The organism is Nocardioides sp. Root240 (assembly GCF_001428825.1).
Classification (GTDB): Bacteria; Actinomycetota; Actinomycetes; order Propionibacteriales; family Nocardioidaceae; genus Nocardioides.
The window spans coordinates 441605-498728 of record NZ_LMIT01000013.1; the positions used below are offsets into that span (position 1 = coordinate 441605).

The window sequence follows — 57124 nt, forward strand, 5'->3', positions numbered from 1 at the left end:
CCGACGCCGAGGTCGGTCAGCGCGTTGGCGGCCTTCGAGACCTCGTCCTTGAGTTCGGCGTAGGTGATGTCCCTCGTGTCGACCACCCCGTCGTGAACGGGCTCGCCGACCCAGTGCAGGGCGACCTTGTCGCCGCGGCCGGCCTCGACGTGGCGGTCGACGCAGTTGTAGGCCGCGTTGAGCGTCCCGCCCACGAACCACTTCGCGAACGGTGCGTTCGACCAGTCCAGCACCTGGTCCCACTTCGTGGCCCAGGTCAGCCGCTCGGCCTGGGTGGCCCAGAAGCCCTCGCGGTCGGCCCTCGCTGCGTCGTAGGCGTCGGCCTTGACGTTCGCGTTCGCGGCGAGCTCGGCCGGCGGCTCGAAGCGCCGGTCCTCCTGAAGGAGGTTGGCCAAGGTCTGCTCGGTCCGGGAGAGAGCAGTGTCGTTCACTGACAACCTTTCGAGGTTGGGTTTCAACGATTCGAGGAGCCCGCGCCCATGGCACGTTCAAGCTCCCTCGTGGCAGCGCCCGCGAGCTTGACCTTGGCTCCGACGAGGTCGCCGATCGGAAGTCTGGTCAGCATCGCCGCCTGCCCCAGGGCAAGGTCCGTGACCTGCGCGCTCGGTACGACGTCCGCGACAATGCCCCACTCCACGGCCTCGCGAGCAGTGAAGTCGCGCCCACTGAGCGCGAGCTCGCGGCCACGCTCGACGCCGACGACGCGCTCGAGGGCTTCGCGGAGCCGTTGGTCTGGACGTTCGCCCATCGAGCACGTCGCCACGTTGAGCGAGGCATCGTCGGCCATCACCCTGAGGTCACACGCCAGAGCCAGGGCAAGGCCCTCGCCGGCGCAGCGACCTCGCACTGCTGCGATCACCGGCTGCGGCACCGCTGCCAGCGCATGAACCACCTGCGCGGTCTGCGCCTCGAGCTCGCGGCTGCCCATCACCAGGTCTGCCGCCATCCGCGCGGCGTACTCATCAAGGTCCCGGCCACGACAGAAGTCGTCGCCGTCTCCCCTGAGCACGACGGCAAGAACCGTGCGGTCCACCGCGACAGCAGCAAGCGAGAGCATCAGCTGCGCCCGGGCGGCGCCATCGAGGTCGGACGGGGAAGCGGATCGATTGATGGTGATCGTCGCGACTGAGCCGCCGACGGAGGTCACAACCTGTGCGCTCATCGTGCGCCCCCACGCATCGACGGGGTGGCCGGAACGGGCCACACGCTCCGGAGTGACCCCCGTCGACGCGAGGCCAGCGCGCCACGGGAGGGCGACGCAGGCCGTTCGGGTGCGGCACTAGCCGCTTCTTGGGCGAATCCGAGCACATCGGAGGTCGGCACGATGCGTGCGTTGACTCCCCACTCCACCAGTGCGCGCGGTTCGACGGCGCCCAGGCCCAGCAGCCGCTGGGCCGCGTCCGTCCCGACCTCCTCGACAAGAAGGTCACGCGCGGCGCCACGCTTCCCCGCACCCGGCGTCGGGCACAGGATCGCATCGGCAGCGACGAACCTGAGGTCACAGGCAAGCGCCAGCGCTAGTCCCGCGCCGATGCAGGCGCGCTGCACTGCAGCCACCATGGGAAGCGGGTGGCGTCGTACGACGTCGATCAGCAGCTCGACCTCGAGAAGGTCGTCGCGACCGGCTGCGAAAACGTCGCCGACGCCGGTGATCACGACGGCCTTGGCATCGGTCTCGGCCGCGATCTCGAGAAGCAGGCCCGCAAGTTCGACAGCGAGCTCCGGTCCGAGCACTCCACGATGCCCTGCCCAGTTCATCACCACCGTGACCACGCCGGAGTCGCGGATCACGACGAAGTTGCCGTTGTTCGATCTCATGTCCGCCTCCGTTCGTCGGCTGTCGGTCGCGTGAAGAATCAGGGTGCTTCGCGATCGGCAAGGAAAGTGGGAAAGACACATGCCCGGCACCGACCCGATCGGGTCAGCGGTAGATCGGGCCGGGCACGCGTCCGTTCAGGGGTGTGTCAACGCTTGAGGTTGATCACGCGGATGTTGGTGTAGGCGAGCAGGCCGTACTTCGAGCCCTCCACACCAACGCCCGACTCCTTGATCCCGCCGAACGGGATCGACGCCGTGACGACCGGGTGCTGGTTGATCCAGACCGACCCGGCCTCGAGCCGATCGGCCACCTCGACGGCGCCGTCGGGGTCCGAGGTCCACACGGAGGCACCGAGGCCGAAGGAGGTGCTGTTGGCGCGCTCAATGGCGTCGTCGAGGTCGGTGTAGGTCAGGATCGGCAGGATGGGGCCGAAGGGCTCCTCGTCCACCAGGGCGACGCCTTCCGACACGTTGCGAACCAGGGTGAACGGGAACCAGTAGCCGGGTCCCTCGGGCACCTCGCCCTCGAAGAAGAAGTCAGCACCGTTGGCACGCGCGTCGGCAGCGAGACGCTGGACGTGCGCGAGCTGCGCCGCGTTCTGCATCGGGCCCGCCACCACTCCCTCCTGGGTGCCCGGACCGACGACGACCTTGGCAGCCTCGGCGGCCATGACCTGGCTGTACTCCTCGAGCTTGGACTCGGGGACGTAGAGGCGCTTCAGCGCCGCGCAGACCTGGCCCGTGTTGGAGAAGGCGGCCCAGAAGAGGTCCTTGCCGATGACCTGCGGGTCGGCGTCTTCGAGCACGATGCCGGCGTCGTTGCCGCCCGCCTCCAGCGTGACCCGCTTCAGAGTGTCCGCGGCCGCCTTCATGATGGCCTTGCCCGTCGGGACCGAGCCGGTGAAGGCGATCTTGTCGATGTCCGCGTGGGTCGTGAACGCCCTTCCGAGCTCGTCGCCACCGGCCAGCACCTGGAAGACGCCGGCGGGAAGGGCGTCCTGGAGCAGCTCGCCGAGGCGCAGCGTCGCGACCGGGGTGTACGGCGACGGCTTGAGGATCATGACGTTGCCGGCGACCAGGGCCGGCACGAGCTTGAACATCGCGGCGAGTACCGGGTAGTTCCAGGCGGTGATCGCACCGACGACGCCGATCGGCTCGTGACGCACCTCGGCGCGACCGGTCTCGTCGTCCTTAATGACCTCCGGCTCCAGCTCGATCGAGCCGAAGTACTCGACCTGGCGCAGGGAGGCCATGATCTCGCCCTTGGCGTTGCCAAGGGGCTTGCCCTGCTCGCGCATGACCAGCTCGGCCAGCTCGTCGATGTTGGCCTTGACGACCTCACCGACCTTGCGGATGGCGTCCTGGCGCTCGGTCAGCGACAGCTTGCCCCAGGTCTTGAAGGCCGCACGCGCCGCAACAACGGCCTCGTCGAGCTGTTCGACGCTCGCGGACGGCACCTCGATGAACGGCTCCCCCGTCGACGGGTCGACGACCGCGATCGAGTCGGGCGAGGAAACAGTGGTGCCGTTGATGGTCAGCTGGGGCACCTTGTAGCCCGTAGCGGGAGCGGAGGTCATGGGACGCCTTTCACAGTGGATCGTGGACATGGTTCACCGAACCGGGGTCATGCCGACGCCGTCGACGGCGTCGGAGCGGGAGTGGGCGCGACTCCGAAGAGCCGCTGGTACTGCTCGGTCGACAGGCCGGTCGGCATGCCGGAGTTCGCGGGCCGCTCGGCGACCTTCGCCTTGGCAGATGGGCGGCTCGAGATGCGTTGGGACCAAGCCTCGAGCGCGGGGTAGTCAGCGAGGGCAACGCCATACGCCTTGAGTACCCGAGTCCAGGGGAAACAGGCGAGGTCGGCGATCGAGAGCTCGCTCCCCACGAGGAACTCGCGACCGTCGGACAGCTGTCGGTCGAGCACCTCGCAGGTCCGCTTGGTCTCGTTGACGAAGCGGGCCGTGCTGTACTCGTCGTCGACGCCTGCATCGGGTGCGTACGTCGTGAAGTGCGCCGCGTTGCCCGCGGCGGGCCCCTGGTTGGCCACCTGCCAGTACACCCAGCAGGTGGCCTCCCAACGGTCGGCCGGCCCCTCGGGGAGGAGCCGTCCGGTCTTCTCAGCGAGGTACTGCAGGATCGCGCCCGACTCGAAGATCCTCACCGGCTTTCCACCGGGACCGTCGTGGTCGACGATGGCCGGGATCTTCGCGTTGGGATTGACCCTCAGGAACTCCTCGCGGAACTGCTCGCCCTCCTTCACCGCGACCCAGTGCACGTCGTACGGGAGGCCGAGCTCCTCGAGCGCCATGTGGATCTTGCGCCCGTTCGGCGTGAGGTCGTAGTAGAGGTCGATCATGGTTGTCCTCAGATTCCGAAGCGGTCCCGCATGCGGTTCTCGTACGCGACGAGACCGGTCTTGCTGCGGGCGTAGTCACGGCCGGCCCAGTCCCAGGGAGTGGGGTCGGTGATCTGCCGCAGCGTGGAGTACACGGTGGCGTCGTACGACGTCGCCTGGTCGCCCAGCAGGAACTGCTTGTCGCCGATGAAGGCCTCGATGGCGTCGAGGTCCTCCTTCAGCGAGGCGAGGACGTCCTCGTCGGGACGCTTGCCGGTGCCCTGCTTGTCCTGCTGGTCGGCGATGCGGTCGCGGAGCGCGTAGAGGAACTCCCGCACCGGCGGCGGCGGGTTGTCCGTGCCGACCATGAACGGGATGTACTTCTCGAACTCGGCGGGGTAACGCCAGCGCGGCTGGATGATGCCGGTCCAGTAGGTGTACTCCTCGACCATCCGCTGGAAGGCCAGGCCCTGGGCGTGCTCGGCGGGGCTCAGCGAAGCGTCGAGCTTGTCGCCGTACTTGTCCTTGAGGTACTGGATGATCCGGGTCGAGTCGTGGACCTGCGTGCCGTCCTCGTCCACGATCCGCGGCAGTTTCGCGGTCGGCGAGTCCTTGTGCAGCGTCGTCGGGTCCTGCTGCACGAAGGTGAACGGGATCTCCGCCATCGTCATGTAGTTGGTGACCTTGGTGACGAAGGGGCTGACACAGGCCAGACCCCACGCCGGGCCGTAGCCGTAGAGGGTGATCGTCATTGCTCGTACTCCTTGGAAGCGAAGAGGTGGGAGGGGTGGTTCCAGATCACCAGGGGAGGATGTCGCCGTTGGCGTGCTGGAACTTGCCGCCGGTTTCGACGGTCAGGGAGTCGAGCACGGAGATCAGGTTCGATGCCGACTGCTCAGGCGTGACCAGGATGCTGGCAGCCCGCTCGCGGTCCTCGGGCGTCATGGCGTCGAGGAGACCAGTGTTGACCATGCCCGGGTGGAGGGCCTGGACGGCGACGCCGCCCTTCGAGAGGTCGTGGTGCAGGTTGAGAGCGACCATGTTCGCGGCGGCCTTCGAGATCCGGTAGGCATAGTCGCCCCCGGACGTGTTGTCGTTGAGTGAGCCGACGCGGCTGGTCAGGATGCCGACCTTCGCCCCCTCGACGAGGAACCCGCGCAGGGCACGGATGACGCGCAGCGGTCCGATCGTGTTGATCTCGAACTGCTTGCGGACGTCGTCGTAGTCGACGGTCTCGATGTCGTCCAGGAACATCACGCCGGCGACGTGGAACAGCTGGTCGATCTCCACGCCGTCGCTCTCGAGCCGCTTCGCGAGCCGCGCGACGTCGTCCTCCGACGTGACGTTCACTCCAGACTCGACCGCGATGCCCGCAGCGACGAGGTCACTGCCGTCGCCCATGGTGACGGCGAGGACGTCGTTGCCCGCGGCGTGCAGCTGCTGCGCGATGGAGTGAGCGATTCCGCGGTCAGCTCCGATGATGACTTTGGTGGGCATGTTTCAAGCTCCCTGGGTGATCACGTGGGTTTCGTCGTCCGAGGCGGGCACTTCGCCCGTCTCGTTTCCGACCACGCCCTCGGCGAGGAGGCGGTCGATGGTGCTGGTGTCGAAGCCGGCCTCGGCCAGGACCTCGACGCTGTGCTGTCCGAGACCGGGCGCCCCGACGGGCGTCGCCACGGGCGTGTGGGAGAACCGGGCGGCCACTCGCGCCTGCCGGAGCCGGCCGGCGATCGGGTGGTCGGTCTCGATGATCGTCCCCGAGGCGATCACCTGCGGGTCCTCGATGACCTCGAACCGTCGGAGGGCCGGGGCGCAGGGCACGTCGTGCTCGGTGAGCAGCTCCAGCCACTCCTTGCCGGGCCGTTCGAGCAGGATCTTCTGGATCTCGGCCAGGCGCTCGTTGACGTTGGCGTCGCGCTTGGCCGGGGTGTCGAACCGCTCGTCCTCGAGCAGGTCGGGGCGCTCGGCTGCCTTGCAGAACGCGGTCCACTCCTTGTTGCTCATGGTCGACACCGTGATGTAGCCGTCGGCGGTCTCGTAGATGAGGTCGATGAAGCTCGCGGCCTTCTCGGGGGTGACGGGCTTGTCGACGAAGGTGTAGGCGTTCATGTCGCTGGCCCACATGAAGGCGAGCACGCTGTCGAGCATCGAGAGCCGGACGTGCTGGCCTTCGCCGGTGGTGGCGCGCGCGACCAGGGCGGAGCAGACCGCCTGCGCGCCCGTGATGGCGGTCAGCTTGTCAGGGAGAACCGTGCGGATCAGCCGCGGACGGTCCTCGTCCGAGCCGGCCTGGATGGTCGTGAGGCCCGAGACCGCCTGGACGATCGGGTCGTAGGCACGACGCTCGGAGTACGGGCCGCCCTCGCCGAAACCGCTGATCGACAGGTAGACGAGCTTCGGGTTGATCGCGATCAGGTCGTCGAAGGAGATGCCGAGCCGCTCGACCACGCCGGGGCGGAAGTTCTGGACCAGGACGTCGGCGCGACGGACCAGGTCGAACAGGACCTTCTTGCCGTCCTCGGACTTCAGGTCGAGGGTCAGCGATCGCTTGGATCGGTTGACGTTGAGGAACATCGATGCGAGCCCGCCGGAGCGGTTCGGCAGCGATCGGACGTGGTCGCCGGTGCGCGGCGGCTCGACCTTGATGACCTCGGCGCCCTGGTCTCCCAGGATGGAGGCGGCCCAGGGGCCGGACAGCATCGCGGAGAGATCCAGGACGCGGATGCCAGTCAGTGGACCGGTCATTCTTACCTCACTGGGGTGTGACGTCGATTACAAGCATCACCTTAGCGAGATAACTTCTTAGGAGTCAACTACTTTCTACAAAGAGAAAGGAGTCAGTCTGCGCGTACTGCCCCAGAGGGCTCGAAGTGCAGCAGGAACTTCCTCAGGAGGCCGCGCAGCTGCTCGGTCTCATCCGCGTCGAAGATCTCGCCCAGGAGGTCGTTCTCGTTGTGCACGACGTCATGGAAGACCGAGTCGATGAGCTTCATTCCCTCGGGCGTGAGCTGGACATCGACCCGTCGACGGTCGTTGACGTCCAGGTGACGACTGATCAGTCCCGCCCGCTCGAGCTTGTCGAGGCGCTGCGAGACGCCGCCGGAAGTGATCAGCGAATGCTTCGTCAGCTGACCGGCCGACTGTCGGTAGGGCTCTCCAGCGCGTCGCAGCATCGCAAGGATGTCGATGGTCGCGCGATCGGTGTCCCAGTCGGACAACCGGTCGTTCCGCACACGGTCGAGGTATCGGCCCACGCGCCACACGCGCGTGACGACCCCGATCGAGCTCACGTCAATGTCGGGGCGCTCTCGCCGCCAGTCAGCCTCCACCGCGTCCACTCCATCCACTCCCGCCCCCGCGCGCCGAACCGGCGCCTTCTTCACCCGATTGCTCATAGCGCTAAGAATCTCACATCGCAGTACTTTTTGGTGACATGTCGTCGACCGAGTTGCTCAGGGCTGCGCGCCCTGCACATCTGTGGGGAGCGACGTTGGCGAGTCCGGTCGGTAGTCCGCGTTGTAGCGGACGTCGGCGTCGTCGAGGAGGTCCTCGAGGAACGCCCGCCACTCAGCGACGGCACCTTCTGTGACCAGCGAGCGCTTGAGCTTGACCTGGACGTCTGCGTAGACCGCCGGAGCACCCGGCGTTACCTTCTCGACACGCCCTACATGCCATCCGGTCGACGTCTTGACAGGACCGAACAAGGCTCCCGAAGGAACGGCGAACGCAGCCTTTCCGTAGGCGTCGTCCAGCTCGGCTTGGGAGGCGACGCCGAGGCGTCCGCCTTCTGCACTGGTGGCGCTGTCGATGCTGTAGGTCCGGGCGACGGAGCCGAACGGCTGACCCTTGCGGAGCAGCCCGAGGACGGCCTGGGCGTCGGATCGGGTCTCGACCACGATGTTCAGCAGGCTCCGGCGCTCCGGCGTGGCCAACGATTCCTCGCGATCGTCGAACGCGTCGGCCACGTCCTCGTCGGTGACCTCGACGTCAGCAGTGACGTCATCGAACAGATGGGCGACGACAGCTTGTTGGTGCAGCTCGTCGCGCACCTGGGCCTCATTCGCGCCCATCACACCGAGAGCCTCGACGAACGCGCGTTGCCCACCATCCGGGTAGCGGTCCTTGATGAGCTTGGCCAGGATCGTGTCGACCTGCTTGTCCGTCACCACGATGTCGCGGTCCGCTGCCGCTTTCTCGATCAGCACCGAAACAACGGCAGACTTCGCTGCGTCCCGACGGAAGGTGTCGAGGGCCTTCCCTCCGCTCGGCTGGTCGAGGCCATAGAGAGCCTTCAGGGCATCGATGCGCTGGTCGAGCTCCTTCACGGTGATCGTCGTGTCTCCGACCTCCGCCACCGTGCCGGCAGGAAGGGCGCGATCGCGGATCAGGAAGGCCGTACCAGCAGCCAAGGAAAGAGCAACCACCACGGCGAGCGCGAGGCTCGCCCGCGGGCGGCCCCCCAGCCGTTCTCGCAGTGAGGCAAGAGCCCCCCGGACGGTGACGGTCTCAGCCGAGTCTCCGTTCGGACCGCCTGCAGGAACGACGTCAGTGGTGTCGTCCTCGATCGTGGGCTCGTCGACCAGGTTGTCGGGCATCAGCGGACTCCTGCCAGTTGGGGCCGGGACGTGGTCTGGCTCGTGCCCCGGGTGGAACGCGGAACAGTGAGTGACACGGCGTAGCCAGCGACGAGTGCCAGACCCACGGCAGCGACGAGCGTCGCGCTGAACTGGCGGAGCAGGTCGAGGTGCGACACCGACAGTGCGGAGTAGCCCGCCGCGGAAACGGCCGCCGCGACGATCACCGACCGGGCCAGGCTCCTGTCCCCCGATCGCCGTGCCTCAGACAGCATCACAGCGAACTCGCACCCGACCGCGGCAGTGAGGGACCCGAGCGCGATCGTGATCGGATTCAGGGCCACTCCGAGAAGCGTGGCCGCCAGCAACCCCCAACCAGTGGCAAGCAGGGCCGCAGACACCGCGCGCGCGGCATCGCGTCGGCGACGCAAGCAGGCTGCCAGCACCAGTCCGGCAGCGGCGATGCCCGCCAGGTTGGACCAGTGCCGGTCGCGCACCAGGACGTCGTAGCCCTCAGCGGCAAGCACGGGTATGCCGGCTATCCGGACATCGAAGCCATCTGGTGGAGACGCCGTCATCGAGCGGAGCGACGCGATCGTCTCCTGCTGCGTCGCAAGGTCGTCGAGGTCCGCACCGAGCGCGATGACGGCACGGTCCTGGCTGACGGTGACCGCGGCGCCCGTGACGTACGCAGGAAGCAGCCGCATCGCAGCGTCGATCTGGGATTGGCTGGGGTGGTCGCCCAAGAAGCCCAGCAGCTGACCGGGGCTGACGACCGACTGGATTGTGTCGCCGTGTGTTCGCAGGATCTCTTCCTCGCTCGAGCGCAGCCAGGCGAGCGCCTCAGGCGAGAGCACGTCGTCCCCCTCGAGCACCACGTCCAGCTCACCGGCGAACCCGAGTCGATCCTGCACAGTCACCGCGTCGTCGTACCCGCGAGCTCCCGATAGGAGCGTCTCGGGCGAGGTCTCCACGCTCACCGAGCCCAGGGCGAGCCAACCCAGCACAGCGGGAGCTCCGAGCAGTGCCGCGAAACCGGCGACCGCCGTCACGGAGATCCGTCGGGTCGCAAGTGCCGTCGCTTCCCTCGTCGGCGCTGGGTTCTCGCCACCACCGCGATAGAGGAGGGTCGACAGGCCCGTCGTGACGCCGATGCCGATGACCATGGCAAGTCCGAGGTCTTGCACGAACTGCACGGGCGAGAGGAGCAGGCACGCAAAGGCAGCAGCAGCCGCCGCTGCGACGGCGACGACAGTTCGTCGGTGTCCGCGCTGCGCGAGGTAGACCGGGTAGTAGCTGCCGATGCCGAGCATCAGCGGCAGGAAGAGAACGGCGCCGAGGGACAGTGGGGTTCCCCGCCAGCCGAACCACGCGAGCGTCGCCGCCACGGCGGCAAGCATGGGCACCAGCGGCACCAGCCGTTGCAGTGTGTTGCGGCGCCAACGCGACAGGATCAGAGCGCCGGCAACCAACGCGACCGCGGCTCCACCGACCAAAGGAAGCTCCGACCTCACCTGGTCGGCGAGGTTGGCGCTGAGGACGGGGACGCCGGTGATGGTCGTTCGATCGGGCTTGACCGTGGTGTCGTCCTTCACGACACCGCGGACGTCGTCGACCAGGTTCTTCAGGCCGGCCTGGTCCAGCCCAGACCGTGGCCGGACCAAGATCGCCACGGCGTGGGCGTCCGGCACGAACTGTCGCCAACGTGCGCGTGGCTCACCGGCAGCGTCGTAGACGACGGTTCGGACGAAATCGTCGTTGCGCAGGGTCGGTAGCCCTGCCGGCATGCCTTGCACGAGGAGCGCACCGTAGCGACGCTCGAAGCGCGCGAGGTCGTCTGCGCGATCGGCCTCCTTGAGTCCGTCCCGACGGCCGCTGATCGTCGCGAGCAGGTTCTGGACCTGGATAGCGGTCTGGTTCAGCGTGGTGGCCGGACCGTAGGCGACTGCCACATTGCGCAGCCCGGACAGTCTCCCTTCGAGCGCCAGCAGTCCGGCGAGCCGCTCCCCTGCGAGCAGGCCGTTCGCGTCATCACTCTCAAGGAGGACCACGATCGGGTCGCCACCGAAGCTGTCGGCGACGTCGCGCAGGTCCCGGGCGGCCTGTCCATCCTCGGGCAGGAAGGCCGAGTAGTCGGTGCTGACAGTGAGGCGGGCGATGCCGCCCACCGTCAGCGCGACGAGACCCAGGCCCATTGCCGCGAGTACGACCCTGGCCATCCACGACCTGCGCGTCGGGCTCATTCCGGGAGTTCCTCGATCCTGGGATAGGTGCCGTTGAACGGCCCCGGGTTGAGGGCACCGCCGGGTGCGGGGTACGAGTTTCGCTTGTCCAGAACGCCGACGTGGGTCTTGAACGGCAGTCCCTTCAGCGACGTCTCGTTGAACACCATGAACACCCGCAGGTAGTGACCGTTCGCGTCCGAGTTGGCCATCATCGCGGCCCAGTTGGTGAAGAAGGCGGTGAGGTCCTTCTTGTAGGGCGCGACGTAGGCGAGAACCGGGTTGACGTCGGCGAGCGCTACTCGCGCCTCGGGGACGATGCTGCTGACATCGGACCCGAAGTCATCGACACGGCTCAGGGTTGCCGGCGCGCGGTCGAGCGCCACGTCCAGGGACGGCAGGAGGCCCTTGACGTCGGCAGTCACCGACGGGAGGTTTCGCAGCGCCGTGGTGAGACCCGGCGACGCCGTGCGGAGGTCCTTGGCAATGGGAGCCAGCGAGGTCGCCAACGTGGTCAGGTCTCCGGAAGCCTCACGGGCGGAGTCCACGAGTCCGGGGAGCTGACGGACCGTGGCCTCGAGGTTCTTGTGGTTCGCCGCGGTCGCGGTCGTCAACTGGTCGGCTGACTCGACCAGATCGACGATCTCACCCTGCCGGTGGTCGAGGCTGCGCAGCACCACACCGAGCGAGCGCGTCATGTCGTCGAGGTCCTTCGACTGGTCGGCGAGGGCATCGAGGACGTCGTAGCCCTGGTCGCCCAGGTCCCCAAGGCCGTTCATGAGCGCGGCGACATCCTCCTCGGTGCCCTTGGTCCCCTTGCCCAGGGCACGAAGCGTGCGGCCGAGCGAGGCTCGGGTCGGTGCGTCGAGGCTGGTCAGGACGTCGTGCAGCTGGACCGGCTCTGCCACCGATTCCTCGGGCAGGTGGTCGCCATTGGCGAGCACCTCACCCTTGCCGTCGATGACCTCGAGGTAGGTCTCCTCCACCATCGACTTCGCGCGGAGGTGGACGCTCGCACCCTCGTGCAGCGGGATCACGTCGTCGTCGTCGAACTGGAGCGTCACCATGGCGACGCTGTCCTTGACGTCGATGCCGCGGACCTTGCCGACTGCGACGCCCGCGACGCGGACATCGGAGTCGAACACGACGTTGTCGCCGTCCTTGATCGGCACCACGACTCGGTAGCCGTCACTAGTGAGCGCGGGAATCGAACCACCCATGTTGACCCACAGGTATCCGAAGATCAGCGCACAGGCGGAGACGAAACCAACCAGGACCCCGAGCCGGAGGCGTGGCTCGAGCGCGTGAGGGATGCGCATCAGTTGACCTTTCCGATCACGAAGGGCAGCGACTCGGGGCTGACCTGGGCCTGGCCGCGGAGGATGCCGCCGTTGGCGTCACCGAGGCTGAAGATGGATGTGGTGTTGTAGACGAAGGCAGCCAGGTCGTCGCGGTAGTCGACGATCGTCTTCGTCAGGTAGCCGAGTCGGCCCGTCACGACCGACGCCTCGGAGAGCGCCGCGTCGTACCGGGGCACGACCGGCCGGAGGTCGTCGAGGACCGGACGCGCCTGGCGCACCACGGGAGTGGCGATCTTCGCCGTCTCGTCGAGGTTTTCAGCCAGTTCCGCGAGCCGCGACAGTGCGGTCGGCAGCGAGTCGGAGGCCCCCTTGACAGCGTCGAGCGTCGGGTCGAGCTGCTGGCTCAGCGACGTCACGTTGCGCGTGGCTCCCTTGAGCTCCGACACGAATCCGGGCAGTGTCGCGAGTGCCTGCGTCAGCTCGTCGTCCCGGGTGCTGATCACGCTCAAGGTGTCCGCGAGCGAGTTCGTGATCCTCGCGAGCCGCGCCTCGTCACCACCCGTGGCGGAGGCGACCTGCGAGAGTGCCGTGACGAGGAGACGAATCTGCTTGCGGCGACCGTCCAGAGCGTTGACGACGGGCTTGAGGTCGGCGAGCACCTGGTCGGTCGCGTCAAGACCCGGCCCGAGGTGCTTCGGCGAGTTCGCCAGCGCGACGTCGCTCTCCTGGAGCAGCGAGGCAAGCCCGGAGCGTGCGTCCTCGTCGAGGTTCTGCACGACCCTGTCGACCTGAACCGGGTTCTCGGTCTGGTCGACCGAGACGAGGTCCCCGTCATCGAGCTTGCCGGCGTCCGGGCTGCCCTCGCTCATCTCGACGTACATGTCGTTGAGGGGGGTCTTGGCACGAAGGACCAGTTGGGTGTCCTTGTAGACCGTGTGTCCCGGTTCGAGGGAGAGCGTCAGCCGCGCCAGGCCTTCCTTGGTGACCTCGGCCTCGGTGATCGAGCCGACAGTCACGCCGGCGATGCGTACCTCCTGGCCGTTGCTCGGGCTGATGCCCGGGGTCTCGGTGAAGTCAGCCTGGAAGACGAACTTGTCCTGCCAAGGCCAGTCGTAGCGCTGGTTGATCAGCACGACGCTGGTGGTCACGGTGCCGAGGACGAACAGCAGGACGAGAGCGGTGACGTCCCTGCCCAGGCCGGGGACGGTCTTGGTCCGCTCCCAGGCGCGCTTCATCTTGCTCGTGGTGGTCATGGACGGCTCCCATCGGGCCGGAGAAGCTTGCGGAAGAGGTCTTCGAAGCTGATCGGAAGACCGGTGACGGTCCCAGGGCCAGCACCGGGCTGGAAGTGCAGCGTCGGGCCGTTGCGGTCGGTCATGTTGCCGGAGGCACTGCCACCCGCTGCCATGTATCCGAGCTCCTGGTAGAAGGGCGTGTCGTTCCCGTTGCCCTCGTAGAGCGAGCCCTCAGGACCGTGCCAGGGCGACAGGACCATGTCCGTGATCGGGCCGGTGACCCTCTCCAGCGGCTTGCCGTCGAGGTCGCCGAGGACCTCGGTCGCCCGGACAGACGTCTGCAGCAGGTCCTGCACGACCGGACGAAGATCGTTCAGAGTGGGCACCAGCTCGTTCATCAGCGGGCGGGCCGAGCGCAGCGCCGGTTCGAGACTCGCCAGCGCACCGTCGAGTTCCCGGACGGTCGGACGTGCCGACTCCGACACCTCCCGAACGCTCGTGAGGGTGCCATCGAGTGCATCGAGCCCCTCTCGGGCGGTGCGCAGGCTGTCGGGCAGGTCAGCGACCGCATCGCGCAGCGCCGGACCGTTGCGCCCGATCACATCCGCCGTGCCGTCCAGTCCGGCCAGGGCCTTGTCCAGATCACCCCGGTTCTTCGTCAGCGCACGTGCCGTCGCCTCCAGGCCCGACACCAGCGCGCCGAGGTCCTTCTCAGGGCGCTCGCCGCGGAGGGCTCGGAGCACTCCGTCTGCACCGTCCAGCGAGTTCGGTGCATGCTGGAGGAGTTCCTTGATCTCCTTGCGCGTCGGCGCGTCGAGCGCCTGGCGGGAGTTGGCAATCGTGCCGCGCATGCTCGTGCGCACGTCCGGCTGAAGTGCCTCGAGGACACGGTCGAGCTCCACCGGGACGCTGGTCTGCGCCAGGGGGATCGTGCCCTTGAAGCGGGCCGGGTCCCCGCCGGGCTTCAGCTCGACGTAGTAGTTGCCGCCCAACAGGGTCGACGGACGGATCGCGGCCGAAGGCGAGGCACCCAGTTTGGCCGACGTACCGGAGTCGAGGTCCATCGTGACCTTCGCGCCGTCACCGTCGGGCTCGACGCTGGTGACGACTCCGACCGCGATGCCGGACACCTTGACCTTGGTGACGAACGGGCGCAGACGGTAGTCGCCGGCGAACTGCGCGCTGACCGTCTCCATGCCCGGGGTGAGGTAGGTCGAGAGCTTCTGCTTCTGGAAGAGGGACACGCCCAGCACCGACACCAGCACGATGGCGATGACGCCGATGCGTACCGGGTTGGCACGCTCGAGGCGGGCCAGGATTCTGGTCACCATGGTCAGTTGCCTCCGAGGAGCCCGTTGGAGCGATCGAGCTGCGCCGTGCCGGGTGCGGGATAGGGATTGCGGTGGGTGAAGGGGTCAGCGATCGGGAGGATGCCGTCGATCGACTCGGGCCTGGCGATGAGGCCGAGCCGCAGGTAGTGACCGAGCTTGTCGCTGTTGCCGTTGGCGGAGTGCCAGTAGTCGAAGAACTGGGAGATGTCCCTTGCGTAGGGCGACATGTAGGAAGCCAGCACATCCGCGTAGGTGAAGGTGCCTTCCAACCGCTCGGTGACGGGACGGACGTCCCCCACCGCGGTTGCCAGCTCTCCGACAGCCGGCTCAGCCAGGTCGGCGACGCCCGGTACCCTCTCGAGCGGCTTCTGGCCGCCGCGCAGTACCGCTCGCAGAGCGGGGGTCGAGCGGCCGAGTGCCGCGGCGCCCGGTTCGAGGGATCGCGCTGCGGCCTCGAGGTTGATCAGCGGCTGCTCCAAGGAGGCCAGACCGCGACCGGTCTCCTCCAGGGCGGCAGGAGCCTTCTCGAGCGTCTGACGCAGGGCACGACCGTGGTCCGCGTCGAGCGCCTGGAGCGTCGTGTCCATCTTGCCCAGCAGCGACTCGACGTGGTCCTCGCGGCCCCGGAACCTGGAGGCAAGGTCCGACGACGCGTCGAGGAGGCCCGCCAGGTCCGCCCGCTGCGAAGCTGTGGCGGTCGAGACCGCGCCGAGGTCGCCCAGCAGCTCCGGCGCGTGTGTGAGGAAGGCCGCGAGGTGCGCGCTCTGGCCCTCTACGCCGCCGCCGACCTCGCGCAGAGTGCTCGCGAGACCTTCTCGGGTGGGCCGGTCCAACACGGAGAGGAGATCGTCCAGCTGAGAGGCTGGGAGCGTCTGTGTCGGCGGCAGCTCCTCACCTTCGAGGTCTCCTGCGTCCGCGTGACCACGGTTCAGCTCCACGAAGTTCTGGCCGAGGCCGGAGCGAGCCCACACGGCGGCCGTCGCGTCGGCGTAGACCGGCTTGTCGCCGGAGAGCTGGAGCCGGACGAGTGCCTCGTCGCCATCGAGGTCGATCGCGTCGACACGGCCCACCCGGACGCTCGCCTCGCGAACGTCGTCGCCCTCGCGGAGGCCGCCGACGTCGCTGAAGCGCACCGTGACGTAGTCGCGACTCGAGCCCGGCAGGCCTGCGCTGGCAAAGATCGCAGCGTAGAGCGATACGGCCAGCAGACCGATCACGGCAAGGGCCGCGCCCAGGGTCTTGCTTCGCGGGTTCATCGTGCTCCTCCAACGAGGTAGGTGACCATGTCCTGCTCCTGGCGAGCCGTGAGCCCGGTGACGTTGACCGGGTCAATGGCCGCACCGGCGCTGCGTCCGGCCTTGGCGCCTGTCAGCAGTCCGCCGAGGCTGGTGAGCAGGCCGTCGGTGAGGTCGCCGAGGCCCGAGGCGCTGCCCAGCACGCCTCCGTCACCGAGCAGGCCGTCGAGCAGGCCGTTCATCCTGGGACCGTTTGCGGCGGGCTTGTTCTTCGGCGCCTTCGGCGGAGGAAGCAACCCCGTGACTGCCTCGGTGTTGACGATCTCGAGCGAACGGAAGTAGTTCGACAGACCGTCCGAGTTGTTGGTGGTCAGTGCCCAGAACTTCGCGAAGTCGAGCACGTGGCGCAGGTTGGAGATCAGTTCGGTGCCGATCGGCTGCAGGCCGCGAGCCGCTCGCAGGACGTTCGGCGACGAGCGGCGCATGGATGCAGCAACCGGCCCGGCCGCCTTCAACAGGGTCTGCGCGCGCTGGAGGACGGGCTGGAGGTCCTTCATCGCGGGCGCACCGGCCTGCGCGAAGCCGGAGAGCTCTTGGGTAAGCTCGGACAGGACGGCCGTCGTGGGGCGGAGGTTCGCCAGGGTCGGCGTCGTGGCGTCGGCCGCACCTCGTAGGGCCCGCAGCGTCCTCCTGCCGGAGGCGAGAGTTCCGGGAAGGGCCGTCAGGGTCGCATCCAGCTCGGACTGCTTGGCCGCCGTGCTGCGGAGCAGCTCGTCAGCCGCGTCGAGGAGTCCGTCGAGCTTCTTGCCGTTGTCGCTGGCCAACGAGGTCGCGACCGGCTGGAGTTCGGTAACCATGCGGGCGAGCACGGCGCTCTGGTCGTCCAGGACCTTGACCAGCTTGTCCGTGTCCTCGAGCGCCGGCTGCAGTGCCTTGATCGCTCCGTCGACCTTCTCGCCACGGTCGGCCATGCCGTTGCCGACAGAGGTGAGAAGAGCGGCAAGTGCCTGCCCGGTGGGCTCGTCGAGGGCGTTGAGCACCTGGTCGATGTCGACAGCGCTCGACGTGCGGTCGACCGGGATGGTGTCCCCCGACGCGAGCGTTCCGGCGTCGGCGGTTCCGCGGTCGATCTCGACGAACCGCTCACCCAGCAGGCTGAGTGGACGGATGGTCGCCTTGGCGTCGTCATGGAGAGGCAGGGCGTCCTCGTCGAGGCTCATGCCCACGAGCGCCTTGCCGTCGCGGACCTCGATCGACTCCACCTTGCCGACGGTCACACCGGCGACCTTGACGTCGTTGCCCTCGATCAACGGGCTCGCGCTGGCGAAGACGGCGAAGACGTCGGGACGCTCGTCGTCGTTCATGGCCCGAAGGCCTGCGATGGAGGTCACCAGGAGGAGCAGTGTCGCTCCCCCGATCACCAGTCGTTGAGGCTGCTTGGTCAGCGAGGTCATCGAAGCTCACTCCCGTTCGCGTCGGTCCAGGGCTGGTCCTCGTTCTGGCCGGGGAGGCGCTGGTGCTGGTTCGTGACGCCGGGGGGCATGATCCCGGGGTTGATGTTGAGGCTGGTCGCGCCGAACTGGATGAACGCGCGCAGGTAGTGCCCGTTGCTGTCGTAGTTGCCGGCGGCGCCGCCCCAGTTCGACAGCCAGCCGACGAGCTCCGGGGTGTACGGCCGGAGGAAGTCGATCGCCGGAGCGAGGCTGCCGAGGGTGTTCTCCGCTTGGGGAAGTACGGAGTTCGTCCGGTCCAGCAGGCCGGGCGTGACCCGCAGCAGGGGTGCGAGCGCCTGGAGCGTGGGCCGCAACTGTGCCGCCACGGGACGCAGGTCGGTCAGCACCGGTGCCAGCTCCTTGGCGACACCGGGCAGGCGCGCCGCGGCCGGCGTCAGGTCGTCGAGGAGCGGCTGGGCGACGTCGACGGTCTCGGGGACGTTGTCGAGGGTCTGGCGAGCCTGGCGGAGCGTGGTCGGCAACTCGTCGAGCGCCTTGCGCAGTTGATCCTGCTGCGAGGCGACCGCGTCGACACCGCTGCTGAAGCCGTCGATGGTCCCGCGCACCTCTTCGTCACGGCTCGCGACGATCTCGGCCATGTCGGCAGTCCGGGTGACCAGGTTGCGGATCGCAGCACCGTCGTCGCCCACAGCACTGAGCACCTGGCCGAGCGCCTCGAGCGACGGGCCGGCGGCCGCGAGTGTTTGCTGCAGGTCCGACTCGCTCCCACTCACGGTGGCATCGAGCCGCGCGATGAGCCCGTTGAGTTCCTTGCGGGTGTTCGTGTCGAGTGCCGCCAGGACCTGATCCAGCTCGACGCGGTCGGTGGCGCCCTTGATGATCGCCCCGTCCGGCAGTTCAGCCGCACCGTCGGCACCCGGGGTCAGGTCGAGCACACGCTCGCCGAGCAGGGCCTTCCAGGAGATCCGGGCAGTCGTGCCGTCATGCAGCGGCGCGAAGTCGTCGGAGACGCTGACCGTCACCACGGCCTTGCCGTCGCGGACCTCGAGCTCACTGACCTTGCCGGCGTCGAAGCCGTCGATCTTCACCGGCGAGCCCGGCACCAGGTTCGTCGCCGACGGCAGCACGACCTGCACGTTGTAGTCGTCGGTCGCCTTGGCGGTGCCGACGACGCCGACGACCAGAAGGGCCGCGGCGCCGCCGACGATGAGCTTCTTCTGCACGATCAGTCCATCCCGAGAGGGCCGGCGGACTCGCCGGCAAGGAACTGCCGCACGAACGGGTCATCGCTGTTGAACGCCTCTTCGCAGTCGCCGTAGTGGACGAGCTTGCCCTTCCAGACCATGCCGACGTAGTCGCTGCACGACCGGGCAGCCGCGATGTTGTGCGTGACCAGGAGGTACGTGCCGCCGTGCTCCTCGTGCATCTGCTTGATGAGGTCGCACAGGAGGCTGGTGCGCACAGGGTCGAGACCCGAGTCGGGCTCGTCGAAGAGCACGATGTCGGGGTTGAGGATGAGGCCACGGGCGAAGCCGGCGCGCTTGCGCATGCCGCCCGAGACCTCGCTCGGGTACTTGTGGGCGGACCGCTCGAGACCGACCTCGGCCATGCGGGTCATCACGAAGTCGCCGATCTCGGACTCCGCCATGTCGGTGTGCTTCCGCAGCGGAAAGGCGATGTTGTCGAAGATGTTCATCGAGCCGAAAAGGGCGCCGTCCTGGAACAGCACGCCGAACCGCTTGCGGAGCTCGTAACGCTCGTGCTCGGACATCGACCAGATGTCCTGGCCGAACACCCGGACCTCACCCTGGTCCGGTTGAAGCAGCCCCACGAGGTGCTTGAGGAGCACGCTCTTGCCGGTTCCGGAGGGACCGAGGACCGTGGTGATCGCGTCGTCGACGAAGTCAATGTTGAGGCCGGTCAGGACCTCGAAAGAGCCGAACTTCTTGTGCAGGTTGCGGACCTGCATGCTGTGCGGCTTCTCGGGCTCGTTGACGGCGAGGCGGTGTTCGGGTGCGGCAGTGAGTACGGCAGTCATGGAGACTCCTGTTGGTCGTTCTGCGGGCAGGCAGGAACTGTCGACCCGCGGTGAGCGGGCCTGCGGAGAGAGCTAGTTGGCGATGGGCGCGTTGGGCGCCATGCCCCAGAAGAGCTGGGTGGTGAGCAGTCCGATGATGTGGATCAGGACCATGTTGACCATCATCGACTTGGCAGTGTTGACGCCGACACCGACCGGTCCGCCCTTGGCGGTGAAGCCGTAGTAGCAGCCCACCAGGACGATGACGGTGCCCATGATGATGGCCTTGGCCATGGAGTACCCGTAGTCCATCGGGTTCTGGAACATCCAGAAGATCAGTGAGTACCCGCCCGGCGAGACGGTTCCGTACTGCACGACGCAGACCAGCCACTCGGCGATGTACATGCCGGCGAGGCCAACGCTGTAGAGGAACGGCATCGCGATCCAGGCAGCAACCAGGCGGGTTCCCACGAGGTAGCTGCGCGACCGGATGCCCATGACCTCCATCGCGTCGATCTCCTCGGCGATGCGCATCGATCCGATCTCCGCGACCAGACCGCAGCCCACCTTCGCCGCCACGATGTAGGCGAACATGTACGGACACATCTCGCGAAGACCGCAGTACACGGTGAATACACCTGTGTAGAGCGGCGCGCCGATGGCCTTCAGGGTGTAGCTCGCCTCGGTGCCGCACATCGTGCCGATGACGAACTGCATCGACCAGATGATCGCGCCGCTGGCGATGATCAGCACGCCGCACTGGCGGAGGATCTCGGTGAAGTAGAGCCGCAGGGTCGGCAGCTCGCGGATGGTCTCCGCCGAGAAGCGGGTGATGTCACCGGCCGTGGCGAGGGATGCCTTCCACGAATCCCACGAGGATCGGAGGGTGATCTCCTTGTCCTCGGGCTTCGGAGGCTTGAGCTTCGTGCGCTGGTCAGGTGGTTCGAGGAGCTGAGTCATGGCAACAACCCGTCACTTGTAGACCTGCATGTCGGGGTTGAGCCCCAGCAGGATCGCGGTGAAGAGGAAGTTCGTGATGTAGATCATCGCGAACGAGATGACGACGGCCTGATTGACCGCGCGTCCGACGCCGATCGGGCCGCCCTTGGCGTTCAGGCCCTTGTAGCAGCAGACGACGCCGATGATCAGGCCGAACATCGTGGTCTTGAGGACGCTCCCCCAAAGGTCCGGCAGAGTCGCGTTCGCGTAGAAGTTCGCGAGGAACGCGCCTGTGCTGGCTCCCAGGACGGGAACACTGGCGAGGTAGCCGCCGATGACGCCGAACGTCAGGGCGACGAGGTCCAGCAAACCGGTGATCAGCGTGACGCCGATGACCCGAGGAACGATCAGGTCGCGGACCGGGTCGACGCCGAGCACCTCCATGGCATCGATCTCCTCGCGCACACGGCGTGCGCCGAGATCGGCCGTCATCGCTGCGCCGACGACGCCGGCGACGATCATCGCGTTGATCCAGGGAGCGAACTCGCGGACGCTGGCCATCACGAAGAAGGAGCCGAGTCGCTCGGGGATGCCGAACAGGAGATAGATGTTGCCGCCCTGGAGGCCAGGAGCGCCGAATCCGAACGCGACCGTGGAGATCGTCAGCGGAATCCAGCAGAGCTTGAGCGCGTCGAACATGACGTCTCGAACAGCCCCCCAGTAGCCACGGGGGTGGCGAACGGCGCTCCAGAGGACCTTGACGAGGAGGATGGCCATCTCGCCCATCGGGAGGAGTGTCCGCTCACCCCACATCGGCTTCGGCGCCTTGGTGCGGTCGGCCCGGGATCGCGGAGACTTCTTCTCCGCGACCCCGGCGCCTGCCTGCGCCCCATCGCTGGCAGTCATGTCAGGACCTTTCGCTCTTCAGGTCCACAGGACGTGGCTGGTGGTGGTACTGGCTGGCGTAGAACAGCAGCGGACTGCCGTCACCGCTGCCGCACGCGGTCACCCGCGCCAGGAACAGCATGTGATCGTGGACCGGCACCTGCTCGAAGACCTCACACTCGAACCAGGCCAGGCAGTCCTTGAGGGTCGGAACCGAGGTGCGCTTGAGGAACTCCGGAGCAAGGGAGTCCTCACGAGCGCGGGCGAAGTGGTTGGAAGCGTGCTGCTGGTCCTCGAGCAGGATGCTCGCTCCGTACCTCCCGGTCGCGCGCACGATGTCGTGCGCGCGACCAGGACGCAGCGAGACCATGACGGTGGCGGGGTCCAGGCTCAGCGAGACGAAGCTGTTGACCGTCGCGCCGTGGAACCCTCCGTCCTGGTCCTCGCAACTGATGACGGCCACGCCGGTCGCGAACCGGGACACATGCCTCCGAAACTCGGCGGCGTCGACCGTCTGCTCCCTCACAACGTCTCGTTCCTGGGTTTGCGCAGCGTGGCCGGACATCAGGCGCTCGCGGACTGACAGAACGCAGCGACCCGCTCCGGCGAGGAGAAGATGTCCCACTGGTTCTGCGGGTGGTTGAAGTTGTCGGTGAAGGTGTCGGCCAGCGTCCGGTCCTGGGCCACCGCGCCGACGAACATGCCGAACTCCGGCGGGAAGTTCTCGAGGTTCGCCATCATCGCGTTTGTCCACCGCGTGGCCGCGTGGACCCGGTCGTTGCGACGGTTGTCGACCTTCTCGACGAAGCGGGCATCGAAGACGTCGTTGGCGATGATCTCCTCGGCGACGATCCACGCCGCCTGCGCGGCCGCGTTGGCGCCCTGACCGAGCATCGGGTCCACGGTGTTGTGCACGTCACCCAGCGCCAGGGCGATCGTGCCGCCCTCGAGAACTGCGGACGTCTGACGCACTGCCGGCACGACGCCGCCCTGGAGGATGTCGAGGCCGCTGTTGGCGAGGCCGAACTCGGCCTGGTCGATCCGCTCGAAGCAGGTCGGGTAGTGCTTGGCGATCTTCTCCAGGAGGAGGGTCTTGAAGGCCTCGGGGTCGTCGTCGTACTTGGTCTTCGCGAGGATCTCGAGGTCGCCGCCCGGGAGGTTCTCCATGACCAGCGCGTTCTGCAGGCCGTTGAAGGTCAGCGTCGGGATCTCGATCATCTCGCCCGCGCCCGGCGAGAAGTACATCGTCACCGACCGCGAGGGGAGCTGCTGGATGCCCTTGAAGATGCCCACGCACAGCTGGCGCTGCGGTGCGGTGTGGGGCGACAGCTCCGGGATCTTCGGGAACATGTCGCCGGTGCCCTTGCCCGTGGAGACGACGACCAGGTCGAACTCCTCGGCCAGCGCCGCGTAGTCGCCCTGCTCGATTGCGCGGTACTCGACGTTGCCGCCGCGGTCGATGAAGTCCTGCAGGAGCGTCGGCAGGTAGATGCGGTAGTCGACGGCGCGGCTCGGGGAGCGCAGGTCGCCGTAGAAGCGCATCGGCTCGGGAAGGCCGATGTAGTAGTGGTGGCCGAAGTAGCCGACCTCGCCGGCCTGCCAGTGGTTGACGCCGAGCGCCTTCTCCTTGTCGATCGTGACGGCGAAGTGGGCGACGGTGTTGGGCAGGCGCATCGACGCGTAGTCCTCGACGCGCTTGTCGCTGTAGAGCGTCACGTCGACGCCGTGCTGCTGGAGGCGCAGAGCCAGGTGCAGTCCACCCGTACCGGCCCCCACGATTCCGATCTTCTTGGACATCCTCTACTCCTGTGTGTGATCCGGGTCTCGTGATTGGTAACGATTAAGATAGTGCTAAGTAACTGAGTTGTCACGCATTTTTGTGGCGGCGATCACCTCGGATCGCCGCCACGACCTACTAGAGCGAGTCAGCCAGCCGGCGAGCGGCCAGCTGCACGATCTCCCAAACGGTGGCGAATGGCGGCGCGTAGGCCAGGTCCGCTTCCGCGAGGTGATCGATGGTGGCCCCTGACCACAGGGCCGCCGCGACAGTGTCGATGCGCTTCGCTGCGGCGCGACCGCCCACGATCTGCGCGCCCAGGAGGGCGCGCGTGGCGGGATTCGCGAAGACCTTGACCGCCGCCGGCGCGGCTTCCGTCATGTAGCCACTGGCCGTGCGGCCCTCGGTGACCATCGACGCAATCTCCAGGCCCGCTCGCTGCGCCTCACTCGTACTGAGGCCCGTGCGGGAGATCTCGAGGTGTGCGTCACCGTGGACGTACCGAGTGATGGCGGTTCCGAGCACACCGTTGAACGCCCGAGTCCCGGGCGCGACCACATTGGTGCCGACAACGCGCCCCTGCTTGTTGGCGTGCGTTCCGAGCGGACTGAAGGTCCACTGGCCCGTGAGTCGATGCCGCACCTCGCAACAGTCACCGGCCGCCCAGATGCCCGGCGCGACCGAGCCGTCAGGAGCAGCAAGGAAGCCACCCCACTCGCCCACCTCTAGCCCGGCGTCCGGGCCGAAGTCACTGACCGGCCGGACACCGGTTGCCAGCACCAACAGGTCACAGCGATGCTCGTTGCCGTCCGACGACGAAACGCTCGTGACCCACCCCCGGTCGTCGACCTCAAGCCCGACGACCTCGGCGTTGCCGGCGACATGGACTCCTGCCTCGGCGAGGTCCTTCTCCACCCGCGCGCTCATGTCGGGATCGAGGCTGCTCATCACGGCCGATCGCGTGAGCAGGGTGACCTCAAGACCGCGAGCTCGCGCCGCCTCGGCCATCTCGACTCCGATGTAGCCACCCCCCGTGACAACGACTCTGGGCGCCGCACCCGCGCCTGCAGCCGCGGCGGCGACGAGGAGCTGAACCCACTGCTCTCCGTCGACCAGGGTCTTGCACGGCGCCACTCCCCCGACCAACGCGCCGTCAACTCGGCGGGCCCAGTCAGGGATGATCGGCGAAGCCCCCGTGGCGATGACCAGCTGGTCGTAGCCGATCCGCTGCTCGGAGCCGTCCTTCCGATAGGTCACCGTGCCTGCTGAAGCGTCGATGCCCGTGGCGAGCGCTCCGGTGATGAGGTCGACCCCCATCGCCCGGTGGCGCTCGGGGCCGCGAGCGATCAGCTCGTCGGAGGAGTCGACCTCTCCGGACACCCAGTACGGAATCCCGCAGGCGGAGTAGGAGGTGTGCTCCGTCTTCTCAAGAGCGACCACCTCGATGGCCTTGCCCGCCTGCTTGGCCGTACGCAGCGCTTGGTGGGCGGCGCTCATCCCGGCAGCGTCAGCACCGAGGACCAGGACTCGCTCCGTGCTCACTGCTCCACTCCTGCCATCTGCCGTAGCGCGACAGTGCTCTCGATCCAGTCGACGACGTCGGCACCGAGTCGCGTTCCGCTCAACGCGTCGATCTCCCGCACGCCGGTCGGACTGGTGACGTTGACTTCCGTCAGGAGGCCACCGATGACGTCGATCCCTGCAAAGCTGATTCCGTTGCGGCGCAGCAGCGGGGCGAGTTCGGCGCAGATGCGGCGGTCGTCCTCCGTCAGGCCATCTGCGACCGTGACCGCACCGGTCGCCATGTTGCAACGGAAGTCGGTGCCGCAGGCAACCCGGCGCACCGCCCCCAAGGGCCTGCCATCCAGGACGATGATCCGGCGGTCGCCATCGACGACGCCTTCGATCCATCGCTGGACGACGACGAGGTCCCGCCCGCGATTCGTTGCCTGCTCGAGGATGGACACGAGGTTCGGGTCACCCTGCGCAAGGACGAGGACTCCGCGACCGGCCATTGCATCGGTGGGCTTGAGGACCGCCTGCCCCCACGCCTCGACCCGCTCGAGCACGATGGGAACGCTGGCTGTCACGAGCGTCTCGGGGCCGAGGTGTGGCAGTTGGAGCGAGAAGAACTTCTCGTTGACGTTGCGAAGACCAGCAGGCTCATTCACCACCAAGGTTCGCGCCGGATCGGCCAGGTCGAGCACGTAGGTGGCGCGCAGGTAGACCTGGTCCACCGGCGGATCGGTCCTCATCAGCACAACCTGGAAGGCGTCGAGCGACAGGTCCTCGGGGTCACCGAGATGGAACCAGTCCTTGGGAGCGATCCAGCGACCTTGGTCGAGACGACAAGGAAGGACGCGGAGGGACTGGCACCGCGCAGCGGGTCGGCCGCCGTCGACGGACAGGTCGGAAGCGGTTGTCACCCACACGCGATGGCCGGCATGTTGAGCGGCTTCGACGATGGCGATTGTCGTGTCGTGGGCGGGGTTCAGACCCGGGACCGGGTCGGCGACGACCAGCACGTCGAGGGGACTCGACGGCGGCGACGGCAGGGAATCCATCAGCTCTCCTCGTTCAGGTGTGGCTCTTGCAAGAGCCTCGAACGAACCCTTGCGTGACGGACGTCACTCTGATGTATGGTGTGAATCAACATAGGGCTAACTTTCTTAGCGGTCAACAGTTTCGTGGCCGGGTTATCCCTCGAAGGGGGCCGACATGCCGTCTCGTACACGCAGCACCAGTGTCGACGAGCTCGCTGGCGTCTGCGGGCAGATGTTCGCGCCGACCAGCGAGGACCTGATCGGCCTCGAGTGCGAGTGGCCAGTCCGTCGCGTCGACAACCCGCTCGCCCGGCCCGACCTCCACGTCCTGCAGCGCATCAGCGATGCGCCACTCCCTTCGGCAGGGATCGTGACCATCGAGCCCGGCGGCCAGATCGAGCTGTCGTCGGCGCCTGAGGACTGCGTCGAGGACGCCATCCATGCGGTCGACGCCGACGCCACGACGCTGCATGCACGTCTGCGCCAAGCAGGACTCGAGCCCGAGGTCACTGCCGTCGATGCAATCAGGTCCCCACGTCGCATCCTGGAACGCCCGCGGTACCGGTGCATGGAGGCTCACTTCGACCGGGCGGGCGCGGCAGGTCGATGGATGATGTGCAACACCGCATCGGTGCAGGTCAACATCAGCAACGACCCGGTCGACCCCCACGCGCGCTGGCGGGTGCTGAACCACATCTCGCCGGTGCTGCTGGCGATGTTCGCCAACTCGGGTGCGATCGACGCCGGCGGGACTACCTGGGCCTCATCGCGCCAGGGCATCTGGTGGAACATCGACCGTAGTCGCACACGTCCGGTGCCGATGACCCAAGACCCCGCGCACGACTGGCTGTCGTACGCCATGGCAGCGCCGGTGTTCTTCATCCAGACCCAAGGGCCGTCCAGCCCGTGCGGGGTGGGCGTGACGACCGGGATGACCTTCGCCGACTGGTTCCGGAACGGACACCTCCTCGGCTGGCCCACACTGGACGACTTCCGCTACCACCTCACGACGCTGTTCCCGCCCGTACGTCCGCGCGGCTGGGTGGAGCTGCGCGTCCTCGACGCCCTGCCTCCGATGATCCGCGCCGCAGCGGCGCTCGCCGTCGCGACCGCGAGCGCCGAAGGCGTCCGCGAGGAGATCCTCGAGCACATCCCGTCGACCAGCGATCTGTGGCTCGTCGCCGCGCGTGACGGCCTGAACTCCGAACGCCTGCGAGCGGCCGCCGTACGCCTGGCCGACATCCTCGCTGCGAACGTCGAGCGGGTCGCCGACCGCGACAGCGCCGACGTCCTGATCGAGTTCCTCGACACCTACACGCGAGCCGGCCTCACGCCGGGCTCCCACCGATGGCTCCCGCTGCCGATCACCCTGGCCGGTCCTCACGCGGGGACCATGTTGCCGATGCCCGAGAGCCCGACCGCCGTGGCCGACGAGATCCTGTGGACGACCTGACGCCTTTCAGCACCGGGAACACAGAGGGGCCGCAGGTCGACAGACCTGCGGCCCCTCTGCCGTGCAGCGATCAGACCACCGACACGAGCGCGATGAAACGGAGCGCTGTGATCGGATGGGTCAGCAGGCCCTTGACCACGAGCTTGCGACGGAGGATCTGGCCGAGCACCGACATGCCTCGCTTGGTGAAGAACCCGACGGGCACCAGACCGCCGCGCTTCATCTTCAGCTGTGACACGTCGAGGATCTGGTCCACGCTCGCTCGGACCGTTACCGCGGGGCGACCGATCAGGCCGTCGTGCACGATGGCGCCGTGACCACGGAACATGATCGTGCAGGCCTGCTCGGTGTCCGTGCTGTAGACGGCGACCGGTCGGCTCGTCCGCTTCGCGAAACGGACGCGCTCCGGGAAGTTCTCGAAGTTCTGCCCGAGGAGCGTTCCGACGATGCTGGAGACGCCGTTCGCGGAGTCACCCGCCTCGAGCTCGACGGGGTATGCGTTCGCCTCTGTGATCGACATGCGATCCGCCTCAGACATCGTAGTCGATGTGGTCGGCCGCCGCACCCCACGCGAGCAGGAAGTGGTGGAGAGCGACCGAGTTCTCGATCGCGGCGGCCATCGGCCCCTTGGCGAACTTGATCTTGCCCATCACGAGCATCTTGCCGGCCTCAGCCTTGCCCTCGGCGAGGTCCTTCCAGGTGTCGAGGTCGGCCTTGATGTCGAGCCACAGGTCGTCGTAGTCGAACTGGGGACCGGTCCACGCCACGACGCGCCCCTCCTTCCACTCGACATGGGTGACCAGGTCATCCCGGCCGTTGACTCCGAACGCCATCTTGTTGGTGAAGGTCGAGGCCTTCTTGAAGCCCTTGAGCATGGGCTCGCTCGCGTTCGCCGCGTCCGTGGCGCCATCGCACCACTCCTGCGAGAAGAACTTGACGGACATGGATGACTCCTAAGGGTGGGCAGCGCGGCGAGGCGCGGCGCAACGAGCAAACTCAGGCGCGACGCTCGCCAGGGATCGGACCGAAGGCCGACAGCGAGCGCTGTGACCCCGGTCACCCCATCTAAACCCACGATCACTTAGCAGTCAATAACTTGTCCCTAAGAGATACCCACCTTGGCCGGCCCCCTGCCCTCACCAGGCGAGATGAGCTTCGCAAAGAGGCCATCGACCGCTGCCTGCGCCTTGGCCCCCGCGCCCGGCATGAGGTGCGTGTAGACACGCATCATGAAGGCCGGGTCCTTGTGGCCCATGTAGTCGGCCAACGCGCGCGGGCTGATGCCGTTCTCCAACTGGAGGCTCGCGTAGAAGTGACGGCCACCATGGGTCATGAAGTCACGGGTCGTCGGCAACCCCGCGCGCTGAAGTGCGGGCTTCCACACTGTGGGGTTCACGTAGTTCCTGTTCAAAGCCTTGCCGGTTGGGCTCGTGAGGATCAGGTGGGTCGTCTCCAGCGGTGCCTCCGGCCCGCCCATCGGGAGACTCACCTGCTTGGCAGGAAAAGCCTGGAGATGAGCCGCAATCTCGTTGGCGACACTTTCGGGCAGCGGGACCGTCCGAACCTTTCGCCCCTTCGGCAGCGAGAAGTACATCCTGCTGTGGAGGATGATGACCTGACGCCTGACCGTCACGACGCGGCGGAGGAAGTCCACGTCTTCCACGCCGAGGGCGAAGATCTCTCCCTGGCGAAGTCCCAGACCTGTGGCTAGCGTGAGAATCAGCCGGTAGCGGTCACGAAGCTCAAGTCGTAGCGCGCCGATCTGCTCCGGCGTCCAGGGCACGAGCGGCGTGTCATCCGGCTTCGGTGCGCGCACCGAGGCCGACTTGCAAGGATTCTTCGCAATCCGCTCGTCATCGACGGCTGCCCCCAAGATCGACGACAGGAGGCGCATGAGCTCTCGCACCGTCCTCGGACTCAGGTGCTCCGAGCGACCTCGAATCCAAGCTTGGACCAGCGTGGGTCGGATGTTGGCCAACCGGTGATGCCCAAGCATCGGGAGTACGTGGAGCCGAACGTTGCGCACCCGACGCTCCAAAGTGGTCGCACCACACGTCTGGACGGCCAACCACTCCTCGGCGTACTCCGCCAACGTCATCTGACCGCGGCTGAGGTCGAGGTAGGTCCCCCGCAGCAGATCGGCCTCGATCGTGGACTGGTGCGCCCGAGCAAGTGCCAGGGTGGGGAACTGCCGGGACACCTGCCTGCCGGTCGGATCGCGCCACCGCACCCGATAGGCGGTCCGGCCGTCAGAAACGCGCTTCTGGATGCTGGCCACGGTCTACCGAACTCCGGTCCCGCGTGGGGACTCAGTGCACTCATCCAACCAACGCTCGACCTCCGCATGGCGCCAGTGCAGCGCCCGCCCGAGACGGATGGCCCGCGGACCTCCCCCTGTCGCCCTCCACTTGTACAGCGTCTGGAGTGGAACCCCCAGGTATTCAGCCAACTCCTTGGTGCCCATCAGTCCGTCCATTGCTAGTCCTCTCGCCGGAGTTCCGTCGTCGTCAGCTGCTTCGACCCGACGGCGAGCGGACATCGCCCCCGTATGGACGGCTCCGGCACCTACTCGAAGAGGATGAGAGTCGGCGCAAGAGGTTTGCCGACGAGGGACAATGAGCCCTGAGACCCGACGTCCTCGCGCCGGCACGTGCATGAACCCAGTCGAAGTTGCAGCCGGGCCTCTTCGTTGCTGTCACCTGATTGGTGACAGGAACCTCCGCAGCGACACGAACTCCTGGCGAGAGGATCTTCATGCGCACCCACGACGAGGAGCACCACATCAGCTGAGGATCGAAGCGTCGGTGGGTCCTCTCGAACCGCCCAATCCATGCGCCGTCATCCCCTAACTTGGCTAGCCTTCGCAAACAGTTCTGGAAGGTCGATCGGGAGCAGACAAGATGGACAGCGATCAGGCGTCATCGGACCGGACTCGACTGTCCACCCGCGCACTCGCCGACAGCATCGAATCACAAGGCACCTTCGACGAGTCAGCGATCGCTGACGCCGCCGGCCGAGCGCTCGACGACGCTGCCCGGAACGCCGTGGGATCGCCGATGGTGCAAATGGCCATTCAACGGGCGGTCACCAACGCCGTCAGAGGCGACGCCAAAGGACTGGCTGCGCTGGGCATCCAAAGCTCCGCCGTCGAGAGCGCCGTCAATAGGGCCATCGCGAGCCTTGTCGACACGGCGGTGGCCACGCCCGAGGTGCGGCTCGCGATCCGTCGCGCAGTGGACCAAGCGGTCAGTCGTGAATCATCCGGACTGGTCGCACTAGGCATCGGCGACTCCACCATCCGAACTGCTGTCGGCAAGGCCATCACCGAACTTGCCAGAACCGCGGTTGCGACACCCGCTGTCCGCGATGCGATCGACAAGGCGATCCGCGGTGGTCGGACTGGGTTTGCTGCGTTCGGCCCATCCTTGATCGAGTCGGCTGTCAGCACTGCCGTCACCTCCGTGGCGAAGGAGTCCGCCTCGTCGCCCGAGGTCAGGAGCGCGATCGACAAGGCGATTCGCCGCGACCGCTCCGGTCTGGCCGGGCTTGGCCCGTCAACCGTTGACGCTGCGGTCAGCAGGGCTCTGACGGACGCCGCCAAGAGCGCGATCCATGACCCGGAGATCCAGGCCGCCGTCGATCGAGCCGTGCGACACCAGGCCTCGTCGGGCTCGTATGCCGCCGACCCGGCGGTCGTGCGCGAACTCGGCAAGCACCTGCCTGAAGAAGATGCGGTTCAAGAACCGACGGCCGAACAGCGGCACGCACGTACCCCGCTGGTTCCCTCTGACGCCGACTACTCCTCCCAGTTCGAGAACCCCGGGAGCCTCTTCTCCGCGCACGAGGCACGGATTGACTCCTTCGCAGCTCTCACTGAAGCTGTCGGCGCCCTCACGGCAAGGAATCCTGGTCTCAAGTTCGTCTGGCGTGGCCAGCAAGATGCGAGCTGGGGTCTTCACAGCAGTCTTTACCGATCCCTGATGGGGCACCACCAGCTGGGCACGAAGGAGCGCGGAGGGGCCGACTCACCGGAAAGGACGTTTCCCGACGAGACAGCGATGCTGGACGCCGAACTGGCGATTCTCGCCGAGGCAGCGGACTGGCGGATGTCGGACCTCTCGGCCTTGGAGCTGTTCGCGCGCCTCCAGCACCACGGCGGCCCGACCCGCCTGTTGGACGTCACACGGAACCCACTCATTGCAGCGTGGTTCGCGGTCGAGGACGGAGCTCAACGCGGCTGCGATGGTCGGCTGTTCGCGTTGGCCACTGCCCCAGCGGTGGAAGCTGGTGGCGGGCAGGGGGACGACGATCCCCTCCTCAAGGAAGTCCTAGCAGGCAAGCGCTACCCGTTCTGGAGCGGCTACAACTCCCCGCAGATACGGGAGGAGACCGAATGGGGCACAGGAACACGGCGTCGCCTCTGGGTCCCTCCTGCCTACGACGCCAGGATCGCCGCTCAGAACGCTGCCTTCCTCCTGGAAGGCGTCCCGATGCTGACACGGGCGAATCTGAAGTTCTTCACCGACTCCGCCGGCAAACCGTGGAGCGCTGCAGACGTGGCCGCTTCCTTGTCGATCTACGCCCGTCCGATCTCCCCGCTCCGTAAAGCTCGACCGAACAAGGCCCGCCTGGCACCCCTCTTCAGCTTCAGGATTGCCGTCGACGCCAAGGACGAGATTCGGCAGATGCTCACGAGCGCGTACGGCTACACAACCTCTCTGGTGTATCCCGACATCCAAGGCATGAGTCAGCGTCTGCGCAACAGGTCTGACTGGCTCGCCCCGCACTCGCAGGACGACCTTTCCCGGTCGATGAAACACGGGCGGTAGAGCGGCACACCGTCTCCCGCAGATCTCCGACCGCCGTACTCCGTCCGCTGTCGAGAGGATCAACGGCCACGAGTCGGCCCTTCAACGCCCGTTACCCGACCAACCAACTGGCGGCTCTCCGCAGTTCCAGCTGGTTCTCAGTGCAACTCGGTCGCGTTCAACGAATCCGACCGGCGCTTCTCCGGGCCGCCAGACGGCTTCTGGCCGGCGGTGCCTCGTGCCTCGGCACCGCCGAAGTCGAACCTACTCCTGAACTCAAGGGCGTCAACGCGCGTTAGTTGGGGGTTGAAAACTCAAACCGGGATTTATCGCGAGAGAGGGGTGGCCGTGGGGAGTTCGCCCTGTTCCGAGCCCTGCCGGAGAAACGGGGGGGGCTTCTCCGCACTTTGTCCTGAGGCCGCCAGAGGCGCTTGCCTCCGGATAGAGGGCCGGCCTGCAGAAAACTCGTGGCCGACCCATGAGCGCACACCGGCATCCCGCTGGACGACATCAGCCGCCCAGGCATCCTGAACGCTTCATCAAACCGCATCGTCTTGGAGGTCCTGCGCAGGAATACCAGACAGAGGCTCCTGCTCCCTCAGCGATGACCTCACGGAAGCGAGCCTGACCGGGTGCCTCAACTCGGTTCCGCTCGCGCGCGCGTTTTCATAGAGATTCTTCTAGGTATCTAGAAGCTCTTGCTCGTGGTGCCGATACGCAGGCCGACACGCCTCCGAAAGATCCAGACGCTCTGGACAGCCCCGATACGTTCAAGGCGTCCCCAAAAAAAAGCCGGCCGAAGGCAAGCCCCTCCGGCGTAGCGGATGCGATTGAGGAGCGGGTCCGGGCAGAGCCCGCAGCGATTAGCGGTCGATTCGCCGTGCAGCGTTGTCCCGCAAGGCCGATGCTCGGTCGGGGTCGTGCCCCAACAGTGCGGCAACCTCTAGTTCATGCCGTGCGACGCCCAAGGCTCGCCACCGGCGACCTCCCCGCCCAAGCCACACCAATACGGCGCCGCTGAGCACCGAGCCGACCGCGTTCTCCCACATGTCGCGACACGGTAGGAACCCCCTCCGACGCAACCCCCCGAGCCGGCACGTCACGCCATCTGGCTGCGGCGGTCTCGGCTCGTGAGGCAGGCGGTCAGGCCGCAGCCAGTGCCTTGCGGGCCAGATCGGCCCAGACCATGCACCGTTGGCGAACGCGCGTCGGAGGCTCCGGGTTCACCCCCCGGCCCCACACGATGTATTGCTGCATCGTGCCGCCCCGGAAGGCCGACTTTTCTTTCTCTCGCAGGATGGTGACGAGGTCAGGACCTTCGGACTCGATCAGGCCTTCCAAGACGTCGAGATCCTCCAGCTCGAGAACCTCAAGCGGCGCGACATCGTCACCTTGCAGCACTCTCAGCTCTTCAAGACGCTCCCACAGCAGCGTCATGAGGATCGGGTTGGCCGCGAATCTGTCAGCGATCACCAGGACCGGGTAGAAGCGCCGCGGCCCGTTGGAATGGGTGTGAGTCAATGAGCGCTCGTCTCGTCGGAGGTTCGCGATCATGGTGTCTAGTTGCTGTGCCTTCCGAACACAGTTGTTGATGTCTTGGACCACCGCAGCATCGCTGATGCCGGCCGCCGTTGCTGCCTTGAGGCCGGGCGTCGTGATCTCGACGACCACCCATCCGTCGGGATAGTCGAGTACCGCGTCGGCGACCTTGCTCTTCGGGTATGCCCGTTTGCACTCGTCTTCGCGATAGAGCCGACGTTCATCACCTACGATTCCTGCGAACGCCTCGACGACCCACGTCTCGTATGCGTAGGCAACGGTCTCGCGCACCTGGCCGATGGCGACCTTGGAGCCGTTGGATTCCAGTTCGCGCAGGATGTCGTACATGGGCCAGAGTCCAGCTGCCCTCCTGGCAACCTTGTCTGTCGAAAGCACCGTCAGGCTGTCGGCCCACCGAACCACCGGGAACTGGTCGAAGGTGCGGGTCGACCATGTACTCGGATACTTCTCCGCTTCGTCGTTGAGCATCTGGCGCAGTTGCTGCGGGGTAGCAGCGAACAGCGAGAGAACGGCGTCCAGACGCTCTGCCGACCAGCCGAGTGCCGACAGGTAGGTGAGCGGCACCGTCGCCTGTCCGTGGACGATCGCGTGCGACGCGAGTGCACCTGTGGCAAGCACCAGGTCGCCCAGGTCGACTCCTGTTGACTCCAGGTACTGGGTCGGCAGGTTCGTCCGCATCCTCGGGTCAGCGGCCATGTCGACGGGCATCTCCCGCCAGCATCGCTGGAAAGTCGCCCACATCGTCCGCAGGTCCTCGCGGGCGTTGAACAACTGGTTCGCGATGAGTTCCCGCCCGACCTGCCCCGGCACCCGGGTGACCACGAGTTCCTCGTCGTCATCGATGGCGTCGCTGAGATGGTCCGTCAGTCCCATCGTGGCAAGGACCGGTCCTTTGTCCCCGTCCAGTTCGTTCCATGGCTGCGACGGGCTGTGCAGCAGCGCGAGCCGTGCCATGAAGAGCAGGGCCTGTGGGATGACCAGTGCCCGGTTCGGATCACGAAGGACGTTCTGGATCACCGTTCGACGTGGCTCCGCGAAGTAGTCGAGGAAGGCCGCGTCCACGTCGTGCCGATCGGAGCCGGGCTGTTCGAGTTTGGCCATCCAGTGGCCGGCAAACCTCACTGCGTGCTCGACCGACATCTGGCCGAACCATCTCGCCAAGGTCGCAGCATCGACGACCTGCCCGAGGGTCTCCTCCGCCGTCAAGTAGACGTGCATGTGATCGAGCAGGTTCTTGCCGCGCAGGGCGGATTCAGGGACAAGTAGTCCAGAAGGGCGCCGGTAGATCTGCTGCCGCAGTACTCGCGATGAGGTTCCTGCGAAGAACTCGTCGTTCTCGCGCACGTGAACGAGGTTGTTGAGCGGCGCAGGTTCTCCTGCAGTCAACAAGCGTTCAAGAACTCGAAGGGTGTGATTGAAGGACTGGGGCTTCATCCGGTGTGTTCTCGCCTCCGCTGGCCGGACACCATGGAAGCACGCGGGTCCGACAAACGACACCGAGTTTGGCGCGACCGCAGTCGCGGACGTGGTGCTCTCACGCGCGACCGTCCACGCTGACCTAGCCGGCGCGTGCTCGTGTCCGCAGTAACGCGCGTTACCGGGCAGACCGCACAGATGGCGAGCGCTTGCCCATGGACACTCACGCACTTGGTTCGACGGCCGTCCTGGCTCTCGCCCGCGACGCCCGTCCCTCGCGCGCGTAAGCATCGGTCAGAGACTTCTGTTCGACTCCCCTACTGACCAGAGCTAGCTCTAGGGAAACGGAGGGGAACGGGCCCCCTACCCCCACGCGATGTTGGCGCAGGAGTTCGAAGGTCTGTTCCGGATCTGACCGTCACTGAGTCTGAGGTGTCCGGTGTTCTTAGGGCCCACGGGTCTCGCGATCCCGCGCCTCCCAGGGGGAGTCCACGCCACTACAGCGTGCAACCAATGATCCTCCGGCCGTCAGCCCGTTTCAACTGGGAGCAGCGCGTGTCGTCGATCTCTTCAACAGGCGATGCACCACGTCCGCCCCACAAACGCGCGACGCCCTTGACCGTGCGATCAAGGTGGCTAGTAGAAGCGAAATGAACCGATCGATCTGAAGTTGGGACTTTCCAATGAAGCTGACCCTGCTCCCCGACCCCCACAGCGTGACGTGTCCCGCTTGCGGGGCGGCGCCCCGCAATAGCTGCGTCGACGGCGGCTACGAGCGGACTTCGATGCACGAAGCACGTCGCCGCAAGTTCAACTACGAACGGGCGGTGAGCGCCGGACGACCGCCCCTTTCGACCCCGGAGGAGAAGGAACTCGAGCGAAGCAAGGTCCGGAGCGTGCTATGCCCTACTTGCGGCGCTGAAACTCAGGAGCGGTGCCGGTCGCGCCGCCCTCAGGGCCGCCTGTCCAACCACTCCGCTCGAACCCAACTGTATGACCGGACCGTCTGCCAATGACGTACACGCACGCGGCGGCGCCAACGCCCGTTGACGGTCCGGCATCGAACCTTCATGTCAACGGACGTTGGCGCGAGTGATCCCAGGCTCGTCCAGGACCGCCGACGACCGATGCGGGCCATCACTGCTCGGACCGACCCGACCAAGAACGCCTGAGATGACGTTCAATCGCGTTGAGCAACGTTCACATCGGGTTGTCGGGCTTCAGACGCGTCGCCTCGCGACGAGCCGGGCCCTCGGTCCGAGATGCCGACCTCCCCAGACACCGACCAGGCCTCGAGCCTCTGCGTAGTCGGCACAGGCGCTAGACACGCAGCAGCCCGCGCATGGCAGTTCGTTGAGGGAAACGGGCCCACCCAGACCGTCTCCGAAGAACCGGTCCGGATTCGTCCCGACGCACGCAGCGTCACGCATCCATGCGGTCTCGTCGCCGAAACGCCAGCAGGCTTCTGCGACCGCTACTCGACTGCTCGCACGTCGCACGCCCGCCCCTGACACGCTCACCGCCTGACCTCCGTACGCCCGAGAGCGTCGATGTCCTTCAGGAGCTTCCGGCGCGCTTCCTTCCACTTCTTGACGTGCTCAGCACGCCAGCGGGACGCCACCCACCGGACAGCCTCTTCCCCCGGCTCCCGAGGGACCTCCTTGGCCCAACGTCGCAGCAGCGCCCTAGCCGACTTCTCGAGCATGAGCGCGGCGACAGGATCACGGAGGGCAATACGAGCGCTGTCAGCCTTGACGGCCTTCAGCGTCGCGGTCTGCGGCCACTCATCCTCCGGGTGGACGTCGTAGGGCTTCCGCGCTCGCTCCAACAGTCGACGCACATCGTTGTGGGACAGCCATCCCCGGAACTCGGTGAACATCCACTGGGGAATCCCCGCGGCTGAGGCGTCGGCGATTACCTCGACCAGGGACTCATCGAAGGCGGCACGAACGGCCGCCGACCTGTTGCGGAAGTCGTCGAACCGGATCTGTCGCCCGAGCTCAGTCTCCAGCTCCTCGTTGTCGGTCGGCCAACCGTTCGCGTACCACTCGTCGTGGAGCGCCACCACCCGGTGGTACTCGTCGAGAGCATCCTGCTTGGCTCGTTCGTTAGTCATTCACTGTCTGCTTCCTGCGGTCACGTCAGGGCCACAAGAGGGCCACAAACGGCCGACAACCGTCGCCAGGCGACGACGAGTGCCGATCAACGTTTCCGCAGGTCAGAGACTCTTTTTGCGGTTCTGGCGCCGACCGCCTTCACGGTTGCGTCAGTTCCTCGACTACTGCTCCGAGCTGCTCAGCCTGGTCGGCAAGGCCGCTGCACTCTGTGCCGAGGAGTCGCACGACGCCGTGGTCCTGGACACGGTCAGCACGATCGAGGCGCTCACCGTCTCGCTCGAGCGCAAGGTCTGGCAGAAGATCACCGTCCTCAACGCAGCGCGGGAGTCCGGCCCCGCGAGCTAGTGCTGGCCCGCGAGCGCCCGCGCGATCACCCGCGCCGCGTCCGGGAAGCGGGCCGGCTCGGGGCCCGTGTAGGTCAGCCGCAGGTACGGCCCCGACGGCTCGGCGGGGAACCACTCGTCGCCGGTCGACACCCACACCCGCTCGGCCGCGCAGTCGCGGACCAGCCGGTCGACGTCGGTGCCGGCGGGCAGGCGGGCCCACAGGTGCAACCCGCCCGGGGGTACGACGGCCACCTCCAGGTCCGGAGCGTGGGCGGCCAGGGCGTCGACGAGGAGGCCGCGCCGCTCGCGCAGCTGCACGCGCAGGCGGCGCAGGTGGCTGCGCCAGCCGGGGTCGCTGACGACCTCGACGGCGGCCTGCTGGAGCAGCCCGCTGACGTACATCGACTCCGCCGCCCGGTCCCCGAGGACCCGCTCCCTGGCCGGCCCGCGGGCGATCACGGCCGCGACCCGGACGGCCGGCGAGACGCTCTTGGTGAGCGAGCGGAGGTAGACGACGTGGCCGCCGTCGTCGAGCGCCGCCACCGGGCGCGGGTCGCTGTCGATGCCGAAGTCGTGGGCCCAGTCGTCGTCGACGAGGAAGGCGCCGTGGTGGCGGACCACCTCGAGCACCTCCTCCGCGCGCGCCGGGCTCCACTGGACGCCGGTCGGGTTGGCGAAGTTGGCCTGCGCGTAGAGCGCCCGCGCGCCGGTCTCACGGAAGGCTCGGTCGAGGTCCTCGGGGTCGGGTCCGTCGAGGCCCACCGGCACCGGGACCGGTACGACGCCCGCCTGCTGCGCCGCCTGGATCGCTCCCCAGTAGGTGGGCGACTCCACGAGGAGTGGCTGCCCGGGCGCCACGAGCGCACGGAAGATCGACGACAGGGCGCTCTGGCTGCCGGGCGCCACGACGACGTCGGCCGCCGTCACGGCGGACAGGTGCGCCGGGGTCGCGTCGGCCAGCTCGGCGGCGAACCAGGCCCGCAGCTCCGGCAGCCCGGCGACCGGGGTCCGGGCGGTCGCGGCGGCGCCGCGCGCCGCACGCACGAGGGCCGTGCGGACCAAGCGCTCCGGCAGCAGCTCCGGGCCGGGGTAGCCGGCGTGCAGCGCCATCGCGCCCGCCGGCGCGTCCTGCAGCGGGCCGGCGACGCCCGTCAGCCGGGCGCGCGGGGTGCCGAGGGCGGCGGTCTGCCAGCCGAAGTCGGCGCCCCGGCTCGGGCGCACCGAGCGGACGAAGGTGCCGATGCCCGGTCGCGCCTCGACCAGCCCCTCGGCACCGAGGCGGCGCAGGGCCTTCTGCACGGTGACCGGGCTGGCGGCGTACTCCGCGACGAGCGCCCGTGACGACGGCAGCTGGGCACCGGCGGGCGCATCCCGGATCCAGGCGCGGAGCCCGGTCACGATCCGTTCGGCGCTATCGTAGTTCATGTCAGTACAGAGTAGCGCTATCGCGCCGCGAGCGCACCCGCTATCCACGGTCCCCGCCGGTCTCGGCTGGGGCGTCCTCGGCGTCGCGGCCTTCTCCTTCACCGTGCCGCTGACCCGCGTCGCCGTCGGCGAGCTGTCCCCGCTCTTCATCGGTGCCGGTCGGGCCGTGGTCGCCGCGACGCTCGCCGCGATCGCGCTCGGCGTCACCCGGCAGGCACTCCCCCGCGGGCGCCAGTGGTGGCGCCTGGTGGTGGTCGCCGGCGGCGTGGTGGCCGGCTTCCCGCTGCTGACGACCTACGCGCTGACCGAGGTGCCGGCCAGCCACGGCGCGGTCGTGATCGCGCTGCTGCCGGCGGTGACCGCGGTGCTGGCCGTGCTGCGGACCGGCGAGCGGCCGACCCGGTCGTTCTGGGCGTTCTCCGCCTGCGGCGCGCTCGCCGCGGTCGGCTTCGCGGTCGTGCAGGGCGGCGGCGTCAGCGGCATCCATCGGGCCGACCTGCTGCTGTTCGCGGGCGTGCTCGTGTGTGCGACCGGGTACGCCGAGGGCGGCCTCCTGACCCGCGAGCTCGGCTCGTGGCAGACCATCTCGTGGGCCCTGGTGGTGGCGCTCCCCCTGATGGCGACGCTCACCGCGGCGAGCGTCGTACGGCAGCCGCCGAGCGGAGGGCCCGCGGCGTGGGCGTGCTTCGCCTACCTCGCGGTGGTGAGCATGTTCCTCGGCTTCTTCGCGTGGTACCGCGGACTCGCCATCGGACCGATGGCGCAGGTCAGCCAGGTCCAGCTGGTGCAGCCGGTGCTGAGCATCACCTGGGCGGGGCTGCTGCTGGGAGAGCAGATCACCGCGGCCACCGTGGTCGGCGGGCTCGCGGTGATCCTGCTCGCAGGTGGGGCTACTTCTTCCCGCGCCCGTACAGTCCGCGCACGACCTTCGTGAGCTGCTGCTCCTCCTTGGCCGTCCGGCGGAAGGTGGTCAGCGCGATGGCCGGCTTGAACCGCTGCCGCGCGATCGCGTGCGGGTAGGTGAACTCGCGCAGGCCGTCGGGTCCGTGGATCCGGCCGAAGCCCGAGTCGCCGACGCCGCCGAAGGGCAGCGTCGGGATGCCGGCGAACGAGATCACGCCGTTGATCGCGGTCATGCCGGCGCGCAGGCGCTCGGCGATCTCCATGCCGTGGTCCTTGGAGAACACGGTGGAGCCGAGGGCGTAGCGGGTGCCGTTGGCCCGCTCGATCGCCTCGTCCATGTCCCGCACACGGGTCACGGTCACGGTCGGGCCGAAGGTCTCCTCCTGCACCGCCGCCGAGTCCTCCGGTACGTCGACCAGCACGGTCGGCTGCACGAACCGGGCCCCCTCGGGCACCGGTCCGCCGACGAGGGCACGGCCGCCACGCGCCAGGGCGTCGTCGATGTGGCGGCGGATGATCTCGACCTGCGAGGGCATCGTGATCGGGCCGACCTGGCCGCCGGGCTCGGCCTTGATCTTCCTCGCCTCGTCGACCAGCTTGCCGAGGAACTCGTCGTAGACCCGGTCGTGGACGTAGACCCGCTCGACACCGGCGCAGGTCTGGCCCGCGTTGGCAGCGGCGCCCCACAGCGCGGCCTCGGCGGCGTCGTCGAGGTCGGCGTCGTCGGCGACGAGGAGGGCGTCCTTGCCGCCGGCCTCGATGACGACGGGGGTGAGCGTCTGGGCGCACGCGGCCATGACCCGCTTGCCGGTCGCGGTCGAGCCGGTGAAGGCGACCTTGTCGACACCGGCCGTGGTCAGGGCGGCGCCCGTCTCGCCGTACCCGGTGACGACCTGGAACACCGGGCGACCGACGGCCTCACGGAAGGTCTCGGCGAGCCACTCACCGACGCCGGGGGTGTACTCCGACGGCTTGAAGACGACCGCGTTGCCGGCGGCGAGCGCGTAGGCGATCGAGCCCATCGGCGTGAAGACGGGGTAGTTCCACGGGCCGATCACACCGACGACGCCGAGCGGGCGGTACTCCACGCTCGCGGCCTGGTTGACCATCAGCAGGCCCGGGGAGACGCTGCGGCGCTTGAGCACCTTCTCGGCGTGGCTCGCGGCCCAGGCGAGGTGGTCGATCGCGAGGGCGGTCTCGAGCAGGGCGTCGCCCTGCGGCTTGCCGGTCTCGCGGGCCATCAGCGCGGCCAGCTCGTCCATGCGGCGGGCGATCACCTTGCGCCACTTCACGAGCGCCTTCTTGCGGCCGTCGAAGCCGAGGGCGCGCCAGCGCTCGGCCTCCTTGCGCGCGGTCGCGACGGCGGCCTGCACGTCGGCGGCGGTGTGGATCGGGTGCGTGCCGACGACCTCGCCCGTCGCCGGGCTCAGCGAGGTGAAGGTGGCGGCGGCACTGGCGGAGGAGGCTGCGGGAGCGTCGGTGCTGGTCACCCCCCGAACGTACTGCGGGTACGGCGTCAGCGAAACGGGCCGATGAACAAAATGACCAGTGCCAGCAGTGCGATCAGCACCACGCCGGCGGTCGCGGCCGCCGCCAGCGGTCGCCGCCGGGCGACCCACTCGGCCGCCTGGTAGCCCAGCGAGATGAGCGCCAGGACGACCGTGACGTGCAGGAGCACGGCGAGCGCGATCCCACTGACGCAGCCGGCGACGGCGAACCGGCCCCAGGTCAGCCCGAGCAGCAGCGGGACGACGACCGCGGCGGCCAGCCCGCCCACGAGCTCCTCGAGGAGGGGCCGCTCCCCCATCCACGGCAGCACGTCGACGACGTCGAACAGGTCCAGCGTCGCGAGCACCCCGAGCAGCGTGATCGCCAGCAGGGTGCCGATCGCGGTGGCGAGGTAGCGCGCGTGCCGTGCCTTCGACCACGCCGTCGAGCCGCCTCGGATCGTCCCCAGGGTGACGGCCGACCAGACCAGCCAGCTGCGCACCGGACCCGTGTCGGTGTCGCGCATCGCGTCGCGGAACACCCGGTCGGCGGCGACCCGGTCGAGGACGTGGCCCTCCTCGGACAGGTAGCTCGCCGGCTCGTGCGGGCCGTGCACGAGGCCGTCGTGGAGCAGCGCCGGCGGCAGGTGCCGCCCCGTGCGCGGGACCAGCCACGTGAAGATCGTCGGCACCGAGGTCAGGTCCGACTCGAAGCCGCCGAGGTCGGCCGGGACGAGCAGCACGCCGTACTCGCGGTCGCGGTAGGCCACCCGTCGCAGCAGCCGGAAGCGCTCGGTACGACGGTGCACGTCGCCGCGCTCCACCCGCTCGAGCACGATGCGGGGCGGGCTGGCGGGGTCCGGCCGGTCAGCCGGGTCCGGGCCGTCGGTGCCGCCGTCGAAGAAGCGTCCGGGCTCCGCCGCGACCTCGACCGGCTTCATCAGCAGCGCCCCTGCCCGAGCCGGACCAGGCCGTTGCGGTCGCCGGTGCTGAAGTCGCCCTGCCCGAGGTAGTCGGCGAACATCAGCTCCGCCGGCGACTCCACGTGGTCGAGGCCGACGAGGTGGCCGAGCTCGTGGAGCAGGATCGCGCGGGCGCCCTCGTCGTCGTCATCGTCCTCGAGGTCGGCGTAGGCGTCCTCGTCGAGCGTCACCTGACCGGTGACGTAGCGCATCCAGCCGTCGGGGCCGCTCGAGACGGCGACCGCGCCGCCGACGCCGGCGACGTCGCCCTCGAGCTCCTCGACCTCGCCGGAGTCGGCCCACGCGACCAGCACCGGCTCCTTGCGGCCGGCCGGCACGAAGTCGCTCTCCCACGACGGCCGCCGGTCGGTGCGGCCCCCATAGGTGAAGCGCAGACCGGTCAGGTCGGACACCTCGGCGATCGCGTCCTCGACCAGCGCCTCCGCGTCGTCGTCGCTGCCGGGCGCACCGTCGGGGTTGATCTCGTAGCGGATCTCGCGACACGGGCTCCACGCGACGGGTGCCTCGTCGTCGTCGGGCTGGGTCTGGAGGAAGGCGTACACGCCGCCCGGCGGGACGTCGGCCGGCGTACCGAGCGGGTCCTGGCCGATGCCGAGGACCCGGCGCAGCGCGGCGAGCTCGTTGCCGGGGCCGACGAAGAGCATCGCCAGCAGGATCACCGCGCTCAGCAGCAGCGCGACCCCGGAACGCCAGCGCTCAGCCACGGGGCTCCTCGGGTGTCGAGCCCCGGCCGTCGGAGGGCAGCTCGGTGCCCGTGGCCAGTGCGGCGTAGTCCCGCATGAGGCGCAACGCCTCGGCGCGGTCCAGCCGGGGATCCATGAGGGTGATCCGGAGACCGAGGTAGTCCTCCATCGCCAGCAGCAGCCGCGCGATGTCGGCTGCCGGCTGGCGCAGCGCGAAGACACCACTGCGCTCTCCGTCGACCAGCACGTCACGGTAGACCGCGACCTGGTCCTCGAAGACGTCGCTGAGGTACTGGCCCGAGTCCGCCGTCACCACGCCTGCCAGGAGCGGACGGAAGGTCGAGCGCCACTCGATGTCGTCGGGCCCCGTGGGAATGCCGAGCTCCATGACCCGGACGAGCTGGTGGCGCGGGTCGTCGAGCTCCGCGATCGCGGCGAGGCGCTCGCCGAGGAAGCGGGACATGACCTGGGCGTCGAGCGCCTGGCCGAGCGCGTCGTTGTCGCGGAAGTAGTAGCGGATGGCGTTCGGCGTCAGTCCCATGTGCCGCGCGACGGAGACCACGGTGACCTCGGTGCGGTCGTCGACCGCGATCAGGTCGAGCGCCGCGCGCAGGATCTCGCGCCGGCGTACCTCCTTGGTCGAGGGACGTGCCACTTCCTGCTCCCTCCTGTCCCGGCGACGGGTCGCGCTGCGCGGCGCCCCACGTGCGGCCGCCGAGTCGTCAGGTTACTTGGCCTCCCTCACCTCCTTGCCAAACGGCGTGAGCCCTGTCACATTGTTTTCACCTAGTGAAATAAACGTGACGGAGCTGCTGATGACCCACCCCCGTGCCCGCGACCTCGGCATCGCCCTGGGCTCGTTCCCGCCCGGACCGAACAACGCGATCACCGACGTGCCCGGCGTCCGCGTCGGCCACTGCACCCTCATCGAGGGAGACGGGACGCTCGCCGTCGGGCAGGGGCCCGTGCGCACAGGCGTCACGGTGATCGAGCCCCGTCCGGAGGTCTGGGCCTCACCGGTCTTCGCCGGCTTCCACCTCCTCAACGGCAACGGCGAGCTCACCGGCCTGAGCTGGATCCAGGAGAACGGCCAGCTCACCACCCCCGTCGGCCTCACGAACACCCACGCCGTAGGGGTCGTCCGCGACGCCATCGCCACGGAGATCCACCGGGCCCGCGTCGGCGAGGACCACTTCTTCGCGCTGCCCGTCGTCGGCGAGACCTACGACGGCACGCTCAACGACATCAACGGCGGGCACGTGCGCCCCGAGCACGTCGAGCGCGCCTTCGCCGCACTGTCGGGCGGCCCGGTCACCGAGGGAGCCGTCGGAGGCGGGACCGGCATGATCTGCCACGAGTTCAAGGGCGGCATCGGTACGTCGTCGCGCGTGGTGCCGAGCATCGGGCGCGACTACACCGTCGGCGTTCTGGTCCAGGCCAACCACGGCCGCCGCGAGCGGCTGCGCGTCGACGGCGTCCCCGTCGGGGAGCGGATCGGCAAGGACGTGCTGCCGAGCCCCCTCGACCAGGAGATGGCGATGGCCAAGGCCGGGAGCGGCTCGATCATCGTGGTGATCGCCACCGACGCCCCGCTGCTGCCGCACCAGTGCACCCGCCTCGCCCAGCGCGGCGCCCTGGCGATCGGACGCACCGGCGGTGCGGGCGAGACGCTCAGCGGCGACATCATGCTCGCCTTCTCGACCGGCAACACCGGCCTGCCCGCCATGACGCTGATCGAGCCCGAGGCGCGGACCCTGCCCGTCCAGATGGCCACCGACCCGCTCGTCGACCGCCTGTTCGACGCCACCATCGACGCCACCGAGGAGTCGATCCTCAACGCCATGCTCGCCGCCCGCACGATGACCGGCCGCGACGGCATCACCGCCCCCGCCCTCGACCACGACCTGCTCCGCGCGGCCATGTCCGCGCCCCGCTGACACTGAGGAGACCACCATGGAACCCACCACCTCCACGGCGACACCCACGCCGGAGCAGTCCTCCACGGACGGCCTGGCGCCCGGGCGGCTCGGCGTCGCCGCCATCGTCTTCTTCGTCATGTCCGCAGCGGCACCTCTGACCGTCGTCGTCAGCGGGGCACCCTTCGCGGTGCTCCTCGGCGGCGTCGGCGGCCCCGGCGCCATGCTCGCCGCCGGTGTCGTCCTGATGCTGTTCGCCGCCGGCTTCACGGCGATGTCCCGGCACGTCACCAACGCAGCGGCCTTCTACGCCTACGCGACCCAGGGCCTGGGCCGGGTCGTCGGCTCGGCCACCGCGGTGATGACCACCGCCGGCTACGTCCTGCTGCTGCTCTCCTTCTACGGGTACGCCGCGTTCTACGGCCAGTCGGTCATCGAGGACATGGCGGGTGTCGACGTGCCGTGGTGGGCGCTCGGCCTCGCCATCGTCGCGGCCATCGGCTTCATCGGCGCCCGCAACGTCGAGGTGGGCGCCCGCTTCCTCGCGGTGCTCCTCACCGCGGAGGTCGCGCTCCTGGCAGGCGTCTCGATCGCCGTCCTCGTCAGGGGCGGCCCCGAGCCGCTCTCCCTGGCGCCCTTCGATCCCGGCAACTGGCTGGTCGGTCCGGGCGCGGCAGCACTCTTCGTCCTGGCCTTCGGGTCCTACATCGGCTTCGAGGGCACCGCGATCTACGCCGAGGAGGCCAGGCACCCGCACCGCACCATCCCGCGAGCAACGTACGTCGCGGTCGCGTTCCTCGCCCTGTTCTACGCCTTCTCGTTCTGGTGCTTCGTCACGGCCTTCGGTGTCGAAGGCGTGATCGGCGCCGTCGCCTCACCCGACTTCGCCGACCTGCCGTTCGTCCAGGCCCAGGACTACCTCGGCACGTGGGCGATGAAGGTCATGGAGGTGCTCATCGTCACCAGCTTCCTCGCCTGCCTGATCTCCTTCCAGAACGCCGCCTCCCGCTACCTCTTCTCGCTCGGCCGCGAGGGATTGCTGCCGGGCTGGCTCGGCCACACCGATCCGCGCCACTCCTCGCCGGCGCGCGCCAGCCACGTCCTGATGGGGCTGGGCATCGCGACCGTCGCGCTGTGCGCGGTGGCCGGCTGGGACCCGCTCCTCGACCTCGGCCTCCTGCCGTACGCCGCCGGCGTCGCCTCGATCATCGCCGCCCAGGCGATCTGCGCCGTCGCGGTCGTCGCCTTCTTCGCCCGGGACCGCCGCGGGTTCAGCGTCTTCCGCGCCCTCATCGCCCCCGGCCTCGGCGCCCTCGGCCTCCTCACCGGCCTCTACCTCGTGGTCTCCCACTTCGACATCGCCTCCGCCCAGACCGGGTTCGCCAACGTCATCCTCCTCACCATCCCCGTGCTCTTCTTCATCGGCGGCGGTGTTCGGGCACTCATGACGGCCGAGCGCGACTGAGTCGCGAACGCCGGGAATTCTGCTTTGGCCTCCGTCGGTCGGCGATCGGGTTCTCAAGCGGCAGCGACGAGAGGGCTGGGTGGGTGGTCGGGTCCGCCGGTCGGCTCTCGGTTGGTCGAGGAGGCCACGCGACGCCGTCGCCTCCCGCTGGTTGAGGTGCGAGGCGCCCCAGCGCCGAGCCTCGAAACCTCTGGCCATGATGCTGGAACTCCTCCTCGAGGATCCGTTGGTCGGTGGTGGCGTTTTCAAGCAGCAGCGACGAGAGGGCTGGGCGGGTGGCCGGGTCCGCCGGTCGGCTTGCAGACCGGCGCATGGGGCCCGGAACCGCTAGAAAACTGGCGAAAGCGCCCTGTGGAGAACCCGCACCTCACTAGCGTTCGAACAGGCGTTCGAGTAGAATGAACCCATGACCTCGGACCCCTCGACCGCTGCACCCGCCGTGCTGCTGGCGCGCGCCGAGGACCTCGTGACCCAACGCCGACAGGTCGAGATCCAAGCACTCCAGGTCCTCCTCGCCTGGGCCGACGTGTTCTCCGGCGACCCCCAAGCCCAGCCGGGCGCGGTGCCCGTACGGCGTGGTGGGCCGAAGCTGGTCCACCCCGGCGGCGACGGCACCCCCGGCATCAGCGATCTGGCGTTGGACGAGATCGCCATCGCCCGCTGCGAAGGCGTCGGCGCGACCCGACGGGCATTGGCCGACGCGCTCGACCTGCGACACCGGCTCCCGCTCGTGTGGGCAGGCGCCCAGAAGCTCGAGTGCGAGACCTGGGTCGTCCGCCGGGTCGCGTCCCTGTCGCGCAAGCTCACCCGTGAGCAGGTCCGGATCGTCGACACCGCAGTCGCTGCCGCCCTGGGGCAGGCGCCGAACCGGATCCTCGCGATCGCCGAGGCCAAGATCATCGAGGCCGACACCACCACCNGGACAACCAGCAGTACAGCGGGGTCTGGTACTCCAAGCCGAAGCCCGGCGACCAGATCGCAGGTGTCGACAACGCTGCGGGAGTCGCGACCGCGTTCGCTCGGTTGGACGAGGCTCACGCCCGGGTCCACGAGGCATTCATCGAACAACTCGCCGTCGCGCTCGCTGAGCACGCCTCACCGGAGGAGCAGGACCTGGGGATGGACCACTGGCGCGCCGAGGCGTTCGCCATGTCCGCCGACCCGGTCGCCGTCGTCGCGTTCTGGCAGTCCCTCGACGGCACCGAAGTGGTTGCGACCAGCGGCAGTGCCGCGAAGGTCGTGGTCCACCTCAGCCTCACCGAAGACGACGAACTCGGACCCGTCGCCCGCGTGGAGGACCTCGGACCGAGGATCCTCACCCAGGTCCAGGGCCTCCTCGCCCACCACGCCCAGGTGACGATCACCCCCGTGATCGACCTCCACGCCGGCCGGTCCGTGAACGGCTACGAGCACCCCGCCGACGTCAAGAAGCGCAGCGAGTACCGCACCCTCGGCGACGTCTTCCCCCACGCCACCACCCTCTTCGCCCAGTCGAAGAGAAGCCCCGACCACGACCACACCGTCGCCTACGACCGACACGGACCACCGGGCCAGACCGGCGACCACAACGACACCCCACTGACCCGCCACTCCCACCGAGCGAAGACACATCTCGGCTACGAGGTCCACCAGCTCGGACCCGACCGATGGATCTGGCGCACACCCCACGGACTCACCCGCCTCGTGACCGGCGAGGGCACGAGCACGATCAGCCCTGCGGACTACGCGTTCCTGCGTGTGCAGGATGTGGCAATCGCGCTCGCCGCCTGACGCCCGGCGCTAGCCTCCCGCCATGGCAACCGTGGTGGTCGGACGCGTCGGCACCGATGTCGTGGTGCCCTCGGACGTCTGCGTGAAGAGCGGCGTCCCGACCACCCACCGCGTCACCCTGCGCGGCAGCACCACACCCGACTGGGTGATCGTGCTGCTGGTGTTCACGATCATCGGCTGGCTGTTCGCCAGTGTCATGTCATCGCGGAAGTACCGGGTCGACGTGCCCTTCCAGCCCTACCTCGACAAGCAGTGGCGGCAGCTGCGCGACCTTGCGGTGGTGGTCGGTTCCATCGGTGTGATCGCGGCGGTGGTCGCAAGCCTCTCCGGCCTCGACCATGCCTGGGTGCCGCTGCTGCTCACCGTGGTGGCGATCGTGCTTGGGAACGTCAACTCCTACCGTCACCTCGTCGGCGTGCAGCAGCGCGGCCCCGAGACCCTCGTCCTCACCCGGGTGCACCCGGCGGCGGCAGAGGCGATCGTCCGGGGACGCGCACTGCAGTCCTCCTCAGCCCCGCACCAGCCGACGGGCGAGCACCGGTACGACGACCAGCGCAGCCACGGTGTGCAGCCCGATCAGCACCGCGGCTGAGGCGGCGTCGAACCCGAAGGTCAGGTCCGGCACGTAGGACAGCACCGTCAGGACGGTCGCGGTGCGGACGAAGGTCGAGCGCGGACGGCGGGCCCTGCGGGCGAGGACGGCGGCGATGCCGACGCCGATCAGTGAGAACACCAGCGTCAGCTGGGCGAACGCGAACAGCGGGATGCTCTCGCCGGTGGTGTCGGCGAACGAGACACCGGCGGCCGACGCGATCGCGGCGAGGGTGGTCGTGGCGACGGCGGCGACACCCGCGGCGGCGACGCCGTGCCTCCAGACGACCGGACGCACCGACGGGACGTCGGCAGCGGGGGCGGTGGTGGCGGTGGGGATCTGCGTGGTGCTGGACATCTCGGACTCCTGTCGTCGGGCGGGGCCGCCGGTGCGACCCGCTCACACCACCGCCACGAGCGGGACCGGGCCGGTACGACAGGTCCGTCCGGAATTCGCTCGAGGAAACAGGCAACCGACCCGGGTGCCGAGGCGTAGAGATCCTGATTCCACGAACCAGGAGAACCCGATGCACCCCACCTTCCGCCACGCCGCCCTCGCCACCCTGGCGACCGCCTGCGGCGCCGCGACCCTGCTCCCCCTCGCCCCCGCCGGCGCGGCCGCGCCGACCCGCATCCACGCGGAGTACTGGGGCGTCACCTGCGTCGCCGGGCTCGGTGGCGGGCAGACGCTCTTCCTCACCGGCGGCGGTACGACGGACGGCGCCGAGGGTGGCGTCGGCGCCTTCGTCGAGGCGTCCGACGGCAGCTTCGTGGTCGACGGCGAGGCCAGCTCCTTCGCCTTCGGCTCCACGTTCTCCGCGACCGTCCCGCTGGGCGCGAAGACCTTCGCGATCAGCGCCGACGCGGCCCAGGGGCCACGCACCACCGAGGCCGTCGACGAGCGCGACGGCAACCGCTGGACCAAGGGCACGACGACGGTCGCCGACGTCCTGCTCACCGGCGTCGTCGCGACGTACGACGGCCGGCCGGTCGTGCTCGGCGAGAACGCCTGCACCGGCGACATCAACGGCTTCGACGTCCGCACGACCAACCCGGCCGGCTACGTCTCCCGCTCCGGCGACCTCGGCTCCGACATCTGCGACCTCGGCGGCCTCGCCGACGGGCAGGTCCGGCTGGGCGGCGTGCTGCCCGACGCCTACGTCGAGGTCGTCCTCGACCACGGCACCGAGAGCGTCGAGAAGGCCCAGGGCGAGCTGCGGCTCCGGGCCGGCCGCGGCAGCCTGCGCACCGAGGTCGTCGACCTGGTCACCGAGGAGGTCCGGACCACCGCCACGATCGACGTCGACCTGCAGCGGTCCGGCCACACGGTGCGGACCGTCGAGTCGGCCGACGGCATCACGGAGCGGCGCACCGTCACGCCGTACCTCGCGACGATCGAGGTCACCCTCGCCGACGGCCGGCACGGCCGCACCACCTGCGCGGCGGCCTCGGTCACCTCGCAGCTGCAGGTCCGCCCGACGCACTGAGGGGCGACGGGCTCACCCCGAGCGGGTCCACTGCTCCAGCACCACCAGCGTCTTGGTGCTGGAGATCTCGCCCCCGGCCCGCAGCTGGCTGACCACCCGCCGCAGGTCCTCGACCCCGTTGACCCGGATGCGCACCAGCGCGTCCGGGTCACCGGCGAGGGTGAGCACCTCCTCGACCTCGGGGACGCCGGCGACGAAGTCCAGCACCTGCGCGAGGTCGAGGTCGTTGGCGAAGTTCAGCTCGGTGATCGCCTCGATGCCGGCGGCGATCCGGCCGTGGTTGATCCGCACCGTGTAGCGCTCGATCACACCGAGCTTCTCGAGCCGCGCGATCCGGCGCTGGACCGGCGCCACGGTCAGGCCGACGGCATCGGCGATCTCGCGCAGCGGCCGGCGCGCGTTCTCGCGCAGCAGCTCGAGGATCGCGCGGTCGGTGGGGTCCAGGACGGCCGGTTCGCTCACGCAACAAATCGTAAGCGCGACAGGGTCTTTGTTGCGCACGACCGAGGTCGAGAGGCGCCACGATTGCGAATCGTCGCCAAACCTCACGGCGAGCGTTGTGACCCGGGGCACGCAGGAGGATGCTCGGAAGGTGACCGAGCTGCTGAACCGTGCCCACGAACCGGCCGTGCCTGCTGCGCCGTACGACCTCGACGACAGGTTCCGCGTCGGTGGGCCGCCGACGCTGCTCACCGGCGTCCAGGCGATCGCCCGGCTGCTGGTCGAGCACCGCGCGCTGGACCGCCGCCGCGGCCTCAAGACGGCCAGCTTCGTGTCCGGCTACCAGGGCAGTCCGCTCGGCGGCCTCGACCGCATGCTCGCGGACATGAAGGACGTCCTCGACGCCAACGACATCCGCTTCGTGCCCGGCCTCAACGAGGAGCTCGCGGCGACGGCGGTCTGGGGCAGCCAGATCGACCTGCCAGCCGCCAACGCGACCCACGACGGCGTGACCGGCTTCTGGTACGGCAAGGGGCCCGGTGTCGACCGCGCGACCGACGCGCTGCGCCACGCCAACATGTACGGCGTCAACCGACGCGGCGGCGCCGTTCTCCTCGTCGGCGACGACCCGGCGTCGAAGTCCTCGACCGTGCCCGCGGTCAGCGAGCGGTCGCTCGCGGCGCTCGGCATCCCGGTGCTCTTCCCGCGCAACGCGACCGAGGTGGTCACCCTCGGCCTGCACGCGATCGACATGTCGCGGGCGTCGGGCTGCGTCGTCGCGCTGAAGATCGTCGCCGACGTCGCCGACGGCGCGTGGGTCGTCGACAGCGCCGACGTCGACCTCACCCCGGTCCTGCCGACCATCGACTGGAACGGCCACCCCTACGCCTACACGCAGAGCCCGATCGTGCTGCGGCCCGCGATGATCGTCGGCGCCGAGGCCGAGCTGGTGGGTCCGCGCACCGCGCTCGTCCACGAGTACTCCGCCCGCAACGGCCTCAACGTCATCGACGTCGACGCCCCCGGCGCCCGTCTCGGCCTGGTCGCGTCCGGCAGCTGCTACGACTCGCTGCGCCAGGCGCTGACCGACCTCGGCGTCACCGACGAGGCGCTCGTCGCGGCCGGCGTCCGGGTCATGCGGATGGGCATGATGAGCCCCGTCGAGCCCGAGGCGGTACGACGCTTCGCGGCCGGTCTCGACGAGATCGTCGTGGTCGAGGACAAGACCTCCTTCATGGAGATGCAGGTCCGCGACCTCCTCTACGGCAGCGAGCACGCGCCGCGGATCCTCGGCAAGCTCGACGCGAAGGGCCAGCGCCTGATCCCCGCCGACGGCGAGCTGACCGCCGGCCGGCTGCTGGCACCGCTGCGCCACGCGCTCGAGGGCTGGCTCACCGTCACCCCGCCGCAGCGCCCGCGCACGACCCTGCCGCTGCTGCCCGTCAGCCGCTCGGCGTACTTCTGCTCCGGCTGCCCGCACAACCGCTCCACCGTGCTGCCCGAGGGCTCGATGGGCGGCGGCGGCATCGGCTGCCACGCGATGGTCACCATCTCCGACCGCCCCGAGAGCGCCGTCACCGGCGTGACCCAGATGGGCGGCGAGGGCGCGCAGTGGATCGGCCAGGCGTGGTTCACCGACGCCGGCCACATCTTCCAGAACGTCGGCGACGGCACCTTCTTCCACTCCGCGCAGCTGGCCGTGCAGGCCTGCATCGCCGCGGGCGTGAACATCACCTACAAGGTGCTCTACAACGACGTCGTCGCGATGACCGGTGCCCAGGACGCCGAGGGCGCACTGCGCGTGCCGGCGCTGACCCACAAGCTGCACACCGAGGGCGTCAAGAAGATCATCGTCGTCGCCGACGAGCCCGAGCGGCACCGCAAGCGCGACCTCGCGCCCGGCACCCTGCTCTGGGACCGCGACCGGCTCGACGAGGCGCAGCGGATGCTGCGCGAGATCCCGGGCGTGACCGTGCTGATCTACGACCAGCACTGTGCCGCCGACGCGCGCCGCCAGCGCAAGAGGGGCTCGCTGCCCGCGCGCACCCAGCGGGTCGTCATCAACGAGGCGGTCTGCGAGGGCTGCGGCGACTGCGGCGTGAAGAGCAACTGCCTCTCCGTCCAGCCCGTCGACACCGAGTACGGCCGCAAGACCCGCATCGAGCAGACCTCCTGCAACACCGACTACAGCTGCCTCGACGGCGACTGCCCGTCGTTCGTGACCGTCGAGACGGCGCCGAAGGGGCGCACCAAGGCGAAGAAGCCCGCGAAGAAGGGCTACCCGGCTCCGCCGACGATCGCCCCGAACGCCGTCGCCGAGCAGCCCGTCACCACGACCCAGAACGTCTTCATGGTCGGCATCGGCGGCACCGGCATCGTCACCGTCAACCAGGTGCTGGCGACCGCTGCGCTCCGGGCCGGGTACGGCGTGGAGTCGCTCGACCAGACCGGGCTCAGCCAGAAGGCCGGCCCGGTCGTGGGCCACCTCCGGTTCGCGGCCGGCGACCTCGAGCCGGCCAACCGGCTCACACCCGGCTCGGCCGACTGCTTCCTCGGCTTCGACCTGCTGACCCTCGCCGAGGACCGCAACCTGCAGTTCGGCAGCGCGGCCTCGACCCGCACGGTGGTCTCGACCAGCCGCACCGCCACCGGTTCGATGGTCGCCGACAAGCAGGTCGCGCACCCCGACGAGGCCGACCTGCTCGACCGGGTCCGCACGGCGAGCGCCGACCTGTTCGACTTCGACGCGCTCGAGGCGGCCGACCGGATCTTCGGCAACACCGTGGCCGCGAACTTCCTGCTGGTCGGGGCGGCGTACCAGACCGGGGCGCTGCTGCTCCCGGCCGCCGCGATCGAGGAGGCCATCGAGATCAACGGCACCGCCGTCGCCGCCAACGTGGCCGCCTTCCGCTGGGGTCGCGTCGCGGTGACCGACCCGGTCGCCTTCCGCGCCGCCAACCAGCCGGCCGCACCGGTGGCGGTCCGCGAGCGCCACGTCCCGGCGTCCGTCGCGGCGTCCGGCCTGACCGGCGAGGTGCTCCGCCTCGTCGAGCAGCGCGCCGCCGACCTCGTCGACTACCAGGACGAGAAGCTCGCCGACTCCTACGTCGCCCTGGTCGCCCAGGTCGCGAAGGCCGAGGCCGCGGTCACCACCGGCACCGCCTTCACCGAGGCGGTCGCCCGCAACCTGTTCAAGCTGACGGCCTACAAGGACGAGTACGAGGTCGCCCGACTGCTGACCGACCCGGCCTTCCTCGCCGAGACGGGCGGCGCCTACCCCGGCGGCACGATCGCCTTCCAGCTGCACCCGCCGGCGCTGCGCGCGATGGGCCGCAAGAAGAAGATCGCCTTCGGCCCGCGCTCGCACGGCTCGCTGCGCGCGCTCGCGAAGATGAAGCGACTGCGTGGCACGGCGGCCGACCCGTTCGGCCGCGCGCACCTGCGCAAGGTGGAGCGCGAGCTGCGCGACCACTACCGCGCGACGATCACCGACCTCGCGGCCGGCCTGACTGCGGACGGCCTCGACCGCGCCGTCACGATCGCCGAGCTGCCCGACGTGGTCCGCGGCTACGAGACGGTCAAGCTCCGCAACGTCGAGACGTACGTCGCCGAGCTGACCGCCCTCGGCGTGACTCCCCCGGCGGTCTGACCGGCCCGTCACCCGAGCGCGTCCGCGCCGTACACCTCCAGCCAGGCCAGGCAGGCCTCGAGGGTGGCGGCGCGGGCGGCGATCCGGTGGCCGAGCTGCTCCTCGATCCGGCCGATGCGGTAGCGCACGGTGTTGGGGTGGATGAACAGCCGCTCCGCCGCGAGGTCGACGTTCTGACCGGCGCGGAGATAGGTCAGGGTCGTCGTACGGAGTCCGTCGTCGGCCTTGGCGCCGGTCAGCAGCGGGCCGAGCTCGCGGCGCACCATCTCGCGGGCCAGCTCGCCGTCGCCGACCAGGCTGACCAGCTCGATGTCGGTGTAGGCGTGCGACGGGGCAAGGGCCCGCAGCCCGATCCGCTGGGCCGCGATCGCCTGCACGTGGCTGAGCCGGAAGGCCTCCGGCCCCTGCGCCGACGCGCCGACGGCGAGGTGCGCCCCCGACCTCTCGAGCAGGTCCGCGAGGGCGGGGAGCGCGATGTCCGGCTGCTCCCCCGTCGCCACCCAGCCCCACAGCTCGCGACTCCCGGCCAAGGTCGTCAGCGGACGGGGCAGGCCGAGCTGCTGGCACACGCGGAGCGCGAGGTCGAACAACGGCGCCCCCTCGTCGGCGTGCGGCGGCGCCGAGAGGACGAAGGCCGTCTGCCAGGCGCTGAACCGGTGCGTCAGGAGGCGCTCGTGCTCCGGCGTGGGGACTGCTCCGGCGACCAGCGCCTCGATGGTCTCGGCCCGTCGGGCCTGCGCCCCCTCGACGAGGCTGGCCCGCTCCCGCGTGTAGTGCTCGACCAGCCGCTCGACCGACTCGTCGATCCAGCGATCGGCTCTCATCCACAACGCCAGCAGCGCCTCGTCGCGCGGCAGGCTCGGCGGCAGGTGGTCTGGCGTGGTGTGCTCGGCGACGTACCGGAAGACCACCCGGTTGGCGACCCGGTAGATCTTGAGCAGCACGCTGATGTCGTGGTTGCGCCGGGCGATCGACAGGGTCAGCGCGATCGCGGCGGGCGGTAGGGCGAGCCGGTGCTCACCGGAGAGGCTGACCAGGAAGTTGCGCCAGTGCTCCCGCGTCGACGCGTGCAGCTCCTCCGACAGGCTGGCGTCGCCGGCGAGCACCGGGATGGCCGCCAGGATCTCGTCGTCGACGGTCCGGACGAACTCGTCGACCTCGCTGGGCCGCAGCGCGGCCTCCACGAAGTCCTGCAGCCAGGCCCGGGCCACCTGCGCGTGGTCGTCGCTCCCTGCCATGAGCGCCTCCCTTGTCGTGGGGAACATCAGCGGTCATTCAATGGCGCTCCGTGCGCGAAGTTCTTGGAGTCTGTCACAACTCCTCCCTCGGCGAGTGGTGTCCGTCACAAGCGCCCGAGATGCCGACCGGCCGAGCATGGAGGGGCGGACAGGCGCGAGGAGAGGAACCGACATGCCGGAGTACGACTACATCGTGGTGGGCAGCGGCTCGGGGGGCGCCGTGCTCGCGGGGCGGCTCAGCGAGGACCCCGGCACGTCCGTGCTGGTCCTCGAGGCGGGCGGACGCAGCCGACCCAACCTCAACGTGCAGATCCCGGCGGCGTTCGCCAAGCAGTTCCACACGAAGGTCGACTGGGACTACGAGTCCGAGCCGGAGCCGCACCTGGACGGGCGGCGGATCTACCAGCCGCGCGGCAAGATGCTCGGCGGCACCAGCGGCATGAACGCGATGATCTACATCCGCGGCAACCGTGCCGACTACGACGGCTGGGCCAAGGCCGGCGCCGACGGCTGGTCGTACGACGAGGTGCTCCCCCTGTTCCGCCGGATGGAGTCCAACAGCCGGGGCGCCGGCGAGTTCCACGGCGCCTCGGGACCGCAGTACGTCGAGGACGCGCCCGACCCGCGGGGCGGCTCGCACCGGCTCGTCGACGCGATGGCCGCGGCCGGCATCGGCCGCACCGACGACTTCAACGGCGCCCAGCAGGAGGGGGCGTCGATGTACCAGCGGTTCACCCGGCGCGGCCAGCGCTGGACGACGTACGACGGCTACCTCGCCCCGCACCGCAAGCAGCCCCACCTCACGATCACCCCGAAGGCGCTCGTCCACCGCGTCTTGATCGAGAACGGACGCGCCACCGGCGTCGTCGCCCGCGTCGGCGGGCAGCTGCAGACCTTCCGCGCCCGTCGCGAGGTGGTGCTCAGCGCCGGCGCCTACAACACGCCGCACCTGCTGATGCTCTCGGGCATCGGACCGGCCGCGCACCTGGCCGAGCACGGCATCACCACCGTCGTCGACAACCCGCACGTGGGCGCGCACCTGATGGACCACCCGATGTACATGGTCAACTGGGACACCAGCGACACCGACAACCTCTCCTTCGCGGAGAAGCCCGCACAGCTGGCGAAGTACCTGCTGCGCCGCAAGGGCATGCTGACCTCCAACATCGGCGAGGCCGGTGCCTTCTTCCCCACCAGCGTGGCCGACGACGCACCCGCAATGCAGATGATCGGTGCCCCGGTCTACTTCTGGGAGCACGGTGCGGCGACGTACGACGGCCACGCGTTCGCCATCGGCCTGTCCCTCGTCGGGGCGCGGTCCGAGGGCTGGGTCAGGCTCGCCTCGGCCGACCCGGAGCGCAAGCCGCTGGTGTGCAACAACTACTTCGAGCACCCCGACGACATGCAGTCGATGCTCGACGGCATCGAGCGGGCGCGCGAGGTGCTGACGGCGCCGGCGCTGCGGACCCGCCACGAGATCCACCCCGGGAAGCGGTTCGGCACCCGCAAGGAGCTCGAGGAGGCGGTCCGCACCGGTGTCGAGCACACCTACCACCCCAGCTGCACCGCGCGGATCGGCGTCGAGGGCGAGGGCGTGCTCGACGCGAACCTGCGGGTGCGCGGCGTCGACGGGCTGCGCGTCGTCGACGCGTCCGCGATGCCGAGGGTGACCCACGGCAACACCCACGCGCCCACGATGCTGATCGGAGAGAAGGCCGCCGACATCCTCCGAAGGGGGGT

Annotated in this window: 50 protein-coding genes (1 of these 50 only partly in view); 11 read left to right on the forward strand and 39 right to left on the reverse strand. The window is 68.8% G+C overall.

The window, feature by feature from the left end:
* The 24 genes from ASE20_RS19540 to gshB all read right to left on the reverse strand — a co-directional run.
* Positions 1-431: acetyl-coenzyme A synthetase N-terminal domain-containing protein (locus ASE20_RS19540; protein ID WP_318655585.1), on the reverse strand; the 431-nt coding region annotated here is incomplete at its 3' end.
* A gap of 23 nt (positions 432-454) precedes the next feature.
* Positions 455-1162 (reverse strand): enoyl-CoA hydratase-related protein, encoded by a 708-nt coding sequence (locus tag ASE20_RS19545; RefSeq protein WP_157538706.1) that lies wholly within the window; start codon positions 1160-1162, stop codon positions 455-457.
* Positions 1159-1791 carry an enoyl-CoA hydratase/isomerase family protein gene (locus ASE20_RS19550; RefSeq protein ID WP_162261052.1) on the reverse strand — a complete coding sequence of 211 codons (633 nt, stop codon included), beginning with the start codon at positions 1789-1791 and terminating at the stop codon, positions 1159-1161. The genes ASE20_RS19545 and ASE20_RS19550 overlap by 4 nt, the downstream gene beginning before the upstream one ends.
* Before the next feature lie 173 nt (positions 1792-1964).
* Positions 1965-3395 (reverse strand): aldehyde dehydrogenase family protein, encoded by a 1431-nt coding sequence (locus ASE20_RS19555; protein WP_056896219.1) that lies wholly within the window; start codon positions 3393-3395, stop codon positions 1965-1967.
* Between the two features lie 47 nt (positions 3396-3442).
* Positions 3443-4174, reverse strand: a complete 732-nt coding sequence (locus ASE20_RS19560) for a glutathione S-transferase family protein (protein ID WP_056896220.1) — start codon at positions 4172-4174, stop codon at positions 3443-3445.
* An 8-nt stretch (positions 4175-4182) separates the two neighbouring features.
* Positions 4183-4905, reverse strand: coding sequence for a glutathione S-transferase family protein (locus tag ASE20_RS19565; protein ID WP_056896221.1), 723 nt, complete (start codon positions 4903-4905; stop codon positions 4183-4185).
* 46 nt (positions 4906-4951) lie between these two features.
* Positions 4952-5650, reverse strand: coding sequence for an SDR family oxidoreductase (locus ASE20_RS19570; protein ID WP_056896222.1), 699 nt, complete (start codon positions 5648-5650; stop codon positions 4952-4954).
* A 3-nt stretch (positions 5651-5653) separates the two neighbouring features.
* Positions 5654-6898 (reverse strand): CaiB/BaiF CoA transferase family protein, encoded by a 1245-nt coding sequence (locus ASE20_RS19575; protein WP_056896223.1) that lies wholly within the window; start codon positions 6896-6898, stop codon positions 5654-5656.
* 92 nt (positions 6899-6990) lie between these two features.
* Positions 6991-7548, reverse strand: a complete 558-nt coding sequence (locus ASE20_RS19580) for a MarR family winged helix-turn-helix transcriptional regulator (protein ID WP_056896224.1) — start codon at positions 7546-7548, stop codon at positions 6991-6993.
* Positions 7549-7605: 57 nt separating this feature from the next.
* Entirely contained in the window at positions 7606-8748 is a 1143-nt protein-coding gene (locus ASE20_RS19585) for a peptidyl-prolyl cis-trans isomerase (RefSeq protein WP_056896225.1), read from the reverse strand.
* Positions 8748-10970 carry an MMPL family transporter gene (locus ASE20_RS19590; protein WP_056896226.1) on the reverse strand — a complete coding sequence of 741 codons (2223 nt, stop codon included), beginning with the start codon at positions 10968-10970 and terminating at the stop codon, positions 8748-8750. The genes ASE20_RS19585 and ASE20_RS19590 overlap by 1 nt, the downstream gene beginning before the upstream one ends.
* Positions 10967-12268 (reverse strand): MlaD family protein, encoded by a 1302-nt coding sequence (locus ASE20_RS19595; RefSeq protein ID WP_056896227.1) that lies wholly within the window; start codon positions 12266-12268, stop codon positions 10967-10969. Before ASE20_RS19595 ends, ASE20_RS19590 begins: the two co-directional genes overlap by 4 nt.
* On the reverse strand, positions 12268-13503 hold the full coding sequence (locus ASE20_RS19600; protein ID WP_056896228.1) for an MlaD family protein: 1236 nt from the start codon (positions 13501-13503) through the stop codon (positions 12268-12270). The genes ASE20_RS19595 and ASE20_RS19600 overlap by 1 nt, the downstream gene beginning before the upstream one ends.
* Complete coding sequence (locus tag ASE20_RS19605; protein ID WP_162261053.1) at positions 13500-14750, reverse strand: MlaD family protein; 1251 nt, start codon at positions 14748-14750, stop codon at positions 13500-13502. The genes ASE20_RS19600 and ASE20_RS19605 overlap by 4 nt, the downstream gene beginning before the upstream one ends.
* Before the next feature lie 68 nt (positions 14751-14818).
* Positions 14819-16072 (reverse strand): MlaD family protein, encoded by a 1254-nt coding sequence (locus ASE20_RS19610; RefSeq protein WP_056896230.1) that lies wholly within the window; start codon positions 16070-16072, stop codon positions 14819-14821.
* Positions 16069-17505, reverse strand: coding sequence for an MlaD family protein (locus ASE20_RS19615; protein ID WP_056896231.1), 1437 nt, complete (start codon positions 17503-17505; stop codon positions 16069-16071). The genes ASE20_RS19610 and ASE20_RS19615 overlap by 4 nt, the downstream gene beginning before the upstream one ends.
* On the reverse strand, positions 17502-18728 hold the full coding sequence (locus ASE20_RS19620) for an MlaD family protein (RefSeq protein WP_082612611.1): 1227 nt from the start codon (positions 18726-18728) through the stop codon (positions 17502-17504). Before ASE20_RS19620 ends, ASE20_RS19615 begins: the two co-directional genes overlap by 4 nt.
* A gap of 2 nt (positions 18729-18730) precedes the next feature.
* Positions 18731-19543, reverse strand: coding sequence for an ABC transporter ATP-binding protein (locus tag ASE20_RS19625; protein ID WP_056896232.1), 813 nt, complete (start codon positions 19541-19543; stop codon positions 18731-18733).
* A 72-nt stretch (positions 19544-19615) separates the two neighbouring features.
* Positions 19616-20482 (reverse strand): ABC transporter permease, encoded by an 867-nt coding sequence (locus ASE20_RS19630; protein ID WP_056896233.1) that lies wholly within the window; start codon positions 20480-20482, stop codon positions 19616-19618.
* A gap of 12 nt (positions 20483-20494) precedes the next feature.
* A complete protein-coding gene (locus ASE20_RS19635; protein WP_200952872.1) occupies positions 20495-21367 on the reverse strand; it encodes an MlaE family ABC transporter permease in 873 nt (290 codons plus the stop codon).
* Between the two features lies 1 nt (position 21368).
* Positions 21369-21872 (reverse strand): styrene monooxygenase NADH-dependent flavin reductase subunit StyB, encoded by a 504-nt coding sequence (styB, locus tag ASE20_RS19640; RefSeq protein ID WP_200952873.1) that lies wholly within the window; start codon positions 21870-21872, stop codon positions 21369-21371.
* Positions 21873-21910: 38 nt separating this feature from the next.
* Complete coding sequence (gene styA / locus ASE20_RS19645) at positions 21911-23143, reverse strand: styrene monooxygenase subunit StyA (RefSeq protein ID WP_056896235.1); 1233 nt, start codon at positions 23141-23143, stop codon at positions 21911-21913.
* Positions 23144-23261: 118 nt separating this feature from the next.
* The gene (locus ASE20_RS19650) at positions 23262-24665 is read right to left on the reverse strand and encodes an FAD-dependent oxidoreductase (protein ID WP_225869248.1); all 1404 of its coding nucleotides are present in this window, start codon (positions 24663-24665) and stop codon (positions 23262-23264) included.
* Positions 24662-25687: a glutathione synthase gene (gene gshB, locus ASE20_RS19655; RefSeq protein WP_056896236.1), complete on the reverse strand. Its 1026-nt coding sequence runs from the start codon at positions 25685-25687 to the stop codon at positions 24662-24664. Before gshB ends, ASE20_RS19650 begins: the two co-directional genes overlap by 4 nt.
* A 154-nt stretch (positions 25688-25841) precedes the next feature.
* On the opposite strand from gshB, the gene ASE20_RS19660 reads away from it, so the two are divergent.
* Positions 25842-27119 carry a glutamate-cysteine ligase family protein gene (locus ASE20_RS19660; protein WP_082612613.1) on the forward strand — a complete coding sequence of 426 codons (1278 nt, stop codon included), beginning with the start codon at positions 25842-25844 and terminating at the stop codon, positions 27117-27119.
* A gap of 70 nt (positions 27120-27189) precedes the next feature.
* Here ASE20_RS19660 and ASE20_RS19665 read toward each other — a convergent pair whose 3' ends face one another.
* From ASE20_RS19665 to ASE20_RS25955, 4 genes are all read right to left on the reverse strand, one after another.
* On the reverse strand, positions 27190-27639 hold the full coding sequence (locus ASE20_RS19665; protein WP_056896238.1) for a hypothetical protein: 450 nt from the start codon (positions 27637-27639) through the stop codon (positions 27190-27192).
* Between the two features lie 10 nt (positions 27640-27649).
* The gene (locus tag ASE20_RS19670) at positions 27650-28063 is read right to left on the reverse strand and encodes an SCP2 sterol-binding domain-containing protein (protein ID WP_056896239.1); all 414 of its coding nucleotides are present in this window, start codon (positions 28061-28063) and stop codon (positions 27650-27652) included.
* 158 nt (positions 28064-28221) lie between these two features.
* Positions 28222-29397: a tyrosine-type recombinase/integrase gene (locus ASE20_RS19675; RefSeq protein ID WP_056896240.1), complete on the reverse strand. Its 1176-nt coding sequence runs from the start codon at positions 29395-29397 to the stop codon at positions 28222-28224.
* Between the two features lie 3 nt (positions 29398-29400).
* On the reverse strand, positions 29401-29775 hold the full coding sequence (locus ASE20_RS25955) for a helix-turn-helix domain-containing protein (protein ID WP_318655584.1): 375 nt from the start codon (positions 29773-29775) through the stop codon (positions 29401-29403).
* Between the two features lie 244 nt (positions 29776-30019).
* Between ASE20_RS25955 and ASE20_RS19680 the strand changes: the two genes are divergently transcribed.
* Entirely contained in the window at positions 30020-31948 is a 1929-nt protein-coding gene (locus tag ASE20_RS19680; RefSeq protein WP_056896241.1) for an FRG domain-containing protein, read from the forward strand.
* 1122 nt (positions 31949-33070) lie between these two features.
* Here the strand turns inward: ASE20_RS19680 and ASE20_RS19685 are convergent.
* From ASE20_RS19685 to ASE20_RS19690, 3 genes are all read right to left on the reverse strand, one after another.
* Complete coding sequence (locus ASE20_RS19685) at positions 33071-34921, reverse strand: hypothetical protein (RefSeq protein ID WP_157538708.1); 1851 nt, start codon at positions 34919-34921, stop codon at positions 33071-33073.
* A 1202-nt stretch (positions 34922-36123) separates the two neighbouring features.
* Complete coding sequence (locus ASE20_RS26080) at positions 36124-36333, reverse strand: WhiB family transcriptional regulator (protein ID WP_082612617.1); 210 nt, start codon at positions 36331-36333, stop codon at positions 36124-36126.
* A gap of 86 nt (positions 36334-36419) precedes the next feature.
* Positions 36420-37019, reverse strand: a complete 600-nt coding sequence (locus ASE20_RS19690) for a hypothetical protein (protein ID WP_056896243.1) — start codon at positions 37017-37019, stop codon at positions 36420-36422.
* Positions 37020-37164: 145 nt separating this feature from the next.
* On the opposite strand from ASE20_RS19690, the gene ASE20_RS19695 reads away from it, so the two are divergent.
* The gene (locus ASE20_RS19695; RefSeq protein WP_056896244.1) at positions 37165-37365 is read left to right on the forward strand and encodes a hypothetical protein; all 201 of its coding nucleotides are present in this window, start codon (positions 37165-37167) and stop codon (positions 37363-37365) included.
* On the opposite strand, the gene ASE20_RS19700 is transcribed toward ASE20_RS19695, so the two are convergent.
* On the reverse strand, positions 37362-38771 hold the full coding sequence (locus ASE20_RS19700) for a PLP-dependent aminotransferase family protein (protein ID WP_056896245.1): 1410 nt from the start codon (positions 38769-38771) through the stop codon (positions 37362-37364). The genes ASE20_RS19695 and ASE20_RS19700 overlap by 4 nt on opposite strands.
* Between ASE20_RS19700 and ASE20_RS19705 the strand changes: the two genes are divergently transcribed.
* The gene (locus ASE20_RS19705) at positions 38770-39705 is read left to right on the forward strand and encodes a DMT family transporter (protein WP_056896246.1); all 936 of its coding nucleotides are present in this window, start codon (positions 38770-38772) and stop codon (positions 39703-39705) included. The two genes, ASE20_RS19700 and ASE20_RS19705, sit on opposite strands and share 2 nt — an antisense overlap.
* On the opposite strand, the gene ASE20_RS19710 is transcribed toward ASE20_RS19705, so the two are convergent.
* The 4 genes from ASE20_RS19710 to ASE20_RS19725 are packed head-to-tail and all read right to left on the reverse strand — an operon-like array spanning position 39662 to position 43482.
* Entirely contained in the window at positions 39662-41164 is a 1503-nt protein-coding gene (locus ASE20_RS19710) for an aldehyde dehydrogenase family protein (RefSeq protein WP_056896247.1), read from the reverse strand. The two genes, ASE20_RS19705 and ASE20_RS19710, sit on opposite strands and share 44 nt — an antisense overlap.
* Positions 41165-41190: 26 nt before the next feature.
* Positions 41191-42102 carry a DUF1353 domain-containing protein gene (locus ASE20_RS19715; protein WP_056896248.1) on the reverse strand — a complete coding sequence of 304 codons (912 nt, stop codon included), beginning with the start codon at positions 42100-42102 and terminating at the stop codon, positions 41191-41193.
* Positions 42102-42848 carry a matrixin family metalloprotease gene (locus ASE20_RS19720; RefSeq protein ID WP_056896249.1) on the reverse strand — a complete coding sequence of 249 codons (747 nt, stop codon included), beginning with the start codon at positions 42846-42848 and terminating at the stop codon, positions 42102-42104. Before ASE20_RS19720 ends, ASE20_RS19715 begins: the two co-directional genes overlap by 1 nt.
* A complete protein-coding gene (locus tag ASE20_RS19725) occupies positions 42841-43482 on the reverse strand; it encodes a TetR/AcrR family transcriptional regulator (protein WP_056896250.1) in 642 nt (213 codons plus the stop codon). The genes ASE20_RS19720 and ASE20_RS19725 overlap by 8 nt, the downstream gene beginning before the upstream one ends.
* Positions 43483-43642: 160 nt before the next feature.
* On the opposite strand from ASE20_RS19725, the gene ASE20_RS19730 reads away from it, so the two are divergent.
* From ASE20_RS19730 to ASE20_RS19750, 4 genes are all read left to right on the forward strand, one after another.
* Positions 43643-44764: a P1 family peptidase gene (locus tag ASE20_RS19730; protein ID WP_056896412.1), complete on the forward strand. Its 1122-nt coding sequence runs from the start codon at positions 43643-43645 to the stop codon at positions 44762-44764.
* Between the two features lie 16 nt (positions 44765-44780).
* Positions 44781-46208 carry an APC family permease gene (locus ASE20_RS19735; RefSeq protein ID WP_056896251.1) on the forward strand — a complete coding sequence of 476 codons (1428 nt, stop codon included), beginning with the start codon at positions 44781-44783 and terminating at the stop codon, positions 46206-46208.
* Positions 46209-46614: 406 nt separating this feature from the next.
* Positions 46615-47127, forward strand: a 513-nt coding sequence (locus ASE20_RS25685) for a hypothetical protein (protein WP_235538832.1), incomplete at its 3' end; no start/stop codon positions are given.
* An 873-nt stretch (positions 47128-48000) separates the two neighbouring features.
* The gene (locus ASE20_RS19750; protein WP_056896254.1) at positions 48001-48570 is read left to right on the forward strand and encodes a hypothetical protein; all 570 of its coding nucleotides are present in this window, start codon (positions 48001-48003) and stop codon (positions 48568-48570) included.
* On the opposite strand, the gene ASE20_RS19755 is transcribed toward ASE20_RS19750, so the two are convergent.
* The gene (locus ASE20_RS19755) at positions 48487-48927 is read right to left on the reverse strand and encodes a DUF6069 family protein (protein ID WP_056896255.1); all 441 of its coding nucleotides are present in this window, start codon (positions 48925-48927) and stop codon (positions 48487-48489) included. The genes ASE20_RS19750 and ASE20_RS19755 overlap by 84 nt on opposite strands.
* A 169-nt stretch (positions 48928-49096) precedes the next feature.
* Here ASE20_RS19755 and ASE20_RS19760 point away from each other — a divergent pair, with 169 nt between their 5' ends.
* Positions 49097-50056 (forward strand): hypothetical protein, encoded by a 960-nt coding sequence (locus ASE20_RS19760; protein ID WP_056896256.1) that lies wholly within the window; start codon positions 49097-49099, stop codon positions 50054-50056.
* 12 nt (positions 50057-50068) lie between these two features.
* On the opposite strand, the gene ASE20_RS19765 is transcribed toward ASE20_RS19760, so the two are convergent.
* Entirely contained in the window at positions 50069-50518 is a 450-nt protein-coding gene (locus tag ASE20_RS19765) for an Lrp/AsnC family transcriptional regulator (protein WP_056896257.1), read from the reverse strand.
* 130 nt (positions 50519-50648) lie between these two features.
* Between ASE20_RS19765 and ASE20_RS19770 the strand changes: the two genes are divergently transcribed.
* Positions 50649-54146 (forward strand): indolepyruvate ferredoxin oxidoreductase family protein, encoded by a 3498-nt coding sequence (locus ASE20_RS19770; protein ID WP_056896413.1) that lies wholly within the window; start codon positions 50649-50651, stop codon positions 54144-54146.
* An 8-nt stretch (positions 54147-54154) separates the two neighbouring features.
* Here the strand turns inward: ASE20_RS19770 and ASE20_RS19775 are convergent, their stop codons facing one another.
* Entirely contained in the window at positions 54155-55384 is a 1230-nt protein-coding gene (locus ASE20_RS19775) for a PucR family transcriptional regulator (protein ID WP_056896258.1), read from the reverse strand.
* A gap of 172 nt (positions 55385-55556) precedes the next feature.
* Here ASE20_RS19775 and ASE20_RS19780 point away from each other — a divergent pair, with 172 nt between their 5' ends.
* A protein-coding gene (locus ASE20_RS19780; RefSeq protein ID WP_056896259.1) for a GMC family oxidoreductase crosses the window boundary here: on the forward strand, positions 55557-57124 show its 5' portion. 4 nt of this gene lie beyond the right edge of the window; only the first 1568 of its 1572 coding nucleotides appear in the window; it begins with the start codon at positions 55557-55559; the stop codon falls past the right edge of the window.

What these genes read in the sequence shown, in the direction of transcription:
- ASE20_RS19560 (WP_056896220.1), bottom strand. Translation starts at nt 4,174, where the DNA reads ATGATCGACCTCTACTACGACCTCACGCCGAACGGGCGCAAGATCCAC.
- ASE20_RS19570 (WP_056896222.1), bottom strand. Translation starts at nt 5,650, where the DNA reads ATGCCCACCAAAGTCATCATCGGAGCTGACCGCGGAATCGCTCACTCC.
- ASE20_RS19775 (WP_056896258.1), bottom strand. Translation starts at nt 55,384, where the DNA reads ATGGCAGGGAGCGACGACCACGCGCAGGTGGCCCGGGCCTGGCTGCAG.
- ASE20_RS25955 (WP_318655584.1), bottom strand. Translation starts at nt 29,775, where the DNA reads ATGCACGTGCCGGCGCGAGGACGTCGGGTCTCAGGGCTCATTGTCCCT.
- ASE20_RS19595 (WP_056896227.1), bottom strand. Translation starts at nt 12,268, where the DNA reads ATGCGCATCCCTCACGCGCTCGAGCCACGCCTCCGGCTCGGGGTCCTG.
- ASE20_RS19665 (WP_056896238.1), bottom strand. Translation starts at nt 27,639, where the DNA reads ATGTCGATCACAGAGGCGAACGCATACCCCGTCGAGCTCGAGGCGGGT.
- ASE20_RS19735 (WP_056896251.1), top strand. Translation starts at nt 44,781, where the DNA reads ATGGAACCCACCACCTCCACGGCGACACCCACGCCGGAGCAGTCCTCC.
- ASE20_RS19610 (WP_056896230.1), bottom strand. Translation starts at nt 16,072, where the DNA reads ATGAACCCGCGAAGCAAGACCCTGGGCGCGGCCCTTGCCGTGATCGGT.
- ASE20_RS19600 (WP_056896228.1), bottom strand. Translation starts at nt 13,503, where the DNA reads ATGACCACCACGAGCAAGATGAAGCGCGCCTGGGAGCGGACCAAGACC.
- ASE20_RS19585 (WP_056896225.1), bottom strand. Translation starts at nt 8,748, where the DNA reads ATGCCCGACAACCTGGTCGACGAGCCCACGATCGAGGACGACACCACT.
- ASE20_RS19685 (WP_157538708.1), bottom strand. Translation starts at nt 34,921, where the DNA reads ATGAAGCCCCAGTCCTTCAATCACACCCTTCGAGTTCTTGAACGCTTG.
- gshB (WP_056896236.1), bottom strand. Translation starts at nt 25,687, where the DNA reads ATGGATTCCCTGCCGTCGCCGCCGTCGAGTCCCCTCGACGTGCTGGTC.
- ASE20_RS19565 (WP_056896221.1), bottom strand. Translation starts at nt 4,905, where the DNA reads ATGACGATCACCCTCTACGGCTACGGCCCGGCGTGGGGTCTGGCCTGT.
- ASE20_RS19635 (WP_200952872.1), bottom strand. Translation starts at nt 21,367, where the DNA reads ATGACTGCCAGCGATGGGGCGCAGGCAGGCGCCGGGGTCGCGGAGAAG.
- ASE20_RS19700 (WP_056896245.1), bottom strand. Translation starts at nt 38,771, where the DNA reads ATGAACTACGATAGCGCCGAACGGATCGTGACCGGGCTCCGCGCCTGG.
- ASE20_RS19590 (WP_056896226.1), bottom strand. Translation starts at nt 10,970, where the DNA reads ATGAGCCCGACGCGCAGGTCGTGGATGGCCAGGGTCGTACTCGCGGCA.
- ASE20_RS19660 (WP_082612613.1), top strand. Translation starts at nt 25,842, where the DNA reads ATGCCGTCTCGTACACGCAGCACCAGTGTCGACGAGCTCGCTGGCGTC.
- ASE20_RS19575 (WP_056896223.1), bottom strand. Translation starts at nt 6,898, where the DNA reads ATGACCGGTCCACTGACTGGCATCCGCGTCCTGGATCTCTCCGCGATG.
- ASE20_RS19715 (WP_056896248.1), bottom strand. Translation starts at nt 42,102, where the DNA reads ATGAAGCCGGTCGAGGTCGCGGCGGAGCCCGGACGCTTCTTCGACGGC.
- ASE20_RS19545 (WP_157538706.1), bottom strand. Translation starts at nt 1,162, where the DNA reads ATGAGCGCACAGGTTGTGACCTCCGTCGGCGGCTCAGTCGCGACGATC.
- ASE20_RS19690 (WP_056896243.1), bottom strand. Translation starts at nt 37,019, where the DNA reads ATGACTAACGAACGAGCCAAGCAGGATGCTCTCGACGAGTACCACCGG.
- ASE20_RS26080 (WP_082612617.1), bottom strand. Translation starts at nt 36,333, where the DNA reads ATGCGTGACGCTGCGTGCGTCGGGACGAATCCGGACCGGTTCTTCGGA.
- styA (WP_056896235.1), bottom strand. Translation starts at nt 23,143, where the DNA reads ATGTCCAAGAAGATCGGAATCGTGGGGGCCGGTACGGGTGGACTGCAC.
- ASE20_RS19625 (WP_056896232.1), bottom strand. Translation starts at nt 19,543, where the DNA reads ATGACTGCCGTACTCACTGCCGCACCCGAACACCGCCTCGCCGTCAAC.
- ASE20_RS19670 (WP_056896239.1), bottom strand. Translation starts at nt 28,063, where the DNA reads ATGTCCGTCAAGTTCTTCTCGCAGGAGTGGTGCGATGGCGCCACGGAC.
- ASE20_RS19760 (WP_056896256.1), top strand. Translation starts at nt 49,097, where the DNA reads ATGCACCCCACCTTCCGCCACGCCGCCCTCGCCACCCTGGCGACCGCC.
- ASE20_RS19680 (WP_056896241.1), top strand. Translation starts at nt 30,020, where the DNA reads ATGGACAGCGATCAGGCGTCATCGGACCGGACTCGACTGTCCACCCGC.
- ASE20_RS19730 (WP_056896412.1), top strand. Translation starts at nt 43,643, where the DNA reads ATGACCCACCCCCGTGCCCGCGACCTCGGCATCGCCCTGGGCTCGTTC.
- ASE20_RS19755 (WP_056896255.1), bottom strand. Translation starts at nt 48,927, where the DNA reads ATGTCCAGCACCACGCAGATCCCCACCGCCACCACCGCCCCCGCTGCC.
- ASE20_RS19750 (WP_056896254.1), top strand. Translation starts at nt 48,001, where the DNA reads ATGGCAACCGTGGTGGTCGGACGCGTCGGCACCGATGTCGTGGTGCCC.
- ASE20_RS19555 (WP_056896219.1), bottom strand. Translation starts at nt 3,395, where the DNA reads ATGACCTCCGCTCCCGCTACGGGCTACAAGGTGCCCCAGCTGACCATC.
- ASE20_RS19615 (WP_056896231.1), bottom strand. Translation starts at nt 17,505, where the DNA reads ATGACCTCGCTGACCAAGCAGCCTCAACGACTGGTGATCGGGGGAGCG.
- ASE20_RS19580 (WP_056896224.1), bottom strand. Translation starts at nt 7,548, where the DNA reads ATGAGCAATCGGGTGAAGAAGGCGCCGGTTCGGCGCGCGGGGGCGGGA.
- ASE20_RS19705 (WP_056896246.1), top strand. Translation starts at nt 38,770, where the DNA reads ATGTCAGTACAGAGTAGCGCTATCGCGCCGCGAGCGCACCCGCTATCC.
- ASE20_RS19630 (WP_056896233.1), bottom strand. Translation starts at nt 20,482, where the DNA reads ATGACTCAGCTCCTCGAACCACCTGACCAGCGCACGAAGCTCAAGCCT.